The organism is Roseibium porphyridii, from assembly GCF_026191725.2.
Lineage (GTDB): Bacteria > Pseudomonadota > Alphaproteobacteria > Rhizobiales > Stappiaceae > Roseibium > Roseibium porphyridii.
The window spans coordinates 3,438,960-3,496,630 of sequence record NZ_CP120863.1 but is presented as its reverse complement, the minus strand read 5'-3'; the positions used below and the strand labels follow the sequence as shown (position 1 = coordinate 3,496,630).

Here is a 57,671-nt window from a genome sequence, read left to right as displayed (position 1 = left end):
GAGCGGGGTGTCGGGATTGTTTACAATCGCGATTGTCTCAGTGCCTGCTTTTGCGGCGGCCTGAAACGTGCCGAGCGTATAAGGCGTTGTGCCACTTGCTGAAACTCCGATCAAAATGTCGCCGTCGCCCAGACCGCTTTGATCAAAGTCTTGAATTCCCAACGCGATGTCGTCTTCGTGCGCGCCGGCAAGGTGAAGAAGATTCTCAACGCCGCCAGCGTAAAGCATGCGCATCCGATCGGCAGGGAAGCCGAAAGTACCTGGCAGTTCCAGGCAATCTGAAAGCGCGGTCAGACCGGCGCTTCCAGCGCCTGAATAGCCAATCTTGTTTCCGTTCTGGGCTGTCTTTTGAAGGGCTGCTGCCGCATTGACAATTTGCGGTAGCGCAGGACCCACGGCTTTCAACGCTTCCATCTGCCGCTCAAGCAGCAAGGATAGAACTTCTTCGTCAGATCTGTTTGAAAGACCGATGGCAAGCGGGTCTCGGTCTTCTGTGGTCGGCAGCGTCATGTTCCGGGCTCAGGTCACTTAAGCGGTCGGTTGGCGATCAATTCAAGGCTATCAGCGTGATCTTGCTCGCATATCTCCGTTAAAAGGGCAGTCCCAAAGGTTAATGGAACACCTTTTAGCACTTGATTTTCGGTTTCGATAGAGTTTAAATTGGTATCTGAAAGGTATTATTCTTCTCGCCCAAGGCATCTTGTTTCATGACAAACTTCATCTCCATGCTGGAAAACGATGACTGGTTGGCCAGTTCGAGCGGGCCACGCTATCTCCAGCTTCGTCGACGCATTCAGCAGGCGATTGACGATGGTGTGCTGAAGGAAAACGAGCCGCTGCCTTCGGAGCGTGAAATCGCTTCAATTACCGATCTGTCTCGCGTGACTGTGCGCAAGGCTGTTGCTGGTCTTGTGGAGGACCAGATCGTTGTTCAAAAACGCGGCAGCGGTTCCTTTGTTGCACCCAAGGTTCACAAGGTGGAACAACGTCTTTCGAGCTTGACTTCGTTCAGCGAAGACATGGCGCGCCGTGGTCTTACAGCAAGCAGCGAGTGGTTGCGTCGCGGGCTCTTTCCCGCTTCGCCCGAAGAAATTTTTACACTTGGCCTGACATCGGGCCAGCGCGTTGCGCGGGTTGACAGATTGCGCAAGGCAGATGGAACACCAATGGCAATCGAACGGGCCTCGCTGTCGGAAAAGGTCCTGCCCAATCCTGAACGCGTTTCGACGTCTCTTTACGCGGTGCTGCGATCGACAGGGCTGCAGCCCGTACGCGCCATACAACGTATCTCTGCCCGCAATCTTGAATCGATGGACGCTGAAATTCTCAATGTTCCCGTTGGTTCAGCCGGACTTAAGATCGAACGCGTCTCCTACCTTGCTTCCGGACATGTCGTCGAGTTTACCCGCTCGGTCTATCGCGGCGACGCATATGATTTCATTGCTGAACTGCAAATGTCGGATGACTGAGTTAATGAGTGAACTGCTAAACCCTTCCGCCCAAACGCACATGCGGCAGGAGATCGAAGAAATCCCTGACGTTGCGAACAGATTGCTGACTGAGGGCCGCGCTCACATTCGCGACATAGCGAAGCGCGCTGGCGCACCCGTGTTTCTGGCGAGCGTGGCGCGGGGGTCTTCGGACCATGCCGCGACGTTCCTGAAATACGCATCTGAGATCTATCTTGGTCTCGCCATGGCTTCGCTTGGACCGTCAGTGTCATCGATTTATGGCGGCAAAGTTCGGCTTGATCAGGCGTTGGTGATTGCGATCTCTCAGTCCGGTGCAAGCCCGGACATTCTATCGGTGGTGCAAAGTGCGAAGGAGCAGGGGGCATTCACAGTTGGTTTGACCAACACAGCTGACAGCAAACTGGCGGAACTCTCCAGTGCAGCGCTGGACATTGGTGCAGGTCCGGAGCGCAGTGTTGCTGCGACGAAAACCTTCGTGAATTCCGTGGTAGCCGGATTGATATTGCTTGCAGAAATTGGGGGAGATGAAAGACTTCTGAGTGCGCTTGCAAAGTTACCTGTCGCGTTTGAGGACGCAATTGGTATCGATTGGCGGCAACTGGCAGAACCGATTGAAAAACGTGGTTCGCTCTATGTAATCGGGCGCGGCCCAGGGCTTGCGATCGCCAACGAAGCGGCCTTGAAATTCAAGGAAACATGCCAGGTGCATGCAGAAGCCTATTCGTCGGCGGAAGTGATGCACGGACCTGTTTCGATTGTCGAGGGTGGGTATCCGATTTTGGCGCTCGGGGTGAGGGATGCTGCTGAGGCCGGACTGGCAGAGGCGGCGGATGTCATGTCGGCTCAAGGGGGCAGTGTCTACGCAACCACGAACCTTGTTAAGCGCGCGCACAGACTTCCGTTTGTCTCCACCGACCACGCGATCACCGACGCACTTGCTCAGATTGTCTCCTTTTATGCATTTATCGAGTGGTTTTCGCGGCAACGCGGGTTCAACCCGGATGTGCCAAAGCATCTGAAAAAGGTGACGCAGACAGTATGACTGGACTAACTGCCTACACCAGCAGCAGAATATTTGATGGTGACATCTTTCACGAAGATGCTGCACTTCTGGTGGAGGGCGGGTGCGTCAAGGCAATTGTGCCTCTTGTTACTCTTCAGGCAGACCAGCTGAAGATTGACCTTGGTGATGGCACGCTGGTACCCGGTTTTGTGGATCTTCAGGTCAATGGCGGCGGTGGACTGATGCTGGGCGACGTGGACTGTGTGGAAGATATTGCGCGCATCTGTCACGCTCATCTGAAGCTTGGCACTACTTCGCTGACACCAACCTTGATTACCGATAGTCCTGAGGCCACACGCAGAGTGCTCAAGCTCGGAATTGAGGCGTGGGCCAAAGGTGTCCGCGGTTTCCACGGACTGCATTTGGAAGGCCCTCATCTTTATGCAGGCAGAAAGGGAGCGCATGACGCTTCCTTGATCAGGCCGATAGACGATGAAGATATGGATCTCTATCTCTATGCAGCCAGTCAATTGCCATCTTTGATGATCACGGTTGCGCCAGAAACCGTAACTCCAGGGCAGATCAGCCAATTGGCGGGTGCCGGTATTCACGTCAGTCTTGGACATAGCGGCGCCTCTTATGAAGAGTGTTCAACAGCTGCCAATGCTGGTGCGGCCTGCGTGACGCATCTTTTTAATGCCATGAGCCCACTTCAACATCGTGAGCCTGGGCTTGTTGGGGCCGCGCTTGATCTTGGAAGCTTGAGCGCGGGCTTGATAGCCGACGGTGTCCATGTTGATCCCGTTGCAATCAGAATTGCGCTTGAAGCCAAATCCGGACCGGGCCGGATATTCCTTGTAACAGATGCCATGTCTCAAACCGGCACTGATGTGACTTCGTTTCATCTCGGTGGGCGTGAAATCTTCAGGCAGGACGGCAGGTTGACACTTTCCGACGGGACGTTGGCAGGGGCAGATATCGATCTCCCTTCGTCTGTCGCGTATCTTGTTGAGAGTGTTGGCGTAGATGTTGAGACGGCGCTCGCCATGGCGACCAGCTACCCGGCTGATATCATTGGCCGCCCCCTTGGACGGCTGAAGGCGGGGTATCCAGCAGATTTTGTATGCCTTGACGATGACTTCAGGATTGCCGGCGTCTGGCTTTCCGGTCACATCTTGAACGACTGACGGTCGTCAAGATTATGTCACGTAGTCTCCATTGACGACTGACTTTTCGTGTGTCTGCCGACCTTCCAAATCAACTCAAACCAGCATTCATTTCTGGGTTGCAGACGACAGCCTTTGAAACGATTGAGACATGTCAATGTTGACGGTCGCCTGCGTTTGTACTCTCCCAAGCGTTGCCTGACGACCAGCTGTCGCCAGCATGTTCCAATTGGGGGAGAGGTCTTGTTCCAGGTACGATTTCATGGCCGGGGCGGCCAGGGCGTAGTTACCGCCGCCGAACTCCTGTCCATCGCAGCATTCAAAGAGGGTAAGCACGCGCAGGCTTTTCCGAGCTTCGGGTCGGAACGCATGGGAGCACCCGTTGTTTCCTACTGTCGAATAGCAAACACGGAAATTCGGTCGCGCGAACCGGTATCACAACCCGACGCTCTTGTTATTCAGGATCCGACACTCATTCACTCTGTTGATTTGTTCGCAGGGCTCAACGGTCAGGGCTATGTCTTGATCAACTCCCAGCAAACTTTCGAAGAGCTGGGAATTGACGACTTTGCAGCTGAATTTCCGGACAATCACTTCCGAGATGTCGGCGCCAGCGAGATTGCTCGAAAACATATCGGCCGGCCGCTTCCCAACGCAGCATTGCTTGGCAGCCTCGCAGCTATGAGCGGCGAGGTGTCGATTGCAGCAGTCGAACAGGCAATTTCCCAAAAATTTCCCGGGCAGGTCGGTGCAGCCAATATCGCTGCCGCACGCGAGGCCTACGACGTCGCAGTAGGATAGGAGAGGGTGAAATGCTCAAACAGATTGAAGGATCTGCTGCTGTGGCACAGGCCGTCGCGCTTTGTCGTCCGGAAGTGGTTTGCGCCTATCCGATCACGCCACAGACCCACATTGTTGAAGGTGTTGGAGAGCTTGTAAAATCCGGGGAACTGGAAAACTGCGAATACATCAATGTTGAATCGGAATTTGCTGCGCTTTCCGTTGCTATTGGAGCTTCCGCAGCCGGCGCGCGCGCCTATACGGCGACCGCGAGCCAGGGTCTGCTGTTCATGGCGGAAGCCGTCTACAATGCTTCGGGTCTTGGTTTGCCGATCGTCATGACGCTCGGCAACCGTGCGATAGGTGCACCAATCAACATCTGGAATGACCATACAGACGCAATGTCCATGAAGGACGCGGGTTGGATCCAGCTATTTGCAGAAACCAATCAGGAAGCTGCTGATCTGCATATTCAGGCATTCAGACTTGCGGAAGAACTCAGCTGTCCGGTGATGGTCTGCATGGACGGATTTATTCTGACCCACGCCTATGAACGCGTTGATATTCCAACCCAAGAAGAAGTCGACGCGTTTCTGCCGGGCTATGAACCCGTGCAAGTTCTGGATCCTGCCGATCCCTATTCGATTGGTGCCATGGTTGGACCTGAGGCATTTACGGAAGTTCGCTACCTGGCACATCGCAAACAAATGCAGGCGCTCGATCTCATTCCGCAGATAGGAACCATTTTCAAAGACGTCTTTGGCCGGGAGTCCGGTGGTCTTTTGCATTCCTATCGCACAGAGGGCGCAGACACCATTTTTGTGGCAATGGGGTCCGTCAATGGAACCATCAAAGAGGTCGTCGATGCTGAAAGGGAAGCTGGTAAGAGTGTCGGGTCGGTTTCAATCTGTTCGTTCCGTCCGTTTCCACTTGAAGAATTAAAGAGCGCTTTGAAAGGTGCAAAGCGGGTCGTTGTAGTCGAAAAGAGCCTGGCTCCCGGCCTTGGAGGTGTTCTCGCATCAAACGTGCGCATGGCGCTCAGAGAGGTTCCGCTTCCCGTACAGACTGTCATCGCCGGCCTTGGAGGCAGGGCGATCACCATGAAGGGTATATCCGAAGTGCTGCACGCAGCTGAGAACGGGTCATTGTCAGATGTAACTTTCCTCGGTCTGGAGCAAGCCGTCATTGACAGGGAAATTGCGCGATCAGCGGAGATGAGACACGCCGGGCCGACGGCTGAAGGAATTCTCAAAGCCATTCAAAACCGTCCGGCTGCAGAGCGGAGTAAAGCGTCATGAGCGAAGATACGGCCTTGCAACGGGTGAAATTCTATCAGACCGGGACGCATACTGTCGGCAATCGTTTGATGGATGAGGACAAGCGAAGCGTACAATCCTCCATTGATCGCTCGAATGCGATTACGTCCGGACACCGGGCCTGCCAGGGATGCGGCGAAGCACTGGGCGCGCGTTTTGCACTGGATGCCGCCATGCGCTCATGCGATGGCAATATGGTCGCGGTAAATGCCACCGGGTGCCTGGAAGTGTTCACGACACCTTATCCTGAAACCTCTTGGCAGATCCCTTGGGTTCATTCCCTGTTTGGAAATGCGCCTGCAGTCGCAACAGGTGTCGCGGCAGCCATGCGGCGGAAAGGCCGCGCCCAGACGAAGGTCATTGCGCAGGGCGGAGATGGTGGAACAACGGATATCGGCTTCGGCTGCCTGTCAGGAATGTTCGAGCGAAATGACGATGTGCTCTACATTTGTTACGACAATCAGGCCTATATGAACACCGGAGTACAGCGCTCGTCAGCGACACCGCCAACTGCACGAACAGCGACGACGCCTGCTGTGGGGGAAGCGCCGGGCAATGTATTCGGCACAGGCAAAAACCTGCCTTTGATCGCCATGGCGCACAACATCCCTTATGTGGCAACCGCCACCGTTGCGGACCTGCATGACCTTGAAACCAAGGTGACACGCGCCATGAACATGTCCGGCTCCCGATACATCCATGTGCTGGTGACATGCCCGCTTGGTTGGGGGTCTGCAACGAACCATACAATTCTGCTGGCGAGACTTGCAGTTGAAAGTGGATTGTTCCCGCTTTTCGAGGCAGAGGACGGGGCTGTCGTTAGAACGCAAAAAATACGCAAGAAGGTGCCGGTTGAAGACTATTTGAAACTCCAGAAACGGTTCGCACATCTGTTTAAGAAAGATCGTGAAGACGTTGATCGAATAGCAGCAATACAGAAAATGGCCGATGCGAACATCGACCGTTTCAATCTTTTGGGGGAAAGGTCAGCGCCATGACACACGAGTTGCCATTTGCCATCACGTTGGATCCCAGTACCAGTCTTGCAAACAAGACAGGTTCCTGGCGAACCGAGCGCCCCGTCTACCTGGATCGGCTTCCGCCTTGCAACCACACATGCCCGGCGGGCGAGAACATTCAAAAATGGTTGTTTCATGCTGAGGAAGGCGACTATGAGCAAGCCTTCCAGGTAATCATGGAAGACAACCCGATGCCTGGCGTCATGGGACGAGTCTGCTATCACACCTGTGAAACAGCGTGCAATCGCGGGCAGCTGGACGAACCAGTCGCAATTCATGCCATTGAAAGGTTTCTCGGCCGCATGGCCTTCGAGAAGGGCTGGACACCCAGGTTCACGGCACCTGATACAGGAAAAAAGGTCCTTGTTGTTGGTGCGGGGCCGAGCGGGTTGAGTGCTGCTTATCATTTGCGTCGTCTCGGCCATGATGTGACGATCCGGGAAGCCGGTCCAATGGCGGGTGGAATGATGCGGTTCGGGATCCCCAAGTACCGCTTGCCGCGGGATGTTCTGGATTATGAGATCCAGCGAATACTGGATACCGGCGTCCAACTGGAACTCAACAAAAAGGTGGAAGACATCGAAGCGGCTTTCGAGAACGAAGGCTTTGATGCGGTTTTTGTGGCTGTCGGTGCTCATTTGGCAAAGCGTATTGATATTCCCGCACATGCGGCCGGAAAGATCCTGGATGCGGTGAGCGTATTGAAGGAGATGGAAACGGGTGGCGAGCCCCCGAAACTGGGACGACGCGTGATCGTCTATGGGGGGGGGAACACCGCGATGGATGTCGCTCGAACTGCCAAGCGTCTAGGCGTCGACGAAAGCATGATCGTATACAGGCGTTCTCGCAAGGAAATGCCTGCGCATGACTTTGAAGCAACAGAGGCCGAGGACGAGGGCGTTCTGATGCATTGGCTACGAACAATCAAAGAGGTCGATGGCACCAACGTCACAGTCGAAAAAATGCAGATCGACGAAAACGGACGACCTCAACCGACAGGCGAATTTGAAACCATCGAAGCCGACACTCTTATTTTGGCGCTCGGCCAGGATGTCGATACCAGCTTTCTGGAGAAAGTTGAGGGTGTCGAGATCGCAAGAGATGGTGTTGTGACAGTCAATGCCCAGATGATGACAGGTCGGGCAGGTCTGTTTGCGGGCGGTGATATGGTGCCGGCAGAACGGACTGTGACGGTTGGCGTCGGCCACGGCAAAAAGGCTGCACGCAATATCGACGCTTGGCTTCGTGGGAAGGCATACGAACCACCTTTGAAAGCCGAGCTGGCAGCATTTGAAAACATCAATCCCTGGTACTATGACGATGCTCCGCAAAGCAAACAGGAACAGCTTGATCCCGTTCGCAGGCAAACCGGATTTGAGGAAGTTCTCAAAGGTCTGACCGAAGACAACGCGCTTTACGAGGCGCGGCGCTGTCTGTCTTGCGGCAATTGTTTTGAGTGTGACAATTGTTACGGCATTTGCCCGGACAACGCGGTCGTAAAACTCGGGCCTGGCAATCGGTTTGAATTCAACTACGACTATTGCAAGGGCTGCGGCATGTGTGCCTTGGAGTGCCCATGCGGGGCCATCAAGATGGTGCAGGAAGGCAGTTAGATCTTCGACAATTGCAACGAAGCGTGCACGTGGACTGGAAGGCAATCAACGCTATCAGTTTGCCTGTGTCGCTGCGGATTGGGTTTTGCGCACAAGGTGCTAAGGTTGCTCCCTCTTAGCCGTGCGGGACATTTCCGCCGTGTATCACCCCCGGAGCATGCCGATGCCACGTTGTTTTTCTCATGCGGTTTTCTATTTGGTTCTGAGCTTTTTCGGGCTCATGACCGGCCAGGCAAAAGCGTCGCCTGAAGGAGCTCTCGCGCATGTGGTGTCGGTGCTGCCAGTGTGGCCTGGACACGAACAGGGCGGACAGGGCGCTCATCCCGGCCAGGCCCCCGAAGGCAGCGGGGTGGTGCTTCGTGAGGGAGTGATTGCTACAGCCTGGCATGTTGTGGAACCGGCCCGCCGCATAGATGTCCGATTGCACGACGGTCGCATAATTCCTGCGCGTCTTTTGGCACACGATGCCGCCAGTGACATTGCGCTTCTGAAGGTCGAAGAAACACTGCAACCAATCGCAATCGCGCCACCACCCAACTTGGTCCAACCCGTTTGCGCTATTGGCAACGCGTTCGGTCTGGGGCTGTCACTCACCTGCGGTGTTGTCTCGGCCAAGAGTGTCAGCAATGCCGGTTTCAATGAAATCGAGGATTTCGTGCAAACCGACGCGGCTGCGAATCCCGGCTCTTCCGGAGGTGCGCTCGTGGACGCAGAAGGAAGGTTGGTCGGAATGATGTCAGCGATTTTCGCTTCGGGTTCCGACACAAATATCGGCGTCAATTTTGCCGTTTCAACAGAGCTGTTGATACGTGTTGCCGATGCGTTGCTGGATCAAGGAGAAGTTGAGTATCTGGATGCGGGCTGGCAGCTCACGAGAGCAGACCGCTCCACCGTTGCGCTGGTTGCCGCGCCAGTCGTTCGCGCTGTTCAGTCGGATGGAATGGCCGGATCAGCCGGGATAAGAGTTGGCGATTTGATCCTTGAAGTGGGCGGTCGCAGGGTCCGAACACCGCGCGATGCGAAGACGGCCCTTGCCCTGATTTCCAAGGCGCAAAAAGAAGTCCAGGTGCTGTATCGCCGCGGCGATGATAATCTGCTTGCGACACTTTCGTTCGCGGTCTCTGAACCGTCAAAGTCTGCCAACGTTAAAGCAGTGACTTCGCTGGAAACAGACTGTCCGCATCCCGCCGAAATTTGTCAGTTGAGACAGGCGGTGTTTCCGATCTCAAGTTTTGACCCGGTCGGCAGTGCGACGCGTATCGCTGAAGATCTTTTGGTGACCAATCGGCATGTGGTCGGGGATCAAATTGAGGCAACGGTTCACACTCCGAATGGTCCGTTGAAAGCCCGGCTGGTCCCTTCTTCTTACCAAGGTGATCTTGTCCTGCTGGAAGTACAGAACCTTCCGGATACGGGCGTCATTCCCGAACTCGACGTTGCAACAGGCACCTCAGACCGATACCGCGTGATCGGTGCCGACATCGCCCGAAGAGAAGTGCGGGTCTTCGATCCTGGAGATCTCATCGCCTTACCGGAGAAAAGCGCACAATTGGGCCGCCTTCACGTTGGCGCTCATATGCAGCCTGGTGTGAGCGGGGGCGCTCTTGTAACCGAAAACGGTGCTTTGGCCGGAATTGCCGTGGGTGGTGGAGATGGACGCTTTGAAGCCATTCCAGTGGCAGATGTTCGTGAACTTCTGGTGCTTCGGGACGATAAGGATGCAATTCGTTTGACCGAAAGCCTGGGCGTTGACTTTGTGGCATGTGAAGAGGCGATGGAGAGTGCAGCCACTCAATCTGCCAAAGACACTGTTCTGGCTGATGTGACAGACATCTGCTCAAGATCTTCCAACCATGGACAATTGCTGAAAGCGGGGCGGATTCTGGCGCAGACCGGCGCTTTTGATCAAGCGATACGCATTCATGGCGAAGCGGTCGATCAGGTGCCGAACTCGATCAACTCAAGAATGTCACTCCTCGTGTCGCTGCAATTGGCCGGACGCTTTGAAGACATGACAGAACATGCACGGCGTTTGATGGAATTGGCACCCGATGATCCTCAAGCTCTTAGATTTTCCATTCAGTCAGGCGTCTGGGGCAATGAACCGGAACTGGCTGAGGAGGGCTATCAGGCGTTGTTGAAGGCGGACCCAAGACAGGCACAGGCAGCACGGCGGTTTATTGACAACGCGCCACCGACGCCGCCCCGCCGCTGATCTCAGTCAAGTGTCGGATCAGGTATCCACCCGGCAGACACAACGTCCCGGGCTTCAAACGGTGAAGGTGTGGCAAATGACAGTATCTGTGCCTTGAGGTCTTTGGCCGACAATCCGGGATCTTTATGGAGCAGTCTTGCGGCCAGAGCGGCAAGTCTCGGGACAGCATAGCTCGACCCGGATGTAACGCCAGACGCACCGCGAAAGTCTGTCACTGTCAGGTTCTCGGCTGGCAGCATGATTTCGACGGTGTTGCGACCCCAGTTTGAACCGGACGCCAAACGCCCAAAGTTGTCCGCCGACGTGACGGTAATGATGTTTTCAAGCGGGAGTGCGGCTGGATAAACTGGCTTCTGGTCGATGTTTCTCCCGTTGTTTCCGGCCGACACGATGGCAAGTATGTTCTTGTCTTTCATAGAGTCGGAAAAGGCTGTCCAGTCGTCCAGATTGTTGCTCCCGAGGGGCATAGCCAAAATTCTGACCCCGTCTTCCGCGGCTTTCTGCACGATATCAGCCATACGGCTCATGTCCGGCCTTGGATACCGAAATGGCACCAGCGTTGCGTCAGGTGCTTCGCGGGCCAGGATCGAGGCAACGGCAGTGCCGTGGCGGATCGGCAAGAAGGCTCCCCTTGAAGTGTCTCCGTCATATGGCCAGGGATCGAGGTCCCAAAAATCGTACCCGAGCGGAACACCGTTTAAATCGCGAGCAAGCCGCTCACGGAACAAGGGCAGGTCATAGGCCAGTCCTGAATCGACAAGTGCAACCCGCACACCACCGGTATCAGACCCTGAAGGCCAGGGTGCCTGAAGCGTTTCACTCCATCTCAGTGTTTCAAGATCACCATCCAGCTGATCGAGAAAGATCCATGGGCTCGTACCATGACGAATTACGCGCCCTGATTGGATGACGCAATTGCCGTCAGCAATTGCAAGCAAGTGAGCCTGCAGCTTAGGGCCCGCTGCTTCAAAGTAGCTTGCACGAAACTGTCGGGTTTGCCCATTCACCAAACGAGCCTCCAGTTGAAGCTCATCGCCTTCCGGTAAAGCCAAACGGATCATTATTTGTACTGGGGATTGGCTGTTTGGCTGTCGTTTTTCTTCCAACAGCCAGCTTTGCGGCACAAGTTCCTGAATGTCCAAGCCGCTCAATTGCGGATTGCCGCAGACGTCCGCGACGGCTTGTTGAACCCAATCAACAGGCTTGAGATCGGACTCTCTAACTGTTTGTGCAGTGACCGTTGAGCAAAAGAACAAAAGCAAGATTATCGGGAACCCAACGACCCTTAAGCAAACTCCATTCATGTCTTGCCCGAGTTTCACGCTGGGTCCTTGGGTATTGAACATCTCACGTCACAAAATAGGTCAGCAGGCTACGCTATCAAACTAGCGTTGCTCGGTGCTCGTCTAAAGGCCGGGCAACCATAGTGCGAGTTCAGGAAAAACGACGAGAAGAACCACGAGCAACAGCGAGCAACCGATAAACGGAAAGGCGGATGTGTAAATCGTGCGCATGGTCGTTCCAGGTGGCGCAACACCCTTCATAACAAACAGCAACAGCCCGAACGGGGGTGTTGTAAAACTGATCTCAAGCGCCAACAGCATGATCAGGCCAAACCATATCGGTTCAAAGCCAAGGTTCATTGCCAGAGGAAAGAATATCGGCACGGTCAAGAGCATGATGGAAATCTGTTCCATGAACATGCCGAGAAGCAACAGCACCGCAAACATGACCATAAGCATGGCGATTGGTGCCAACTCAAAGGAAATAGCCCAATTGACCAATCCGCGCGAAGCACCGGAAAAGGCGAGAAGCTGGCTGAATGTCGCAGATCCGAAGACAATCAGATAGGCCATCAGCGTTACTTTCAAAGCACCTGTCACGGACTTGCGCATCGCCTCCCAAGTCAGGCACCTGAAAACGGCTGCAAGGATAATCACGCCGAGCGCGCCGAAGGCGGCCGCTTCGGAAGGTGTCACGAAACCGTTGATCATCAAGATGATGATGACGACCATAACGCCAACCATTGGCACGACTTCGCGCAGAAGCAGTGTGACCTTACTCATGAAAGACAGTGGTTCAACGTCGTAAGCAGGGGCCGCGTTCGGATCCAATCGCGTTTGAAGCCAGATCGTACCGATATAGAAAAACGCCAGGATCAACCCGGGTATCACACCGGCGATCAGCAACGCTCCAACGTCAATTTGCGCCAGTGTGGCCAGTAGAACTGCAAGTGCAGAAGGCGGGATGATGATTGCAAGGCCACCCGTTCCCAGGATTGGGCCGATGCTCATGTGAGGCTTGTATCCACGCCTGTTCATCTCCGGCACCATAAGTGAGCCGAGCAGAGCAGTTGAGCCCATCGACGATCCGGACAATGTCGAGAAAGCCGTCCCTCCCAGGACGGTAACATAGCTCAGCCGGCCGGAAAGGCGACCCAGCAGTCGGTCGATCGCATTGAACATGCGCCCGCCAAGGCCCGTATGGAAAAAGATTTCTCCCATAAGCAGAAACAAAGGGATCGGAACAAGGGCGAATTTCGTCAGTGAGCCAAGGCCATTGTTGAGCAACTGTCCGATGCCGCGTTCACCACCCATGAACACCCAGGCGCCGATGATGTTCGCGGCGAGAAACGCCAGCGCAACCGGCATGCCCATGGCCATGAGGAATACGATTACCCCGATCAGCAGGGCCAGCGCTTCGTACCATTCCATTATTCGTGGATCCCCGCTTCGCCGGTGTGCATGAGATCGGAGCCCGTTACAAAGCGGAAGAATTCAATTGCCATCAAGCCGAAGCTTACGGGGAACGCGACTGTCAGCAGCCATCGTGGATAGTAATAGGCGCGGGTGTCATAGTCACCGCGTTCAATATTTTTCAAAAACAGTTCCAGCCCCTTCCAGGCTAGAATGATGCACACAACCACACACGCAAATGCGACCAACCGACTGACAACACGGCGGAACGTTTCAGGCAAGATTGAGGTGACCAGCTCAATGTGAACATGCCCCTTTTCGCGTACCAACCAGGGTGCACCAAGCATGGTCATGTAGAGCAGTCCATATTCAGAAGAGGTGAAAAGCCAGGCGAAGGGTTGAAGGCCAAGATTGCGCATCAGAACCGAAACCACGACCGATACCATCAGCCAAACAAGCGTGGCTCCGGCGACAAAGGCCATGGCATTGATCAATAACCTGTAAGACCTAATAAGACCGCTCATAAAAAATACCTGGATGCCAGATGATCAGGCCCGCTGCTAAGCGGGCCTGCTATTCACTTATTTGGCCGAATTCAGATCGTAGAACAGTTCGATCAACCGGTCATAGTTTCCGGTGCCACCTGGCTGTTCTGCCATCAGGCCCTTCATCCGCTCCCAGGTCTTTTCACGCGCGGCGGCGAGGTAATTGGCCTTGGCCTCTCCTTCCAGGGAGATAGCTGTCATGCCCGCAGCATCGAGAGCAGCAAAGTCTTCATCGCGTTTGGCGCGAAGGGCTTCAACGCTATCCTTTTCGTGCTGGATGGCGACGTCCTGAAGGATCTTTTTGGATTCATCGGAAAGAGAGTTCCACTTCTCAAGATTGACGATGACGCCAAGGTCTGTGGAGAAAAAGCAGGGCTCGATGCGATAGTTCAGGAACTCGTTCCATTTCAGGTCGATGAGACCGATCTGGGTCCAGCCAGTTGCATCAACAACGCCGCGCTGAAGGGCGGAATAGACTTCACCAGTTGGGAGATCGATAACCTGTGCGCCGAGATAGTTGGTAAAGAACGCATTGTAGACGTTGTTGCCGCGCAGTTTCAGGCCTTCAACTTCAAGGTTGCCGTCCTTGTCAAAGGTTGGCTCGTCTCTGGTCCAAAGATTGTAGCAGACCCCACTGTCGAACCAGCCAAGGTACTTCAATCCCATCTTTTCCTGATGGATCTGATCGATAAGCTCAATGCCGCCGTTTTCACGGGTCTCGACTGCTGTCAGGTTGGACGCGACCATGGCATCTTTTTCGGGAAGTGCTCCGCCATAAAACGAACCAGGCGTATAGACCATGTCCACAATACCATCGCGAACCGCGTCAGGCTGTTGGAACATGCCGATGGCCTCAGGACCCCCACGGACTTCAATTTGCACCACACCCTTTCCGGCTTCGTTCACTTTGTCTACGAAGGACAGGAAGCTTTTGGTGTAGATCAGCGTTTCTGGAAATGCGTGAACTGCTGTGATTTTGTCTTCCGCCAGTGCTGAGGCAGAGAACAGAGCCGAGCCGGCGACAAGACCGGCAAGTATTAGTCTTTTCATAGTCTCACTCCACTTTAGGGTTGGCTTTATGCCTTATCCCTCTGGTTCTCAGGCAATGCCCTGATGCTTAGGTTGCTGGTTGCTTCAACATCGTTGTCGATTTGCTGCGGGAAGGACCCACGGCGTCGATTGCTCAAGATTTTTCTTATGTTTTTTAATGTCTTGACTGCGCTGCAAGGTCAGATCAATGTCGTCCCAGCCATTGATCAGTTTTGTCCGCCAGGTCTGGTCGAGTTCAAAACCTATTCTGCATTCACCAATGCTGATGTGACTTTCCTCCAGGCAAATCTGCGCGCGCATTGAAGTCTCATTCAATAAGCCAAGTAAGGTGATGTGGTCCGCTGGAGATATTTGCGCGGGCAGCATCCCGTTGTTGATTGCGTTGCTGGAGAATATGTCACCAAAACTCGGTGCGAATACCGCTCGGATTCCGGCATCAACCAAAGCGTAAACAGCAGCCTCGCGGGACGACCCACTGCCAAAGTTGCGCCCGGCAACAAGTATGCTGGCGTTTCGGAAACGGTTCAGCGGGAAATGTGGGTGTTCGTTGCCATCGGCATCCCGGCGAAGATCATGCAGCAGGAACTTACCATAGCCTTCATCGCGCGGTGTCGACATGAACCTGGATGGAATCAACTGGTCCGTATCGATATTGTGAGCCGGCAAAACAATCGCGTGGCCTTCGTGTTGCGTCCACCCTGAGGTCATATCAACCGCCCCTTCAAGAGTGGTCGAACGTCGGTGATTTCTCCTGTTACAGCTGCAGCGGCCACCATTGCAGGCGACATCAGATGCGTCAGTGAACCAGGTCCCTGGCGTCCGCGAAAGTTGCGATTGGTGGACGAAGCACACCTTTTGCCAGGCTGGACAAGATCTCCATTCATGCCGACACACATCGAACATCCAGGTGAAGCCCATTCAAGTCCGGCGTCGATGAAAACCTTGTCCAGGCCTTCCTGTTCCGCTTGTGTCTTGACCTGTGCAGACCCTGGAGAGATGAGCCCTGGCACCTTGGCTGTTCGACCTGCAAGGACGGCAGCTGCAATGCGCAAATCCTCAATGCGCCCATTTGTGCAGGAGCCAACAAAAACCTGATCGATCGGCGTGCCCTCGATCGGGCGACCCGCAGACAGTTGCATGTAATCAAGCGCGTCTTCGACAGACTGTGCCTTGCCGTTCACAAGCGATTTTGGATCAGGTATCGCCGCTGTCACGGGAATAGCTTGGTCCGGACTGGTACCCCAGGTGACTGTCGGTGCTATGGCATCGCCGCTCAGATGGACTTCTTTGTCAAAATGAGCGTCGTCATCGGAGCGAAGCCTGCTCCAGGCTTCAACAGCCGCTTCCCATTCTGCGCCGGTAGGCGCGAAAGGCCTTCCCTTAACGTAGTCGAATGTTGTCTGGTCTGGTGCGATCAGACCGAGCCTTGCGCCTCCCTCAATGGAGAGGTTGCATAGGGTCATGCGCCCTTCCATTGTCAGGTCGCGGATGGCGCTGCCACCATATTCGATCGCGTGGCCACGCGCACCGTCCGCACCAAGAGCAGCGATCCAGTTCAGGGCGATGTCTTTTGCGCTCACGCCAGGGCCAAGCTGGCCATCAATCCAAATGCGCATTACCGCAGGCTTCTTTTGCCAAATCGTTTGCGTGGCAAGTACGTGAGCGACTTCAGTTGCTCCGATGCCGAATGCGAGCGCACCGAATGCCCCGTGCGTGGACGTATGGCTATCGCCACAATTGATCAGAAGGCCGGGCAGGGTCAGTCCCTGTTCAGGTCCAACGACGTGCACAATGCCTTGACGTGGATCGTCGATGTCAAACAATTTCAAACAGTGTCGGCCTGCGTTTTTTCGCAGTGTCTCGATCATGTACTGAATCTGAGGGCTCGATATCCGTTGGCGGTCACGTGTTGGCGCGTAGTGATCTACAACTGCGAATGTCAGGTCCGGTTCGGCAACAGCAATCTCACGAACCCCAAGCTTATTGAAGGCATGATGGGAACCCTCGTGGACAAGGTGCCTATCAACCCACAGGAGCGAAGCGCCGTCCTCTCGCAAGACGATTTCATGCGCGGCCCAAAGCCTGTCTAAAAGCGTGCGCGGCAACGTCATGCTTGTTCACCGGATGGTTTGCCGATTGCCGGTTCCCAATGGCGCGCACTTTCCTCTCCAACGCGGGTGAGAGGCATTTCAAGTCGAAACATATCCGGGCGGTAAAGACCTGAGAGAAACTCAACTCCATTGTCATTTACGTCGCGCACGACCCGGCGGAGCGATAGCAAAGCCGATCCAACCGCAATGCCCAGTGCCTCGGCAACCTCGGGTCCGGCCAATGTTGCCGACACAGATTGGTGGGCGTCCTTGATGTGGACACCGCTCAACTCGAGAAGTTTGAATAAAGGCGTTGTGGCAAGATCGTTTTCTGAATAGTTGCTTGCAATCGTGGCCGGCACATATGTCGTCAGGTGAGAGAAGGGGATCTCGTCCGCGCTACGTACGCGAGTTGCTATTTGAACCTGTTCCTTTGGGTCCAATCTAAGAGCGTTCGCGACGAATTCCGGTGCGGCACCATATGAAAAAGACAACAGGCGCGCCGTAGTGGATTGCCCCATTTCGACAAGCTGCGGCATCAGCGTTGCCAGGTTCATGGCCATCGGCTTTCCCGATTTGCCGGACGTGCTGACCGTTGTTCCGCTGCCGGCCCGCCGGACAATCAGGCCTGCTGCTGCTAACGCATCGAGTGCTCTTCGAACAGTTACCCGAGATACGGCATATATCTCAGCAAGCTTTTGTTCGGGCGGCAGGTTTTCACCGTCTTCAAGACGGCCGTCGGCGATTTGGTCGCGCAGGGAGAGGTAAACCTGACGTGCCTTGGCTCCATCTGGAAGCAATGATTTTTCAGGTTTATTCACGCCGTAAAGTCCTCTTTGCAACGCGTTCAATGTGACAGCAGGTTTTAAAAAGATCAAGCTTCTGTATGTTGGGATACAAAATTTCTGTATTAACAAGAGAGAATAATCTGTATTATAGATAGTACAAATTTGTCACGGAGGCGGTATGCCGATTGTCGAGCTGCATGTCCTGGAAGGTTATGGGACGGATGAAAAGCGTCGGTTGCACACGGCATTGACCGATGCAGTTCGGCTTATCGTTCCCGCCAGCCCCGACGCGATCACAGTAATGATCCACGAAATGAAAGCTGCCAACTATTCGCGCGATGGCAAACAGCGCAAAGGAGCGCCGGCCCTTGGTGATGCAGGGGAGATAGTCAGGGCTTTTCTTAAGACTATGGAAGCTCGTGAAATCGAGGCCGCGGAAGCGTTTCTAGCAGAAGACTTTGCCATGTTTTTTCCCGGTGCTCAGCCAATGCATGAGCTCGAAGCGTTGATCAAGTGGGCGACGCAGCGCTACCGCTTTGTCAAGAAAGCTTACTTGGGTTTCGATGTCATGCAGAGTTCCGGGCCTGAAGTTCTGGTTTATTGCCGGGGCACGCTGTCGGGCGAATGGCTCGACGGAACGCCATTTGAAAACATCCGTTTTATTGATCGATTCGAACTGGTGGAGGGCAAAATCAGCCGCCAGGACGTTTGGAATGACATTGCTGAAGTAAAGGCAGGTTTATGAGCGATATTGACCCCATCACCTTGTCGGTTTTGGCGGGGCGCATGGAACAGATTGCGGATGAAATGGACGCAACGCTGTTCCGGGCGGCTTTCAACCCGATAATTGCCGAGGCACATGATGCCAGCCATGGTCTCTACCATGCCGATACTGGAGACACACTGGTGCAAGGCAAGTCGGGTCTACCGATTTTCGTTGGCGTGATGGCCTTCGCAGTCAAGGCGGTCATCGAAAAGGCAGCCTCCGAGGGAGACTTGCAGGACGGGGATATTTTCATCTTCAATGACGCGCATATTGGCGGAACGCACCTGTCTGATATGCGTCTCGTCCGGCCGTATTTCCGGGACGGTGAATTGTTTTGTTATCTTGCTTCGGTCGGGCATTGGCATGATGTCGGAGGGGCCGTGCCTGGCAACTACAACCCTGCTGCCACTGAGGTATTTCAAGAAGCTTTTGTGCTTCCACCGGTGCGGCTTGCCCGCGCTGGTGTCGTCAACCAGGACATCATAGACATCCTTCTTCGCAACACCCGGCTACCTCAATCCGCAATGGGAGATTTGAACGGGCAGCTGAGTGCGCTGGATCTCGGCACAAAGCGAATGGATGAGTTGATGGAGGAGTATGGTGCTGAAACTGTTGGGTCGGCGCTAGATGCCTTGGGTCATCGCGCTGAAGCTCTGATGCGGTCTGAATTGAAGGAACTGCCAAACGGACGCTGGGAAGCGGAAGACTATCTCGACAATGATGGCATAACGGATGAGCCACTGGCCATTCGCGTAGCGCTTCAGATCAGCGACGACAAAATGACGCTCGACTTTTCCGGTTCGGCGGATCAATGCGCAGGGCCGGTGAATATCGCGCTGCCAACCACTGTTGCGACTGCCTATGTCGCGATTAAACACATCTTTCCGACCCTGCCGGCAAACGCTGGCGTCATGCGGCCCATCGATGTGATCGTGCCTGAAGGGTCGTTGCTCTCAGCCAAGTTTCCGGCTCCGACAGGTGGCTATACCGAAACAATCCTTAGAATGATTGACGTCATTTTTTCAGCCTTTGCAAAGGCAGCTCCAGACCGTGTTGTCGCAAACGCCTATGGCACCATCAATGCTTTGTCTATCGCCGGAAAGAGAACCAATGGTCAGCCTTGGGTGATGTTCAGCTTCTATGGAGGTGGACATGGCGGGTCGCCGGAAAGCGATGGTCTCAATCACGGCAATGCACCGATTTCAACCGCGACCATTCCACCGATGGAAATCCTTGAGGCCGCCTATCCGGTGATGTTTCGAAAGTGGGCGCTAAGACCTGACAGCTCAGGAGCTGGCAAGCACAGAGGAGGGATGGGTGCAGTCTACGAGATAGAAGTGCTGGAGGAAAACGGGGCGGAAGCATTCCTGTTTGGCGAGCGGGGGCGTTTCGCGCCCAAGGGGATTGCGGATGGACAAGACGGCGCGATGAACAGGTTTTCCTTCGAACAGGATCACGGTTGGGAAACACCGCCACTGGCATCCAAAATGCGAGGTATCAAATTGCGCCAGGGTCAGGGCGTGCGTCTGGAAACACCTGGTGGCGGTGGTTACGGAAAAGCCGATGAGCGCGTTGCTGAAGATGTTGCCCGTGATGTTGCCCGAGGCCTTGTGAACCCAGCTACAGCAGACCGCCTATATGGAGTTGCCTGGCGGGAGGTCTCCCAATGAGTGTGCGCATGATTGGCGTCGATGTCGGCGGCACTTTCACGGACGTCTTTGTTTTGAACGAAACGGATGGCAGTGCGTCCGTTGCCAAGGTGCCGACAACCCGTCCAGATCAGTCGGGCGGATTTCTGGATGGTATCGCCCGACAGGTTTCTGACCTTGCCGGGATATCTGTCGTGGTTCACGGAACAACAGCAGGAACCAACGCCTTGCTCGAGCGCAAGGGTGCAACCACAGGCGTCATTTGTACCGAAGGTCTGCGAGATGTTCTGGAAATGCGTCGCCGAGACCGGCCCCGTACCTGGGGCTTACGCGGAGATTTCGAACCGGTCGTGGATCGGCGCAATCGTCTGGAAGTTCCTGAAAGGACGCTTGCCGACGGTTCAATCCGCACTCCGGTCGATCTTGAGGCCGTTAGGGCCGCTGCCAAACAATTGAAAGAGCAAGGCTGCGAAGCGGTTGCGATCTTGTTTGCCAACGCATATGCAAATCCACAAAACGAAACGGCTGCAGTCAATGTCGTTCGCGAGATCTGGCCGAACCCTCATGTCTCGGCGTCTTCGGAGATCCTGCCGGAAATCCGCGAATTCGAGCGATTTTCCACAACAGCCCTGAATGCCTACCTGCAGCCCGAAGTTTCCGGGTATCTGGATCGTCTGGAGGGTGCGCTCAAGTCGGGCGGTTTCGACGGCGAATTCATGATAGTGCAATCCAATGGCGGGGTCATGGCAGTGGATACTGCGTGCCGTTTGCCGGTACGCACTGCTTTGTCAGGTCCAGCTGCCGGAGTGATCGCAGCCGGTTACATTGCGTCTTCAGCTGGCTTCGACAATGTCATTACGGGAGATATGGGCGGAACCAGTTTTGATGTGTCCCTGATCTCTCAAGGTCACTCAATGCTGTCACCGCAAACTTCCATTGATTTCGGGATGGTGGTTCGAACACCGATGATCGAAATTACGACGATCGGGGCTGGTGGCGGGTCGATTGCCTGGGTTGATAAGGGAGGGCTCCTCAATATCGGACCGGAAAGCGCAGGTTCTGATCCAGGGCCGGTGGCCTATGGTTTGGGCAACACGCGGCCCACGGTAACCGATGCGAATGTCGTTCTTGGTCGGATCGACCCTGAAAATCCAATTGGCGGCAAGCTTGCCAGGCTTGATGTAGATGCTGCAGCAAAGGCCATCGACAAACATGTCGGCGAGCCTCTTGGGCTTGAAACACTAGCGGCTGCCGAAGCAATTCTACGCGTTGCCAATTCGCGCATGGCTGGCGCCATCCGGTTGGTGTCCATCGAGCGAGGTTTCGATCCGAAACACTTCGCATTTATGCCATTTGGTGGTGGCGGGGCGTTGCATGCAGGCGCAATGCTTGCCGATGTCGGGATCGCCAAAGCTATGGTGCCCCGATATCCAGGTGTGACATCGGCCATGGGGTGCGTCATTGCGGATATGCGCCAGGACTTTGTTCAAACGATCAACTCACTGGTTTCAGCGCTGGACGAGGAAGCTCTTGGTCAGTTCATGCAGGCGCATTCCGATCGTGGACAGGCAATGTTAGATGCGGCACGCACCAACTTCGAAGCACGCGAGTACAGCTTTGAGCTGGATATGGCTTATGTTGGGCAGACACACACTGTCTCCGTGCCATTGGACATTCAGGTTAAAGACGGAGTGGTTTTTCCACCAACTCGATCTGAAATCGAGGTCGCCTTCGATCGGGCCTATGAAGGCACGTTTGGAAGGCTGTTGAAGAACGGTATTCGCCGGATTCTTAATTTGCGGAGCGCAGTCACCGGCAAACGCCCCAAATTTGACTTGAAAACGCTCGCGCCAGCCGTTGAAGGTGCTGTCTCTCCGAAAAACAGCCGGCAGGTTCATTTCGATGACACTTGGCATGACACGTTGATTTACGACCGACTAACGCTTCCAGTTGGTGCCGTGATCCAAGGGCCGGCCATATTGGAACAGCCCGACACAACAGTTCTGGTTGAGCCAAATCTTCAGGCACGCGTCGATGCTTTTGGAAACACCATTATCGAACCCACGGAGGTCCCATCGTGAATGAGCCGACAAACTGGGATCTGGCCAGGACGGCACTCCTGACGATTGATCTGCAGAACGACTTTCTTCATCCAGAAGGAGCCTACGGTCGGGCAGGACAGCGCGCAGATTCAATAGCTGCACTTCCGAAACGCATTGCACCTTTGGTCAAAACTTTGCGGGATCGTGGAGGTCACTATATCTCGGCGCAGTTTACTCTAGTACCCGATGCGCACGGGGAACCGCTCATTGCGCCTCACTTGAAGAAACTGCGCCCCTTTCTCGGCAAGGGAGACTTTGCACCGGGGAGTTTCGGCAACACGCTGGTAGACGAACTTTTCCCGGCGGATTTCGTTGTGGAGAAGGTGGCTTATTCGGCATTCTATCAAACCAGGCTTGAGTACATCATGAGAGCTGTCGGTATCGATAACCTTATTGTCGGTGGCATCGTGACCAACGGCGGCGTTGCGTCCACTTTGCGAGACGCACACTTGCGCAACATCGACACGATGCTCCTGACCGATGGCAGTGCGGCATTCAAGGATGATGTGCACCAGGCAACACTCCTGTCGCTTGCAACGGTCACTCACCAGATGAGCTGCAAAGATGCGTCAGCCTGGTTGGAGGCAGCCGCATGAGCCTTAAATCTCGTCTTCAGCAAAGCAACATTCTGGTTGCCCCTGGTGTTTATGACGGCCTCACGGCGTCCCTGGCTGCAGCCGCCGGGTTTGAAACGCTTTATTTGAGTGGCGCAGCTGTTTCCTATACTCGTCTTGGCCGACCGGATATCGGTCTGACAGCAGTCACTGAAATGGCTGACACGATGGCGTTGATCGCTGACCGAACTGAATTGCCGGTGATTATCGATGCAGATACCGGGTTCGGAAATGCGCTGAACGCACAGCGCACCATGCGCCTATATGAGCGAGCAGGGGCGTCCGCACTGCAGGTGGAAGACCAAACCTACCCGAAGCGATGTGGACATCTGGCAGACAAGTCCCTGATACCAGCTGATGAGATGGCGGGTAAGGTCAGAGCAATGGCAGATGCCCGCAGCTCTGAAGACACGCTGATCATTGCGCGCACTGATGCAATTGCGGTTGAAGGCTTTCAGGCTGCGATAGATCGCGCTGACGCATACCTTGAAGCCGGTGCTGATGTGCTTTTCATCGAGGCTCCGCAATCGCGGGAACAGCTCACAGAGATCGCACAGATATTTGCACCTCGCGTTCCCTTGCTTGCCAATATGGTGGAAGGTGGAGCAACGCCGATCACCGGAGCTGACGATCTGGAAGAACAAGGATATTCGATCGTCATATTCCCAGGCGGGATCGTACGCGCGATTGGACGGACGGCGGTTGAGTACTATGAAAGCCTTCGTCAGAACGGCAGCAACCGGCCCTTTGCGGACAAAATGTTCGATTTCAACGGGTTGAATGACGTGATCGGCACAGCTGACATGCTTGCCAAAGGCGTTGCCTATGACCGAAATGACAGTTGATGTCGCCGCACCGCCTGACGCATTCGATCTAGATTGCGAGACCTTGATTATCGGTGCAGGTGCTGCCGGGTTGGTTGCCGCTCTCGCGGCACATGAAACCGGGCAATCGGTATTGGTTGTTGAAGCAGACGCTGTACCCAGTGGGTCAACTGCGCTTTCTGCAGGACTCATTCCCGCTGCTGGCACCAAGCTTCAGACGGCAGAAGGTATTGAGGATGATGCGACGCTCTTTGCTGCGGACATTCAGGCAAAGGCAAAGCATGAGAACGAGCAGTTGTTGGTTGAGCGCCTGGCGAAAAACGCCGGACCAACAATAGACTGGCTCAGCGACAGGTATCAGCTTCCGCTCTCGGTCATAACGAACTTTGAATATCCAGGCCATAGTCGTCACCGAATGCACGGGTTGCCGACGCGATCCGGAGCCGAATTGATCAATGCTTTGAGGTCAACCTGCGAACGCTGCGATATCGATATTATTTGTGAGCGTCGTGCGGCGCGTCTTTTTTGCAAAGACGGGAATGTTCTGGGTATTGCGGTCAGACGTCCCGATGGCGGTGCCGAGACTATCGGGTGCAAAAAACTGATCCTTGCGTGCAATGGTTTTGGCGGTAATCGGGACCTGGTTCGCCAGCTCCTGCCTGACATAGAAGGCGGACTTTGGTTTGGCCACGACGGCAATCGGGGGGAAGCGCTCCTTTGGGGGCAAGAGATTGGTGCTGAACTAAACAATCTGGGAGCCTATCAGGGACATGGCAATGTTGCTCACCCGCATGGAATCTTGATCACTTGGGCCGTGATTGCTCAAGGAGGTGTCCAGGTCAACAGCGATGGTTTGCGGTTCTGGAACGAAGCGCAGGGCTACTCTGAAGCTGCACGTGCGGTGCTGGCACAGCCAGAGGGGATTGCTTTCACCATATTTGACAGTCGAATTGCCGCAATTGCCAGGCAGTTTGAGGACTTCAAGCAAGCTGAGGGCGTTGGTGCGGTCAAGGTCAGCGAAACGCTGGAAGGACTGGCACAAGAACTGGGCTTGCCCGTCGAACCGTTTTTGAAAACGATGGCGACGCTTCCCACAAGGGGGAAAGACGAATTCGGTCGTGAATTCGTATCGGAGCAACTCGCCGCTCCATTTTGTGGGGTCCGGGTAACCGGCGCATTGTTTCACACACAGGGCGGTCTGCGAACGGATGAAAACGCACGCGTTCTCCGAACAGACGGAACCGTATTTCCCAATCTGCATGCCTGTGGCGGTGCCGCCTGTGGTGTGTCGGGCCGGTCTGACAGCGGCTATCTTTCTGGAAACGGATTGTTGAGCGCCGTTGTCCTTGGTCGGCTTGCAGGGCAATCAGTCGGACATAGCAGATGACCCGACCAGCAAAGCTTCGGCTTCAATTTCAACCCTGTGATCTCCAATAAGTCCTGCAACAACGACAAGCGTATTTGCAGGTTTGATATCGGAAAACACACGTCCATGTGCTTTCGAAATGTCGAGGACATCGTCTTCTTCAACGATGTAGATGCGCGTGCGGACAACATCTTGCGCCGACGCCCCCAACGCTGAAAGTGCGGCAAGTATCTTGTCGAGGATATAGGTCGTTTGAGCCGCCGCATCGCCAGGTGCAACTGCGCGAGACAAGCCTGCAACAGCTGTGGTGCCAGAAACCAGGATCCGGTCACCGATCCTGTGGGCACGACAGTAACCGGCGATTTCTTCCCAGTCCGATCCGGTTAAAACGCGGGTTGCGCCGGGTCTATGATCCACAGGCACGGCACTATGTGCCAAGGGCATTTCCGCCAGGTGATGGCTCAAGTCTCCCGACGCCGTTAAAAAGGGTGGCCGTCGGTATTCATCACCACAATCGCCGGGAACATCGTGGGTGGTCTTGAACGCCTGGTCGAGACGTTCCCGGTCTTCTGTTTCCAGCGCGAAGGAAAACAGTTTGGCATTGTCGCTAATGTGTTCGCTCTCACCAAGGCGAGCACCAACAATGACGCCTGCAACCGCTGCCTGTTCCAGAACCCACCGTGTCGCGACATTTGCCAATGAAACTTGGTGTTTTGTTGCAACTTCTGCAGCTGCCTCAAGAATGTTCTGGAATCCGGCCCACCCCCCGGCGGCGTCGATGAACCGTTTGTATTTCATCTTCGACCAGTCCGTCAGATCCAATGGTTCTGGCTGACCAAGCCAGCGATCGGACAGGAAGCCGCCACACAAGGTGCCATAGGCCAGAAGGCTTACATTGAAAGAGGCACAAAGGTCTGAAAGTTGGCCCAGCGCACGGCGATCGACCATCGAGAAGGAAACCTGATTTGTCGCAAGAGGGATGCCGTCAGCAAGAGCAAGTCGCAAATGCGCAGCGTCGAAATTCGTGACGCCAAGGGCTTTAATCAAGCCTTCTTCTCTTAGCCTGGTCATTTCATGAAGCGCGTCGAGCCATGCTGGGTGTTCAAAGCTCCACCAGTGAAACTGCAACAGATCGATACAATCGGTTCCAAGCCGATCCAGCCTTTCCTGAACGCCAGCACGAACGACGTCTGGGGTCATTGGGCCGGGTTCCGGGCACCATTTTGTACAAATCTGCGGTTTGTGCGCGTCTTGATGGCGAGTGAGCAGGCGGCCCGCAATGAGTTCTGCACTGCCGTAATGATCGGCCATGTCAAACGTCGAAAAACCGGCGTTGAAATAGGTCTCAAGGTGGTCAGCTGCCTTGTCCGGGTCCAGCAGGTCACCGGTTTTTTCGATATCGGCAACTTGCCACAAACCTGTCACAAGTCGGCTGATTTCCAGTTCACTTGAAATGGCATGGCGCAGGGGCGCAGCGGTCATTGAAATTCTTTCAGGTTTCCGGAAGCAGCAATTTGAAGCTTCGTTCGATATCCAGGGCGAGGGCCTTTTGAGCTGCCTTGCGGTCATTTTTTCGCAAGGCGGTAATGATCTCTTCGTGATGAATGTGTTCAGGTATCTCGTTGGCGGCCTTTTCCTTTACTACCAGATTCAGGAAGGCTCCGTATTGCAGCCACAGGGCTTCGACCAACGGCAGGATAACTCTTGAACCGGATTGTCTATATAGACTGAAATGAAAGTCATAGTTTTGCTTCAGATCCGGCATGTCGTCTGCTGATCTGGGAGCAACAATAATGCGTTCAAGTGTGTCGATGGCAACGTCGTCGATACGGTCCATTGCTTCTTCCAGCAAAAGCGCTTCCAGTGCCAGGCGTGCTGATTTGAGTTCACGCATTCTGTCCGCGTCAAAAGGGGGGACCTCAAGCGTTCGGCTTGGCGTATCAACGAGCGCGCCCTCGGCAACCAGTCGGCGGACAGCTTCACGAACTGGTGTCATGGATGTGCCGAGCTGATCTGCGAGCGTTCTAAGGCTCACCGTTTCTCCGGGTGCAAAAGCACCCCGGGTGAAGGCCTCATGTAAGGCTTCATAGGCGCTTTCTCTCAGCTTCGATTGATCGATCCGCGCGATTTTGGGTTGGCTCATCCCTGTTCCTTCGACCCTTGATGGGTTTCTTGCCTTGACAATTTCAATTTGAGATATGGTATAAAATATCACAGATCACACGCAAGGTGCCAAAACAAAAAAGTGAGGGGCGCGGTGACGGACGAACGCGCTGACAAAGACGAATTGAAGACAGTTCGTGAGGCTGGGTTTTGGCTTTATGACCTGAAAGTCGAAACAGTTCTCGATGGCCGCACGCCTGTCTGTCGCCACATTGAGGGCGAAAGTTTCAGAGTTGAGGGAGAGGCGCTTGTGTTCGCAGAAGGCCAGCGTGTGTCCATGTACGCACTTGCTGCTGTCCTCCCTCTGCTTCCAGCCAAGCAACGTGAGACTGGTGACAACGATTGGATGAGCACTGACGCAGAGGTGGCTTGTCCTGACCCGCATTGTGGCGGCCGATTTCGGATCACTCGGACGGAAAAAAGGTGGTTCAGTCATTCCGGCACCACGGGATTGCCGGACAGCCGCGGCACGCCGTATTGGCAGAAGGACCTGGGAAAATGACGGTCGAAACTGCCGAACTTCGCCCAGGCTATTCCATCTCGAGGGTTATCAAAGGCGGGTGGCAACTTGCTGGAGATCACGGACCCGTTGTCACGGCTTCGGCGGTCGCAGACATGGAAGCTTTTCTCGACAATGGCATAACCAGCTTCGACTGCGCGGATATCTATACCGGCGTTGAAGAAATGATTGGGAGTTTCATTGCCGATGTGCGTCGGCGGCGTGGGTCTGCTGTTGCCGATCTTGTCCAGGTGCATACGAAGTTGGTTCCCGATCTTGAAAGACTGGCAGGTCTTGCCTCCCACGAGATCGAAGCAATCGTGGACCGGTCACTCCAACGACTGCAAATAGAACGGCTGCATTTGGTGCAATTCTATTGGTGGGACAGGAGCCTCGGGTCGCCTGTACAGGCGATGGAGATTTTGAAACGCTGCCAGGAGAAGGGCAAGATCGCTCATCTCGGCGTCACCAACTGGGATGTTGAGGAAACGGTTCCCTACCTCGACGCTGGTATCGATCTTGTGTCGACACAGGTCCAGTATTCTCTGCTTGACCGTCGCCCTTCTGTCGACCTGGTGCCCTGGTGCGCCGCACACGATATTAAACTCTTGTGTTACGGAACATTGGCCGGCGGATTTCTGACCGATAGGTGGCTTGGTGTGCCAGACCCCGGTTTCTCATTTGAAAACAGATCCTTGGTCAAATATCGCCTGATAATTGACGAGTTCGGATCCTGGGCGACTTTTCAGGAGCTTCTTGCCTTGCTCAAGGAGATCGGTGAGCGCCATGACACGACTCTCAGTTCCGTTGCCACGCGGTGGGTTCTCCAACAGCCCCAGGTCGCGGCCGCAATTGTTGGCGCCAGATATGCACGGCATTTGCCGCAAACCCTTGATGTGTTCCGATTTGAACTGGATGACGGTGATTTAAAGAGAATCTCGGATTTTCTTGCGCGAGCACCAGGACCACAGGGTCCGGTATTTGCCCTCGAGCGCGACCGAAATGGACGGCACGGTCGTATCATGAAGTACAATCTCAATCATCGTCCGGACGACGCTGTGATGGGTGCAGCAAATGGCTGAAGCTATTCTAAGCCTTTCCAGTATCAGTCGCTCCTTCGGTGAATTCAAGGCAGTTGACAACGTTACGATTGAAATTGAGACCGGGTCCATCACGGGATTGATCGGTCCCAACGGTGCCGGGAAGTCGACACTGTTCAATGTGGTCGCCGGAGAATTGTCCCCGACAACGGGTTCTATCAAGTTGTTCGGGAATGATGTTACCGGCTTGCACCCCGATCAACGGTTTGAATTAGGCCTTGGGCGCACATTTCAGATTCCCAGACCCTTCAAGCGTATGAGCGTTTTGGAAAATGTCATGCTTGCACCAACAGGCCAGACAGGTGAGACGCTTTGGGGAGCGGTTTTCGCCCGTGGCCGTATCGGGGACCAGGAGCAGCGCATTCGAAGAAAAGCGCTGGAAGTATTGGAGTTTCTGACACTTCGTCACCTGGCGGATCAACCGGCAGGGAAGATCTCTGGTGGTCAGATGAAACTTCTTGAACTCGCGCGGGTGTTGATGGGCGACCCCAAGGTGATCCTGCTGGATGAGCCCGCAGCTGGCGTCAATCCGGTGCTGACAGAGACGCTGATTGAGAAGATCGAAGAGCTGAACCGCGGCGGCAAGACCTTTCTCATCATTGAGCACGACATGGATTTCGTTATGCGGCACTGCGATCCCGTTGTGGCCATGGCCGAAGGCCGCGTCGTTTTCCAGGGGACATCTTCCGAGGCACAGTCCAATCCTTTGCTGCTCGATGCCTATCTGGGAGCACCGGTCGATGCCTGAGGCCCTCCTGGAAATAACCGCTGTGACCGCGGGTTACGTCCCGGATTTGCCGATACTTCGGGAGGTATCTCTTATCGCCAACCACGGCAAGTTGACCGTAATTATCGGACCCAATGGTGCAGGAAAGTCGACCCTGATCAAAGCGGTTGCCGGTCTGCTGAACGTGGACACAGGAAAAATCTGCTTTGAGGGCAGGGATGTTACTGGTTTGTCGCCGGATCTGCTCACCCGAAACGGCATCGCCTATGTGCCGCAGACGGACAACGTCTTTCGAACCATGACCATCCAGCAGAACCTTGAGGTCGCTCTTTCAGTGCAAAAGGATCCATTGGACAGAGTTGAAGTGTTGTTCGATCGCTTCCCTGTACTCAAGGAAAAGAGGCGCGAAAAGGCGGGTTCACTTTCCGGTGGCCAGCGACAGTTTCTGGCGGTTGCAATGGCGCTTGCCGTTGAACCTCGTTTGATCCTCATGGATGAGCCATCCGCTGGCTTGTCTCCCAAGGCTTCCGAAGAGGTGTTGGACCACGTTAAAGGACTGACCCAACAAGGTGTTTCTGTCTTGTTGGTCGAACAGAATGTGAAACAGGCACTAAAACGTGGAGATCATTGCTACGTTTTGGCGGAAGGTCGAAACCAGATAGACGGGCCTGCAGAAGACCTCCTTGAAGATCCGGCTCTCGGACGGATCTATCTTGGCGGTGAAAGGAGAGGGGCGGCATGATCCAGCATCTTGTCGACGGTATCCTGGTGGGCTCATTTCTTTCCCTGGGCGCAATCGGCCTGACCATGGTCATGCATATCTTGCGCTTTGCGAATTTTTCTCACGCAGAGTTGCTGTCGATCGGCGCTTACTGCGCACTTGTTTTCGACAAACTTTTCGAAAGTCTTTCGCCTGTGTTGTCCGTCAAAATCGGTCCTCTTTCGATGACGGCGGCGCTGGCTCTATCGATCCTTATCTCGATGGCGCTGACTGGGTTGAGTGCTGTTGCCATAGACCGTCTAGTATTCAGACGCGTTCGAGAGAAGGGGGGTGAACTCTCGATGGTGTTCGCGTCCTTTGGCATGTCGCTCGTAATTCGAAACGTCATCGGATTGATTTTCGGACTGTCCAGCGAGCTCTATTCACGTGACATAGCGTTCGCAATGGTGATTTCACGCGATCCGTTGTTGTTGGTGAAACCCGATCAGGTCTTCGTCCTGATCGCGGCGCTGCTCATCATGTTTGCGCTTTATCTGGTTCTGTCGAGAACAAGGTTCGGATTCGCCTTGCGCGCCATAGCCGAGAATCCAAGCCTTGCTCAAGTGCACGGCGTGAACTTGAAACGTATGATCGTTGCGGTTTGGCTGATTGGCGGTTCGCTTGGAGCGATCGCAGGGGTTTTCTACGGTCTCAGTTATCAAATCACACCAGTGATGGGGCGCGATCTGGTGCTGCCGATTTTTGCTGCAACAATCGTTGGCGGCATCGGCAGTGTTTATGGCGCGGTACTTGGCGGGTTTATCGTCGGTGTCGCATCAAACGTTGCTCTCGTCATACTTCCTTCGGGGTACAGTCCATCAGTTCCGTTCCTGATGATATTGCTGGTCCTACTGATCCGTCCAAATGGTCTCTTTGGGGAGGCCCGCGCGTGATCGGTGTCGTTTCCTATCTTGTGTTTTTCACAACAGTGGCTGCCATATTGGGCATCGCGGTCATGGGCCTGAACCTGCAATGGGGCAACACGGGACTGTTCAACGGCGGTGTGGTGGCTTCTTTCGGTGCAGGTGCATATGCGACGCTCATGCTTGGTGGTCCGCCGCAAGATGGTCATTTCGGCGGTTTCGGCCTCATTTATCCGCTCGCCTTGGCTGGAGGCATGCTTGCCGCTGGGGCTCTTGCCTGGGTCGTCGGCAAACTGACATTACGACTGCGCCACGACTATCTGGCGATTGCGACCTTCGGGGTGGCGGTCGCATTTGAAAACGTGATGAGAAATGCGACCACGATCACAGGCGGGGCGCAGGGCATACGTGGTTTCGAGCGCCCCTTGAGAGCACTGCTTGGTGATGGTTTCACCTACAATGTAGTGTTTCTGGCTGGCGTGCTTGTCACACTCTTGCTGGTCTATGTGTTCTTGGAACGGTTGACCGTATCACCCTTCGGCCGGTTGTTGCGCGCAATCCGGGAAGATGAAACCGCCGCCAGATCACTCGGCAAGGCACCGGATCGTATCCGTTTGATTTCGTTTGTGACCGGGTCGGTGATCATAGGTCTATCCGGTGGGCTCTATGCCACCTTTTACGCCTTCGTCAGTCCGCAAGATGTTCTTCCCATTCTGACTTTCCAGATTTGGGCAATGCTTATCGTGGGCGGTGCAGGAAACACCAAAGGGGCATTGGCAGGAGCGTTTCTAATCTGGGGCGCTTGGACGTTTTCAGGATGGGCGTTGTCGCGCTTCGCACCTGTTGAGGCACAGCTTTACACCGGATCAATCCAGTTTGTGCTGATCGGTCTGGTTATCGTCGGCATGCTGCTCTGGAGGCCTCAAGGTCTCTTCCCGGAGCGGCTGGTCGTTTCTCAACCCGGTCAGAACCGGGAAAAGACACAAGCAGAGGGGTTCACATGAAAAAGCTACTAACATTAGCGGCCTTCGCGGCCGGCATGTCGGGTCTGAGTGTCAGCGCTCAAGCACAGGACTGTACGACAAAGGTCGGAGCAGTGCTGCCAACTTCGGTGGATTGGGGTCGTCCCATAGCCGAGGTGGCACAATTTGCGGTCGACCAGGTCAACGAAGCCGGCGGTGCGGCCGGCTGCAAAATCGAAATGGTGTTGCGTGACACCCAGGTCGACCCGAAAGTCGGCGTGGACGCTGCCAAGGCGCTTGTCGATCTTGAGGGTGTGAATGTATTGCTTGGCGCGGTCTCGTCTGGTGTCTCCATGCCTATTCTGACGTCCGTAACGGGCCCTGGTGGCGTCATGCAAATGTCCTGTTGTTCTTCCTCCACTGCCTTCACCAAACTGTCGGAAGAAGGCAAGACCAACGGCCTTTGGTTTCGGACATTTGCGACGACCGCGGTTCAGTCCGCCATGGGTGCGAAAGTTGCTGCCGATAAAGGCTATAAGTCAGTCGCCATTCTTTATAAGAACGACGACTGGGGACAGGATATGGCGCGTTTGATCGCCGCCGATTTCGCTGCAGCCGGTATCGATGTCACCGGGTCTGTGGCGATCAATGACGCCCAACCCTCCTATCGTGCTGAAGTTACGGAAGCTCTGGGTGGTTCGCCTGATGCCATCTACCTGGCGCTTTATCCGAACGAAGGAACTTCGGCGGTTCGTGAGTGGATTTCACTTGGCGGAACTCAAAACATGATCCTGGCGAACTCTTTGAAATCGGATGAATTCAGGGACAATGTCGGGCTTCAGTATCTTGAAAACGCACTGGGCACAGACACCGCATCACCGCGTGTCGCCAGCGCAGATGCTTTTAAGGCTGCTTATGTCGAAAAGTTTGGTTCCGAACCGAACGGGCCAGGGCTTGCAAACAGTTTTGATGCCGCAATGATCGCGCTTCTTGCAATGGAAGCAGCTGGTGCCAATGCATCGGGTGCTGATATTGCTGCAGCCGTTGCCAAGGTCACTGACCCGGATGGCGCGCCGGTAACGGCAGATGTTGCAGGCTTTACGACGGCGAAGGAAACGCTGGCAGGCGGCGGAACGGTGAAATATCAGGGGGCAACCGGCGACGTGCGGTTCGACGCAAATGGCGACGTTTCCGCTCCGGCCGTTATCTGGAAGTTCACCGACAGTGGTACTGACGAGGTGGAATACCTCTCACTTGGTGAAGTCGACACTTTCATTGCGTCGCTGAAGAAGTAGAAACTTTGATTGAATGCCCGGCGCACAAGCGTCGGGTATTCATTGCTCCGGTTTCTCGGCCTGCTTTGCTGACGCTTGACAAAAAAGAACCCGGCCGAGAGGCCGGGTTTCAGTTGGCTGCAAAAATGAGCAGCTTCCGGTTGGGGAGGAAGATGCCAAAAGAGCTAGTGGGTCAGCACTTGCTCCAGAAACAGTTTCGTTCTCGGATTTGTGGGATTCTCGAAGAATGAAATCGGATCGGCTTCTTCGACGATTTGCCCTGCATCCATGAAGATCACTCGGTCTGCGACACGTTTTGCAAAGCCCATTTCGTGGGTTACGCAGATCATCGTCATGCCTTCTTTTGCAAGAGTTTCCATGACATCCAGAACTTCGCCGATCATTTCAGGATCGAGAGCCGAGGTCGGTTCGTCGAACAAGAGAATGTCTGGCTTCATGCAAAGTGCTCTTGCAATAGCAACACGTTGTTGCTGCCCTCCGGACAGCTGACCAGGATACTTTTGGGCCTGATCCGCAATCCGAACCTTTTCAAGATACTGCATGGCATGCGTTTCTGCCTCGGCTTGACTTTCTTTGCGCGCCAGCACCGGAGCCAGCGTACAGTTTTCGAGAATGGTCATGTGCGGAAACAGATTGAAATGCTGAAAAACCATGCCGACGTCACGGCGAAGCAATTCGATGTTGTGTGCGTCGGCGTATATCTCGTCGCCATGGATCAGGATTTCTCCCGATTGGTGCTCTTCAAGCTGATTGATTGTTCTGATCATGGTCGATTTGCCTGAGCCGGACGGACCGCAAACAACAATCTTTTCGCCTTTGGTGACCGACAGCTCGATGTCTTTCAAGGCGTGGAAACTTCCGTAATACTTATTCACATGTCGGAGTTCGACGGCAGGTATTTCCATTTTACGTTTCCTCCTTGATGGCGGCGGTCACGATGATCTCGACTTTCAATACATCCCTGGCAAGACGCGCTTCTCCGCACGCGCGTGCAGGCGCGTGGCCTTCCGGCACCCATTGGTCCCAGACCGCATTCATTTCTGGGAAATCGGCCATATCAGCGAGCCAGACGATGGCCTGCAGGATGTGCTCGCGATCCGACCCTGCTTCGACAAGCAGGGCGTCAACTCTGGACAGGCAGTCACGTGTTTGGTCCGCAACTGTATCGCCAGCACCGACCTGTCCACACAGATAAGCAACGCCATTGTGCTTGACGATCTTGCTCATGCGCGTGCCTGTATGAAGCCGCTCAATCATTTAGAAGCCTTTCTGTATCCGCGATTGGCAAGGACACTTGAAATTTCGTCCAGGATGGCTGGGTCATCGATCGCAGCCGGCATTTTGAACGCCTCGTTGTCGGCAAGTTTCTGCATGGTTCCTCGCAAAACCTTGCCTGATCGTGTTTTCGGCAGACGCTCGACTTCCATCGCGGTCTTAAAGGCCGCGACCGCGCCGATTTTTTCTCTGACAAGAGAAACGAGTTCTCGCTCCAACTCGACGGGGTCTCGGCTTGCACCATCGTTTTGGACAAAGAAACCGATAGGCAATTGCCCCTTGAGCGCGTCTGCCGCTCCCACGACAGCGCACTCGGCAATGTCTTGATGTGCTGCGATGACTTCTTCCATAGCGCCGGTTGAAAGGCGGTGACCGGCGACATTGATGATGTCGTCCGTGCGAGCCATGATGAAAACATATCCGTCTTCATCGACAATTCCGGCATCAGATGTCGCGTAGTAACCTGGAAAGTCTTCCAGATAGGCTTTGTGGAAGCGCTCTTCCGCATTCCATAGTGTAGGTGTTCCCGATGGGGGCAGGGGCAGCTTGCAGACAATGTTGCCAAGCGTTCCAGCAGGTAACTGACGACCTTCATCATCCAGCACTTCAATCCTGTAGCCGGGCATTGGGACGCCGGGTGAACCAGGTTTGACGGGAAGGACACCTAGGCCGACTGGATTGCCAGACATTGGCCAGCCCGTTTCGGTCTGCCACCAATGGTCGACTACCGGGCGTTTCAGTTTCTGCTGCGCCCATTCGATCGTTGCCGGGTCGGAGCGCTCACCGGCCAGAAACAGGGTGCGGAAATGGTTGAGGTCGTGCTGGTCGATGAGTGCACCTGAAGGGTCTTCCTTGCGGATCGCGCGAAACGCTGTCGGTGCAGTAAATAGAGCAACGACCTTGTGATCCTGAATAACCCTCCAGAAGGCACCTGCGTCAGGTGTCCCGACCGGCTTTCCTTCATACACAACCGTCGCACACCCATGGAGGAGGGGGGCGTAACAAATATAGGAATGGCCAACGACCCAGCCGACATCCGAGGCAGCCCAGAACACTTCGCCCGGTTTGACGTCATAGTGGTGTTCCATGGACCATTTCATCGCGACCATGTGGCCGCCCGTATCTCGCACGACACCTTTGGGCTGTCCGGTGGTCCCGGATGTATAAAGAATATAGGCAGGGTCTGTCGCCAGGACCGGAACACATTCCGGCAGCGTTCCCTTTGTCGCGCCCACTTCCGTTGAATAGTCGAGATCCTGCCCATCGATCATATCGGCAGTCAGCGCGTCGCGCTGCAAGATGATGCATTTTTCGGGCTTGTCCTCGGACATCGCGATAGCGGCATCAAGAAGCGGTTTGTAGGCAACGATCCGGTTTGGTTCAATGCCGCAAGATGCAGAGATGATTACCTTTGGTTTGGCGTCTTCGATTCGTGTCGCCAGTTCGGCGGCTGCAAATCCGCCGAAAACGACAGAGTGAATTGCACCCAGTCGCGCACAGGCCAGCATCGAGAAGATGGCTTCCGGAACCATCGGCATATAGATGATGACCCTGTCACCCTTGTCGACACCGTTTAGCCGAAGAACTTCAGCCAGCGCTCCAATCTCTGTCTGGAGATCATGAAAGGAATACCGCTTGACGGTTTGGGTGACGGGACTGTCATAAACCAGGGCAAGTCGATCGCCGTTTCCAGCGGCAACATGCCTGTCGACTGCGTTCCAGCAGGTGTTGCAGACACCATCGGGAAACCATCGGCCATAGGCGCCCATATCCGGGTCGAACGCCGTTTCAGGTGCTTTTATCCAGTCGATACTGCTCGCCGCATTCATCCAGAAACGTTCAGGATCGGTGGACCATTCGGCGTAGGTTTGCTTGTAACGGCTCATGGGGTCAGACCGTATAGTTCAAGCCAAGGCGACCACCGTCGACATAGATTGTCTCCCCGGTGATATAGCTTGCTTTGTCCGATGCGAGGAAAGCGACTGTGTCGCCGATTTCACGGGCCGTTCCGACACGGCCAATTGGGGTTCGTGACATGACCTTGGCAAGCGCTTCCGGGTTGGCGTTTACCCCGGCCATCATTTCGGTATCGATTGATCCCGGGCCAACCGCGTTTACTCTGATGCCATGCGGTGCCAGCGAAAGCGCGGCAGCCTTGGTCAATTGCATGACACCGCCCTTTGAAGCGCAATAGGCCGGAATTGCCGGTATGGCGACCTGTGCGTTGATAGAGGACATATTCACAATTGCGCCACGAAGGCCTTTGTCGACCATCGTTTTTGCAGCACGTTGTGTTGCGTAGAATACTCCGACCAGATTTACGTCGATGACCTTGTTGAAGTCCTCAAGAGTGTATTTGAGGAAATCGCCAGGCAGCGCTATCCCTGCGTTGTTGACGAGAACTGAAATCGAGCCCACCTCGGCTTCTATTTTGTCGAACATTGCAGCAATCTGGGACATGTCGCCCATGTCGCAGAGGTAGCCGTGACCACCCAGCTTGGCAGCGGCTTCATGCACGCTTTCCTGGATGTCAGCCAGCACCACCTTGCAACCGTCTTCGGCCAGCGCTTCAGCGCAGGCAAACCCGATACCCTGTGCCGCACCGGTGATAAGGGCGATTTTCTCGCTCATGAATTTTCTCCAGAATATCCGTAGTCTTGCTTGGCCTGTGTTGTAGAGATCATCTCTGCTTCAACGTCGGCCGCAATGTTTGCTTTGTCTCGTTTCGAGGGATCGCCAAAGCCACCACCACCCGGCAAACTGAGGCGCAAACGTTGTCCGTTTCGCACTTGCTGCCGGCCTTTCGACTGCAACTGGGTTCCGTCCGTCAGTTCTACGCGCCCGGAAGCTCCCGGCTGACCGCCGTCGCGTCCTCGCGCTGGATTTTTGACGCGGTCGAACATCGCGTTGAACCAGAAGTCATAGCCTTCGCGTGGTTCGATCTCGATAACCTGACCGAGGCCACCCCGGGTTGCACCAGCGCCCCCTGAGTCTTTTCGAAGATCCTTGCGCCAGACCGTGATTGGACCGACATGCTCTGTTGCTTCGACACTCATTGTCGAAACACCAGACGGAAATGCCGTTGCCGACAAGCCATCCACGGTCGGACGGGCGCCGGTGCCGCCGGAATTGAACATCAGGATTTCGGCATTCTCCAAGCCACTTTCAGGATCGCTTGCACGCGCGGAAATCTGAATGTTCCAGAGAGCAGAGGCTCCTTCGGACGGCACAACGCCGGGCATTGCCTGATGCAGCGCTCCCAAAACGACGTCGGGTACGAGATGCCCCAGCACATGCCTTACCGAAACCGGAGCAGGCCGTTTTGCTGCCAAAATGCAACCTTCAGGAGCGGAAATCTCAAATGGCTCCAGTGAGCCGGAATTGTTCGGTACGGCTGGAGCGATCGCACATTTGAGACCATAGCAGGCATAGGCTCTGGTATAGACTTCAGGGACATTGACGCCGAAGGCACTCATGCCGCTGGTGCCGGAGAAATCTGCGGTGAGGCGGTCTCCTTCAACCTTGAGCGTAACCACCATTTCAACCGGATTGTCATACCCGTCGACGGTCATTGTGTGTTGGTAAGTGCCGTCAGGAACTTTCTCGATTGCTTCTTTGGTTGCTTTCCGGCTCGCCTCCATCAGGAAGTCGGACAATCCTTCGAGATGATCTATCCCGAACTCGTCCAGCATCGCCTGTAAGCGTCTGTCACCAGCCTCGTTGCACGCTGCCAGTGAATACATGTCACCAACGGTTTGGTCCGGTGTGCGCACATTTGCTCTTATCAGGGAAATAAGAAGCGGGTTGACCGTGCCCCGCTCGGCAAACTTCGTGATCGGAATGAGAAGACCTTCTTCAAAGACTTCGCCTGCATCGGGACCGAAGCCGCGCCCGCCAATGTCGACCACATGCGCCGTGCAGGCAAAAAAACCGATATGAACACCCTTTCGAAACACCGGTGTAACAACCGTGATGTCGTGAAGATGGCCTGTTCCAAGCCAGGGGTCATTCGTTATGAAAACATCGCCTTCAAAGATGTTTTGCATGCCGATTTCGCGGACGAAATGCGTAACACTTTCCGCCATGGCGTTTACGTGTCCGGGCGTGCCGGTGACGGCCTGCGCCATCATACGACCGTGCCGGTCGAAAAGCCCGGCTGACAGGTCACCAGCTTCACGCACAGAGGTCGAAAACGCTGTTCTGATAAGCGTGGTTGCCTGTTCTTCGACAACAGCGATCAGGCGGTTCCACATGATCTGATAGTCAATTGCGCTCGGCATTATCTGACATCCTTCCGGATCAACAAAAGACAGCCATCGGATTGACCAACAGCCCTATAGGCCGCGGTAACTATTGTTGAAGTCTCAGCTTCAATGATGACTGCAGGACCTTCCACGACGTGTCCCGTGGTCATCGAACTCCTTTTGACTTCTTTGGCCTCAACATCCTTGCGCAGCGCAGCGTCAAAGATGATCCGCGTCCTGGTGATGTCGGCTTCAACTGAGCTGTCCTGTCGATGAACCGCATCGGGCTCAGGCAGGATGGATTTCACGATCAAGGACCAGTTCGTAATTTCCGGGGCAAGACCGTCGATCGTGCGACCGAAAAGCGTTCGGTAGGCATCTTCGAAAGCGGCGAGGATGGAGGGTTCATCGCCTGTTGCGAACTGTTTGTGCGGCAAGGGGACCGGAATTTCCCACCCTTGTCCCGAATAGCGCATAAAGGCCGTCAGTTTGGTCGTTGTCCGGCCTCCCTGTATTCCGGCCTCAACAAAGTCCCTGGCTTCGGTCTCCATGGCGCTCAGCGCTGCGTTCACAGCGTCCGCATCGAACTCAGACAGCGTTTGAAAAAGGCCGCGCGTTGCCTCATAGCTGAACGGTGCACGCAAGAACCCGATGGCGGAACCGACGCCGGCCCCAGGTGGGATTAACAAGGCTCTGATACCAAGCTTTTCACAAAGCCGGCAGGCATGCAGGGGAGCGCCGCCCCCAAAGGCAATCATCGTGAAATGTTCGATGTCACGTCCATTTTCAACCGTATGAACGCGTGCCGCATTGGCCATGTTCTCATCGACCATCTCCGTTACGCCAAAGGCTGCTTCGGCAACAGCGATGCCTTGGATGCAGGCAACCCGGTCAGCAAGCGCGTTTTGGGCATTTTCCAATGAAAGTGGAATTGCGCCACCTGCGAAATTGTCGGGATCCAGCCTGCCGAGAACGAGATTAGAATCCGTCACCGTCGGTTCCACGCCACCGCGCTGATAACAGGCGGGGCCTGGTTCGGAAGCAGCCGAACGGGGGCCAACTTGAATACGCCCCATTGTGTCGATGGAAGCGATTGAGCCACCGCCCGCACCGATTTCGACCATTTCCACGACAGGGGTGGATACGGTCATGCCCGAGCCCTTCTTGAAACGATAGGTGCGCGCAACTTCGAAAGTATTCGCCGTTTTCGGGGAGCCGTCTTCGATGAGGCAGATTTTCGCTGTTGTTCCCCCCATGTCGAACGACATGACTTTGTCGATCCCATGGGCACGCGCGAACTCAGCGGCAAAGATGGCACCGCCTGCAGGGCCTGATTCCAAAAGCCTCACCGGTTGCTCTGAGGCAGTCTCGACGGAAATCAGACCTCCGCCCGAATGTAGCATGAAGACAGGCGCATCGATGTTGCTGGCGCGCAATTTTGCAACAAGCCGGTTCAGGTATGCGGATACCTGAGGCTGAACGTAAGCATTCGCAATGACAGTGTTGAAACGAGGCAATTCACGCATCTGTGGTGAAATGACAGATGACAGAGAGATAGAAAGGTCTGGTGCAAGTTCCCTGAGGGCTTCAGCCATCATGGCTTCATGGGAATTGTTGGCATAAGAATGCATGAGACCCACGGCAACAGCCTCATAACCACCGGCAACAATCCTTTCGGCCACGGCCTTGGCCTCCGCGGGATCAAGTGCCAGAAGCACTTCTCCTTGTGGTCCCATACGCTCGTTCAACGTGAACCGATTTTTTCGGGGCACGAGAGGTTTGGGCAGCTCAAGATTCAGGTCGTATTGCTCGAAACGGTTTTCAGACCGCATCTCGACGACATCGCGGAAGCCTTCTGTTGTTATGAAGGCAGTCTTCGCACCGCGACGTTCGATCAACGCATTGGTGACCAGAGTTGTTCCATGAATGACCTGACTGATGTCAGAAAGCGCAATGTTTGCCTTCTGCGCGGCAGTTTCAATGCCTTTCAAAATTGCGCGTTCGGGTTCGGCATAGTCTGTCAACACCTTACAGGTGGCCATACCTCCGGCATGGTCGAGAGCAACATCGGTGAACGTACCACCAATGTCCACGCCAACGCGAATGTCGGACATGTTCATACTATTCAGAACCCTTTGATGAATTGATTGGCCGTAAAGGCAATATTGTAAAAGCGCGACATCAGCGGCGCGCTTGTAACCGCAGCAACATTAGTCATTGGAAGGGGCAGGTCTGCCGGGTTCATTCCGGTCAACAACCCTGCAATGCCTTGTCCAAAGATAGTGCCTGTTGTGATCCCGCGGCCGTTGTACCCGATTGGGGTGTAAAGCCCTTCGTCCAACACGTGAATTCTCGGCAGATGATCAGGCGTCATCGCAATCTGGCCATGCCAGGCTTCTTCGAATTTGATGTCGCCAAGATCGGGAAAGAGCCGAGACAACTGCTTTCTTGCCCATCGTTGGGATAGACCGCTGGACTTGTCGCCGATGACTTTGCCCATCGACCCGATGATCAATCGGTCGTCATTGTCTCTTCTGAGCGAGAACATCACGGGAGCTGTGTCCCAAAGTCCTTGTCTTTCAGGCAAAATGTGCGCCGCGCGCTCTCCCAGCGGCTCAGTTGCCAGCTGGAAGTAGTGGATCATCGTGAAGGTTTGCTTCAAACCGGGCCACAGATCATCTGTATAGGCGTTGGTGCCAAGAACCACGGCCTTGGCGTCCAGTTTTCCTTTGTCGGTTTGTACGCTCCAAGTGCCGTTGGACTTTGCAAGCGAAGTGACCTTCACGCCTGTCGAGATTGTTGCGCCTGCTGCAGTCGCGGCCCGCGCCAGGCCACGGCAGTAGCCCATCGGGTTGACCGTACCTGCACGGTGGTCGACAAGACCGCCGTGAAAGACGCGGGTTCCGATTTTTTCAGAGATCTCTTCGCGGCCGAGCAGATCGACCGGCTCACCCAGCGAATTCCATTCCTTCCATCTGGCTTCCAGGTCGCGAAAACCGGATGGTGCATGAGCCGCGTGAATGGTCCCGTTGCGTGTTGCCTCACACCTAATTTGATATTTTTCGATCAGATCGAAAACCATTGCAGGGCCATCGCCAAACCGCTGCAGAAAGCGTGGGCCATAAGTTGCGCCTAGCTTTTCTCGCACTTGCGTTGGCGGTAGCCAGATCCCGGCATTGACCAGGCCGACATTGCGTCCAGATCCGCCGAAGCCGACATGATTGGCTTCGATAACACAGGCGGAAAGTCCAGCTTCAGCACAATGAAGTGCTGTTGAAAGCCCCGTGAACCCACCACCGACTATGACAACATCGAATGTTTCACCGTCCGGCAGGCGACCTTCCAGGTCACGCTCCTCGGCAGAAACATCCCAAAGGGAAATCGGCATTGTCCGTGTCACAGCAATAGCCTCCTGTTTACGGCGACACAAAAATTTGCGCCTATAGGATTACTTGCAAACAACAATGCCGCGTGTCAATATAAGAAATAAATGTTTTATATACCGGAACAGTGAGTGAGATGAAAAAGCTTTCCAAGAATTCCGCCAGCATGGTCGCTGAGGCTCGGTCCCGCATTGAAGAAGTCGAAATTCAAGACCTGATCAACATGCTGGATGACCCCAATGTCGTGGTGGTCGATATACGAGACGTGCGTGAGCGCCAAAGGTCTGGTTTTATTCCTGGAAGTGTACATGCCCCCAGAGGAATGGTCGAATTCTGGGTCGATCCGGAAAGCCCGTATTTCAAAGAGATTTTCGGCGAGGACAAGAAATTTGTCTTCCATTGTGCGTCCGGCTGGCGGTCAGCACTGACAGTTGCAACGCTTCAGGATATGGGATTTGAAGCATCCCATCTGCGGGAAGGTTTCTCACAATGGGTAAAGCAAGAAGGCCCCGTCGAGATGCCTGAGCCCAAATCCTGATCTGAAATTCGGTTCAGGCTTTTTTCGCGCGTGGATATGACTTTGACCGGCACAGTGCCGGTCTCATGTTCATTGGATGGGCCTTGCTAGAAACCGAGATTTCAGACGCGCGTTAGTTTGCGGGAAACGGCCTCGGCAGCGTGCGCAGAAAGAGCGCCAAACCGTTCCTCTCCGTTTTCTGGAAGATTGACGTTTGGAACCGAAATGCCGATTGCAGCAACCGCTTCGCCATCAGGCAGCTTGATTGCCGCCCCGAAACTTAAAATCCGGTCGCGAAATTCTCCGGTATCATAGGCATAGCCGCGCATTCTCGTTGCTTCGATGTCTTCGTCCAGCTGGCTCAAGGTTGTCATCGTTCTGCCGGTGTACCCGGGCAGCGGCTCGGAAAGCTTTTCGCGCAGTCTTTCATAATTGGCAGCCAGGATAGCTTTGCCGGTCCCAACGCAATGGATGGGCGCAGATCCGCCAATCGGGTTCCAGGAACGAATTGGCTTCTTGCTTTCGATCTTGTCGATATAGACGACGTTGAATTGTTCTGGCACAGCGAGATAGATAGTTTCACCGGTTTCATCGGCGAGGTAGGCCATCTCCGGCGCTGCGAGTTCTCTAAGATTGAGACTGTCGACGGTCGAGCGTCCGACTTGCCACATCTTGAGTGTGACAGCATACGCTCCGTCCTCTCTTTGCGTAACGTAGCCGAGCCGTGAAAGCGTCTGCAGCAGTCGAAAAGTGTTCGACTTGGTCAAATCCAGCGAACGAGAGATTTCAGTAACGCCGAGTGCGCTTCGGGTTTCTGCCAGCTTTTCAAGTATCGCTAGGCCTTTGGAAAGTGTGGAATCTACTTTTGCTTCAGTCGCTTTTTTTTCTGACATTTTCACGTTTCGCTGGTCATTTTCGGCACTGTAGCCGACGCGTCTGCAAAGGTAAATCGCGGGGGAGTATGGGCTTCAACTTCAGGTGCCTCACCTTCGATCGGCAATATTTCAACATAGGCGGAGTGAGCTGCGGGGCTTTGGGTGAGCGAGGATGTTCTGAGGTCATGGGTAAGGACGTTGGGGTTGCCGTGGCGATCCCGATGGTGCGGATCTTCAAACTCCGGGTCATACCAGGCACCGGTCCATAGGAAGGCGCAACCAGGACGAATGTCGTCCGTTATTCTGGCCCCGGCAAGGCATCGGCCTCGGTCGTTTCGCAGTTCGACAATGTCTCCGTCCTTGATTTTTCGATTTGCAGCGTCTTCCGGATGAAGCAGGACCGGTTCGCGTCCTTTTATTTTTGCCGCAAGGCTGGTCGCGCCATTGTCGAGCTGACTGTGCAGCCGCGTTCCAGGCTGACCTGAAAGCAGCGAAAGCGGATAGCGTTCCGCCAATCCAGTTTCCTTGTCTCTTGGTTCAAACCAACTGGCGTGGCCGGGACAGTCCTGCAAATTCATGTCAGCAATCGTCTGTGAATACAATTCGATCAGACCTGATGGCGTCGGCAGTGCATTGCCGTGCGGGTCTTCGCGAAATTCTGCCAGAAAAACCTGATTGGGCGACGGGTCTGGCAACGTCACAATGTCTCCGCTCAAGAAGGTGCTCCAGTCGGGTAGATCAATGCCTTGGTTTGCTGCTGACTGCCTTGTTTCGTCCCAGAGGTGCAACAGCCAACCAGTTTCATCCAGACCTTTGGAAAAGTTCTGGTGGTTACCCAGCCGCTTTGAGAGAGTGCAATAGATCTCGAATTCGGTAAGAGCCTCTCCTGGAGGTGAAACAGCTGCAGGCATCGGAATCAGGGCATTGTCCGATTTGCCTGCACCAAAATCGTTTCTTTCCTGTGGTGCCGCAACAGGCAAAACAATGTCCGCATGCCGAGCAGTCGCGGTCCAGTTCATCTCATTGACGACAATTGTTTCCGGTTTTGAAAAGGCCCTGCGGAGCCTGTTGAGATCCTGGTGATGGTGGAATGGGTTACCACCGGCCCACCAAACCATTTTGATGTCTGGAAATGTCCGCGTCGCCCCAAGGTACTCATATTTCCCGAGTGGGTTGAGCAACATCTCCGATATCATGGCGACAGGGATGCAATCAGACACTGCGGATCTTCCCTGCGGGAGGGCACCGGGCCGAAACGGTCGTTCCATATTGCCGATATTGCCGTTGACGCCATACCCGATTGTAAAGCCTCCACCCGGAAGTCCAATTTGCCCAAGCATCGCTGCAAGCGAAATCGTCATCCACAACGGTTGTTCGCCGAAATCAGCGCGCTGCAAACTTGCAGCACAGGAAATCATGGTCCGTTTCGACGCCATCTCGCGCGCAAGACTGCGCAAACTTTCAGACGGAATGCCTGAGATGCCTTCGGCCCAGGCAGCGGTTTTCGCTACTCCATCCGTTTCTCCAACCAGATAGGCTGCGAACCTGTCGAAACCGGTGGTGTATTTGTCGAGGAAAGCCCTGTCGTGAAGGTCTTCAATCAGAAGCGTGTGGGCAATTCCCATCATGACCGCGACATCTGTTCCTGGAAGCGGAGCGAGCCACTCGGCCGGAATGTCTGACGAAAGGTCACTGCGGATCGGGCTGAAATTCACAAATCGGACGCCTGCGTCTGCACAGGACTTAAGATTTGTTTCGATCCTATGCCGGGAGATGCCGCCATCGCTGACTTGCGTATTGCGTGTGGCCAGCCCGCCGAACAGGACAACGAGGTCGCAATGCTCCGCTACAACGGTCCAACGCGTTGCTTGTGCGACATGTCTGCGATAGTCGCCCAGGATGAAGGGCATCAAACCCAATGCTGCATTGTAGCTGTAATTGCCTTCAGAACGGACAAAACCGCCTAGAGTGTTCAGGAAACGTTTCAGCTGGCTTTGTGCATGATGGAAACGGCCTGCACTTGACCAGCCATATGAGCCGGCAAAAATGGCATTGTTGCCATAAGTGCTCTTAACTCGGTTGATCTCGTCTGCCAGCAGGTCAGTCATTTCAGACCAGGACAGTTCGACAAAGGCATCTTCACCGCGTCTTGCGGAGCCCGGACCGTTCTCCAGCCAGCCCTTTCGAACAGCGGGTTTCAGAACACGCGCCCGACCGTTCAGGCTTTGTGCAATGTTGCCGGAAATTTGAGAAGGATTCGGATCGTCGGGATGAGGAAGAACCGAGACAATGCGGCCGTCGGCGACATTAACGTAGCCTGGACCCCAATGATTTGACGTCAATTTCATCTTGTTTCGCTAATCAGAACGAATTTTCCATATATTGACACACTTAATGCCGAGTGTCATCATTTCAACACGTCGCAATTTCTGGAGCCACCCAAAATGACAAAAACTAACCTGGCGGATGCCCTTGTGCATGGCGCCCGGCCGGGCGGACCTGTCGGAAAACAGGTGAATTGGCCGGTCGAACTCGGTTCAACGGTGGTTTTCAGCACGCTCGAGGAATTCGAGACCGCAAAAGAAGCCCGCTTTGAGAACGGCACTCCTTACTACGGCCGATATGGAAATGATGCCACGTTTTCACTTGAGCGCCTGCTGGCCGAGTTGGACGGGGCCCACGGTGCAACATTGACGTCATCTGGTGTCTCGGCGATCACGTCAACACTGCTCGCTCTGGCAAGGCCCGGTGATCATCTGCTGGTAGCGGATAATCTCTATGGCAATACGCGGGCGTTCTGTGACGGCCTTTTGGTGTCAATGAATGTCGACATCGAACCGTTTGACCCAATGGAGTCCATTGGTGAGAAGATCCGGCCCAGCACTTGCGCTGTCATGGCTGAGGCTCCAGGCTCCGGAACATTCGAAGTTTGTGACCTGCCTGAAATCGTGCGTCAGGCCAATGAAATCGGGGTACCGGTTGTTTTCGACAACACCTGGGGATCGCCGGTTTTCTGTAATCCGCTAAACCTCGGCGCAGATGTCGTTGTCTATTCAGGATCAAAACACCTTTGTGGACATTCCGACGCGATGCTTGGTGTTATTGCTGCCACTGAAAAATACCACAGTCGAATACGCCGAACAGTCATGTCGCTCGGAGACAAGCCAGGTGCGCAAGAGGTTTTTCTGGCGCTCAGGGGTCTGAGAACGCTCAAGATGCGCATGGAACATCAAAACAAAGCCGGCATTGATATGGCTTCATGGCTTTCGGACTTGCCGGAAGTAGATCGAGTGCTGCACCCGGCGTTTGACAGCTGCCCCGGTCACGAAAACTGGAAAAGAGATTTTTCTGGCGCTGCCGGATTGTTTTCGATCATTTTCAAACCATGTCCGGAAGCCAATTTCCGCGCCTTTGTCGACGCATTGACATGTTTCGGAATTGGCGTGAGCTGGGGGGGATATGAGAGCCTCGTACTCCCAATGACAAGCGAACGCAGCCGCAATCTGGGGCAGGGTCCCCTGCTGCGCTTCAACATTGGATTCGATGATCTGGAGACCCTGAAGGCAGATGTCACTCAGGCTCTAGAATTTCTTCAGGGGTAGTTTCAAAGATGCAAAACAAAATCGACCATATCGCCATTGGGTGCAAAGACCTCGACAGTGGCGCAGAAGCGATGGAGACAATCCTCGGCGTTGCAGTACCACGCGGGGGAAAGCATGCGGCCATGAGTACGCACAACTGCGTCATGCAAGCGGGCAATGAAAGCTTTTTCGAATTGATTTCAATTGACCCTGAAGCACCGGAACCCGGACGCGTTCGCTGGTTCACATTGGACGACCCAGACACGCAGCGCAGGCTGGACGAACGCCCGCGTGCGCTGACGTGGGTCGTAAACACCAGCGATCTAGATGCTGTCGTCGCAACCAGTCCGGTTGATCTTGGAGAAATTGTCGACTTCACCCGGGGCGACAGAACCTGGCGCTTAACGGTTCCAAAGGATGGAAGCCTGCCGGGAGAAGGTCTGTTGCCAGCGTTTATCGAATGGTCTCCTGGTCCACATCCATCGACGGGTCAACAAGAGCTCGGCGTTCAGCTTCAAACAATCAGACTGTCACATCCCGAGCCTGAACAATTTGTGTCGCTGCTCAAGGCGTTGAATGTTGATCACCTTGCGGAGGTGGTCAAAGGAGAGCCGGGGCTTTCATTCGCTCTGAAAACGCCTAATGGCGCGGTCGTGGTGGACTAGGTTAGTCGCCGGTCCATGGCAGTTGAACTAAAAAGGGCGGGATTTCTCGCCCTTTTTAAAGCCCATTCACGGGAACCTTCAAGAAGGTTCGACCGGTCTCGTCCGAAGGCGGCAATTGTCCGGCACGCATGTTGACCTGCAGGGACGGGATGATCAGCTTCGGCATCGCCAACTGTGCGTCCCGTTCTGTCCGGAACTTGACGAACTCGTCTTTGCTTTTGCCGCCACCGACATGAATGTTGTGCTCTTTTTCCTCACCGACAGTTGTCTCCCACTGGATCTCACGGCCATTCTGCCCATAGTCGTGGCACATGAAGAGACGCATATCGTCCGGAAGGGCAAGAACCTTCTGAATTGAATCGTAAAGCGTTGCCGCATCACCTCCGGGAAAGTCTGCACGAGCGGAGCCACTGTCAGGCATGAACAGCGTATCTCCTGTAAAGGTGGCGTTCCCCATGACGTGAACCATGCAAGCTGGAGTGTGGCCGGGTGTGCACATGACCATGGCGGTCATCTCCCCGATCTTATAGGTGTCTCCATCTTTGAAAAGCATGTCAAACTGACTGCCGTCGCGTTGAAATTCCGTGCCTTCGTTGAAGATCTTGCCGAAGGTCTCCTGGATAACGGTGATCTTTTCCCCAATGCCGAGTTTGCCACCGAGCTGTCTTTGAATGTAGGGCGCACCCGAAAGGTGATCGGCATGCACATGGGTCTCAATCAACCACTCCAGCTCAAGTTGGTTGTCGCGGATGTGGGCTATGATCTCATCGGCATGATCATAGGTGATGCGTCCGGCTGCATAATCGATGTCCATGACACTGTCGACCACGGCACAGGCAGAAGACGCTGGGTCCTTGACGACATAACTGATTGTGTTTGTCGCCGGATCAAAAAAGGCTTTCACTTCAGGTTTGACGCTCAAGTCGACCGGGTAATTTGAACCGCTCATTCGTGTCTCCTCATATGCCATTGCGCCGAGTGTGCGGACCGGGACCAACAACTGTCAAATACTTGCCACGCGGAAAAATCAAATTCTGTAAGGACCCGGTTTGCTGTCCACGCTTTCTGCTGTGGGGCGACTAGATCCTAAAATTGGCTGGTCCCAACCAGTTTCAACCACCTGCACATGCCTAGTAATCATGCGCTCATTTCAAATTTTGCTCATTTCCCCGCCAGTTTCGCAGAATTTCGATCAGTTTTTCCGCGAATTGGAGAATTCACTTGACTCATTTTTGAGTGTTCGTAACCTACTAAATGGAACACGTGTTCCGATATATAAAACAGGGAACAGCTAAAATGGCAACCAGTATTGCAAAAATCGCCTGCGCGGTTGCGTTCGCAGCAGGTGTTGCAGCCCCGGTTACCGCGTTTTCAAAAAGCGCGACAGTGACGGAGATCGAAGAGCGGGGCACGCTCCTTTGTAGTGGTCACAACGGCAGCTACTTCGGGTTTGTGGAGGTGAACGACAAAAACGAATGGAAAGGGCTGGACATTGATATGTGCCGTGCCCTCACGACAGCGATCCTGGGGGATCCGGACAAGGCCCAAATCGTTCCCTTGAGCTGGGCCCAAAGGTTCCCCGCTCTGCAATCCGGCGATGTTGACGTCATCATCAAGGCAACCGGTTGGACCATGGGCCGCGATACAGAGGTCGGTCTGCAGTTCAGCCTGCCGTATTTTTTCGGTGGCACGCAATTCATGGCGCACGGCGACCTTGGCATAACCGAGGCGAAGGAACTTGACGGTGGAACAATCTGCGTTGAGGCTGGCACCACGATTGAAAGGCTCGCAGGCAACTATCTGAAAACCATCGGTGTTGACCACACTATGGTGTCGTACGAAAAGGCATCGGAACTGCGCGCAGCTTACCTTGCAAACCGTTGCGACGCCTTTGCCGCCTGGGGCCCATTCCTGGCTGTCCTGCGGGCAACTGAGCTCGAAAAGCCGGATGCCCACATCATCTTGTCAGACCAGCTGTCCAACGAACCGATCGCTGCCGCGATGCGTCAGGGCGACGAGGAATTCGTCGACATGGTCAACTGGATGATTGCTGCACTGCTGATTGCCGAAGAAGAAGGGGTGACTTCCTCAAATGTAGAAGAAATGGCAGCCAATCCACCTAACCCGAAGATCGCACGGCTTTTGGGTGTCGATCCGGGCATGGGCGAACGTCTGGGCATCCGGGATACCTGGGCACGTGAAATGATTGCAGCCACTGGAAACTTTGGGGAAATCTACGACCGCAATCTGGGTGAGGGGTCTCCATACAAACTTGACCGTGGCCTGAACAACCTATGGAGCCATGGCGGCGTTCTTTACGCCCCGATCCTTGACTGATCCGTGTTCGCGAGGCGGCAAGGCATTTTTGTCTTGCCGCTTTTCTATTGTGTTGCGGCAAGGAGGATCCGGGAATGGATGCTGCGGCTCTCAAGACCAGGCGGAAACGCCGTGAACTGATATTGCAGACGTTGCTGGTTGTTGTGGTAGCCCTGATCGTCTGGGCTGCAATTTCAACCGCGCAAACGAAGCTGGACGAGCTCAACATGACGAGCGGCTTCGGATTTCTGGAACGGGCAACAGGTTGGGCGTATTCGTTTTCACTGATCGACCGATCAATTGACGACAGCTATTCCAGAACGCTGTTGATCGGTTTCATGAACACATTGTTCCTCGGGCTGATTTGCATTGTGCTTTCCACCGTACTCGGGTTTGCGATCGGCACTGCCAGGGATGCACGCCAACTTGGCCTCAACGCGGTCGCAACGGTCTATATCCAGCTCTTTCGAAACTTGCCGCTGATACTGCAGCTCGTGTTTTGGTACGCGGTTTTGATCCACATGCCCGGGCCTCGGCAGGCATATTCACTGGGGGATGCACTGTTTCTCTCAAACAGGGGTCTGATGCTGCCAGCGCTGAATGTTTCGCCGTCAGCAGTACTCGGAATTTTCGCCTGCCTGGTCCTGCTTGGGTTCGTTATCTTTCGACTGAAGAGCCTTCAATTCCTTCACAAGCTTGGTCTTTGGTTGGTTGCCGGTATTGGTCTGACGCTGATCTTGGCTTCCATGTTCACACCGGCGGATTCCTCAATTTTCTCAATTCCGGCGCAGAAGGGATTGAGGTTTCAGGGCGGCCTGACGGTTTCCATCGAACTTGTCGCCATGATCCTTGCGATCACACTTTACGGTTCTGCCTATATTGCCGAAGTGGTGCGTGGAGGACTTCACGAAGTGCCGAGCGGCCTGACCGAAGCCGGCAAGGCTCTCGGTCTGTCATCTCGTTCCATCTGGTTTCACGTTAAAATGCCGATGGCATTGCGAACAATCATGCCGCCTCTGGGCAACCAGTGGATCTTTATCATGAAGGCGACCACGCTCGGTGTCGCGATTGGTTTCAGCGATCTCTTTTATATCGTGTCAACGTCAATTACCCAGTCCGGACAAACGCTTGAGCTCATGGGATTGTTGATGCTGTCCTTCTTGCTGATCAACTATTCGCTGGCTCAAATCGTCAACTTCATCAATGCGCGCCTTGCGCTGAAAGGGCACTGATATGGCGATCGCGAGCGAAGTCACCGGCACGTCTGACAGATGGGACCAATTGGTCAGAACCTTAAAGAAACGTGCTTTCCGAAGTCCAAGCGACTCGCTAACCAGCGTCTTCATTTTTGGTCTGATGCTTTACATGGCCTGGATGCTGCTGGACTGGGCACTCTTCAGCGCTGTCTGGCGGGCTGAAGACGTTGAACACTGCGCTGAAGCAGGCGGGGCGTGCTGGTCGGTCATTGCCGCGCGACACCGTTTGATACTCTTCGGACTTTATCCTTACGACCTTCATTGGCGTTCGACGCTGGCATGCATAGCAATCGTGGCAACGGTCGTACTGTCTTGCCTGCCTCACTTCTGGAGCACCAGCAAACTGGTTACGCTCTGGATTGTTGGTTTTGGAACTTACGTCCTTCTGATGGATGGCAGCCTTCTTGGGCAGGCTCAGGTAACCACCGATCAATGGGGTGGCTTGGCACTCACCCTGTTCATGTTCTCAGCGGTCGTTTTGCTTGGCATGCCGATGGGGCTTTTGTTGGCGCTTGCGAGACGATCACGATTGCCGGCTGTCAAAGGCGCGGCATCGTTGTTGATTGATTTCATTCGCTCGCTGCCTTTGCTGACAACTCTGTTTGCTGCTGCCGTCGTGATACCGCTGCTTCTGCCAGACTGGTTGAATGGCGACAAGATCTGGCGGGTGATCGTCGGTTTTGCGCTGTTTTTCGCGTGTTATCAGGCAGAGGTTTTTCGTGGTGGCTTCCAGGCGATCCCGAAAGGACAGTTTGAGGCAGGCAAAGCGCTTGGACTGACATCGTTTCAGATCCTGTCCCGCATCGTCATGCCGCAGGTTTTCCGCCATGCGTTGCCCTCAACGATCAACATGGTCGTGGTAACGTTCAAGGAGACCGCGATTGTGATCATCATCGGTTTCTTTGATGTCCTGGCATCTGCCAATGCGGCCTTCGGCACCGTCGAATGGGCGCCTTACTATATCGAGGTCTACGCGTTTGTCGGTGCGATCTATTGGATCTTCATCTTCTCGCTCAGCCAATATGGAGAGTATTTGAAGGCACGGATGTCCGTCGCCAAACGCTAGGTCGGCAAAGGACATTCTTCCATTGTCGAATGAAATCTGCAGGGGTCGTACATTCGATCTCCGCTTTTTTCGTTGTGAAGCGGCCCGAGAAGTGCATTTACGACGGGCGATACCCCGATCTGCATGTGTCTAATTGACGTTTGCCGCTTCGGTCCGCGCATACTCGTGTTTACGCGCGCCGCTTTGTTTGAATTTGACGCGTGCATTGGAGCAGACACGCTGGTTGGCGCGGCAATCATAGTGAGCATCCAGACGCCCCTCGATTCCACATGTTTGAAAGAGACCCATGCACTCGTCGCGCATGTTGCGAAGATCTGTCTGGATAGGCGTCATAGGGAGCCCTGCTGTTTCAAGAAGAGTGACACCAAGAAACTGTAGGTCCAGACGCTCGAAAGACGGTACTGGTGCGGCAAGGTCTGTCTTTAGGGGTCGAACCTGGAAAGAAGTCATGTAGGCACCCGACTCTTTGTTGGCGAGCGGGGCTGGACCTTCTCGTCGGCGCCAGTAATCCAAAGTCAGACCAGGCTGGTGATCGCCGAATTCAAGAACGACGGTTGGTTGGCTAAGGGCTTCAACCTGTTCGATGAATTGTCCCAGGTCTTCGCGGCTTATGGCAAGACGTCTGAAGTACTCATTGATCTCGCTGTCCGGACTAAATGGCTCTCCAGCGACAGTCCGGTCTGGTTCCATTCTGTAGTTCCAAGGTGAATGGGCAGACATGGTCAGAACAAACATAAAGATCGGTCGGTCGTCGTTTTCCCGATGATCCTTAAGAACGGTGAGCGCTTTGTCATAGTAAAAGGAATCGGATTCTTGCGTCGACGGCGCCTTCATGTCGTGCTGATCGATAAAAGTTTCAAATCCAATCGACTCCATAAAACGACCTTCATTGACGAAGGAGTAGTGGAGTGGTGACAGGAAAACCGTGTGGTATCCACAATCGGAAAGATACTGGACAAGAGACTGCCGGATTCGCCCTTCCAGAATGAAATTTGAGTAGCTGGTCAACCAACCAAGGTCGGTTATCGGCAAGCCGGAAACGAAACCTGCTGTTGTAATCCAGGTCCCACCTGAAAAGGTCTCGACTTTTAGGGGCCGAAGTGTTTCGTCCGGACCGTTGAAGGCTCCTTCCAACTCTTCTGGAATTTTTTCGTCGTAAAATATTTCGGGTGGAACGATCGACTCTGCCTGAACAACCAGAATGTCGGGCTTCGACACAAATTGTCTGCAAACACCGTGCGTTTCAGCGCTGCTGTCCAAAGTGGCTGTTTCTCGGTTTAGAAGTTCCAGAAGCGGAATTGGGTCTCCCAGGTTTGCCAGATGCTTCATGGATGTGAACACGGAAGTGATGTAGCGAAAGCGCATCAGGTCTTCGACGCCGCTGAAGGTGCGCGGTTGAAATGCGATTGCAAGCGCGACGCACAGGGGAAGCGCAATCAGCGCTCTCCATCTGCTTTTCGAAGAAGGTGTCTCGAACCAACCAAAAACGATAAGTGCTGCCAACGCCCCCAAAAACAACACGATCACGCCGATCACAAGTGGCAGGAAACCATCGAATAGGAATGCCAGTGTGCCGGGATTGAATGCGAAGTAATAGAGATCCACGACATTTGGAGCCACGGACATCCATTTGATTTTGGCGTAGGAGATAAATGCGATCAGTGCCACGACGGCCAAGCCGAAATATATTGATGTCTTGATCCGCCCGGTCAGCAATACCGAAAAGGCGATGATCGCAAAAGTGATGAAATATGCCATAGGCAGGGTCACGACCATGCGTTCTGCCAACGCAACACCTGCCATCCCGAGGAGCAACGTAAGTCCAATAATTCTTCGGTCAAAAAAGAAATCTACTAGCCGTCGCATCTAACCCTCTGCAGGTGATTTTCGTTCTTTTGTTAGCCTGCTAATCGCAACTTCGGAGTTAACTTGAATTGTCAGGTTTTCAATGCCCATTTCAGGCAATTGTTCTCTTAGGGTTAACCGTATTGTTCGGATCAGGTCGCCTATCACGCGATCCATCTATCAATTGAACTGCTCGTTCGTCTATAAATTAATGTATTAAATTTTCTTAATTAAGAAAACTTCGCGTGTAGGAAAACAAAATAATAGTAAAAAATTCGAATGGTAAAAATGTATAACTTGGAGCGTCGTAATTATTTTGTTTGTGAACTGCACTTATAGATCGCAAATGCAAAGTTATCGCAACTTGAATGCCACATGGTGGCTCATTTCTTGATTGTCCGGTTTCTCTCGTTAAACATCAAACTCGAGAGGCTAGCTGAGAAGACCTGGTTTCGCGCAGCAAAGTCCACTCGTCGGCAGGTGTTTCTGCCTCCAAATGGAGCAGTGCTTGCAGCTGAGCGAATGATTCTGAAATCGCCTGCATCCATAGCGAGACAAGCCAAGCACCACCTGACCCATGCACAAGTTCGGAAGCTAAAATTGATCTATTTTCAGGAAGAAGGTGGATGGCTCCCCAGGCCGGACTCGAACCAGCGACCCAGCGATTAACAGTCGCTTGCTCTACCAACTGAGCTACTGGGGATCACCACGCTCGGGGCCAGCAACGCTGCCCCGTCGGTGGAGATGCGTATATCAAAGGCTTGCTCCGTTTGCCAAGCCCCAAAGGCCTATTTTTTCATCGAGCCGACATTTTTTTGTTGCTCGTGTGGAAAACCTTATATTTTTCAGACAAGTAATCGCTGTAGCCAGCTTTTCATTCTCCAATCTAGGATGGCCTTGTATTGTTCTTTTGGTCCCGTGAAGTCAGCGATGTTCACGAAGGTGGGGACATAAGGTGCCGTGCTGACTGGAATTGATCATTTTGCTGAAGCGATAACACCAGTGCTTGTGCCGTGAACCGGATAAGGTTAGGAAGGATCTGACGGTTCCGGAGAAGGTCAGGCCTGATCCGGATGAAACGGGAATCCGGTGCTGGCTAATTGCCATAAACCGGAGCTGCCCCCGCAACTGTAAGCGGTGAGCGTTTGCGCGAAAACCCACTGGTCGAAGAGACCGGGAAGGGGCGCAAAACGCGCTGAGCCGCAAGCCAGGAGACCGGCCGTCGATCATGCAACCCTTTTGTGCTGTCGGGCGGACGGCTGGGAGACTGGATTGACGCACAAAGATACTTCCCGGGCCACCCTTGTCCTTGGCGGAGCACGCTCTGGAAAAAGCCGATTTGCCGAGCATATTGTGGCAGGCGCGGGCCTGGACAAGATTTATATCGCGACAGGCGCGGCGTTCGACGCCGAGATGGAAAGCCGGATCGATGCTCATCGTAATCAGCGCGGACCATCTTGGAAAACGATCGAAGAACAGACTGACCTGTCCTCCGTGCTTCAAAGAGAATGCCTCCCGAACACAGTCGTCCTTGTGGATTGCCTGACGCTTTGGCTTTCCAATCTTTATTTTGCTGAAAGAGACGTCGTCGCCGAAACCGCACATTTGTGCGAGGTCGTTGCGTCGCTGCAAGGACCGTGCGTCTTTGTCTCAAATGAAGTCGGCATGGGAATCGTGCCGGAGAACCGACTTTCCAGGTCGTTTCGAGATGCACAAGGCCGTCTCAATCAGGATATGGCGAAAGTCTGTGAAACAGTCGTTTTCGTAGCGGCTGGTTTGCCAATGATATTGAAACCTAACTCTCAACCGGACATCAAACTATGACCGCCTCCTTTGGAACTCCGGGCACAAAAATCCCGGCTACAATCGTCACCGGGTTTCTGGGTGCCGGGAAAACCACGCTTATTCGCAATCTGTTGCAAAATGCTGGCGGCAAGCGAATCGCTCTGATTGTCAATGAGTTTGGCGACATGGGCTTTGATGGGTCGCTGGTGAATGGCTGCGCGGACCCCGATTGTGCGGCTGAAGAAGTGGTCGAGCTGACCAATGGATGTATTTGCTGCACAGTTGCGGACGATTTCCTCCCAACGATGGAAATGTTGCTTGCGCGCGAGACGCCGCCCGAACATATCGTCATCGAGACTTCTGGTCTGGCGTTGCCTCAACCGCTCGTACGGGCGTTTTCCTGGCCAAGTGTGAAGCCAAAGGTGACTGTCGACGGTGTTGTCACCGTGCTTGATGCCGCGGCCTTGGCAGAAGGACGGATTGCGCTGGATGAAGACGCTCTGGAAGCGCAGCGCGCGGCTGATGAGGCCCTCGATCATGAAAGCCCGGTCGAAGAACTCTTTCATGATCAGCTACGTTGCGCGGATCTGGTCGTGCTCAACAAAGCCGACCTCGTTTCTGAAACTGCCTTGGACAGCGTGCATGGCCGAATTGCCAAAGATGTGCGTTCGGCGGTTCACATTGTATCGTCGGAAAAAGGTACTCTTCCGATTGAAGTGCTGCTCGGGCGTGGATCTGCAGCAGAAGATGACATGTCCGGACGACACGAGCATCACCACCATCACCACGACCATGACCACGAAGATGAGGACCACCATCATCATGATCATCACCACCATGATGATTTCGAAAGCCATGTCCTCCCGGTTTCCGCATTCGCCAGTTTGAAGCAAGCCGAGGACAAAGTCCTGGAAGCAATGTCGTTGAAGGGTGTCCTCAGGATCAAGGGTGCCGTCGAAATTGATCGAAAAGCTGCACCTGCCATGGTGCAAGCCGTTGGGCCAAGGGTTGAGACCTGGTTTGCTGCGGGTGCAGAAAGTTCAGGCCGTCTGGTTGTGATTGGTCTGAAGGGACTGGATCTTGATGCTGTCAGATCTGTTCTCGGTGGTTTGAAGGCCGCCGCCTAAAGGCCAGGAAAGCACAGGCACAGCCAAAAGACATGCATATCTTAGCCAGCCAGACACGCCGGATTGACGATGGTGGAGACGCAGTCGACCTTGGTCAGTCTCCAGCCGATATACTCTTTCTCTCCGCAGCAGATACAGAATTGGGCAGCTTTGCAGCTGCCCACGCAATGCTAGGGACGGACAGGGCAACCTTGCGGCTGGCGAATCTGATGGCGCTGTCGCATCCGTACTCGGTTGATCTTTATGCCGAGCAAACAGTCCGCGGCGCGCGCCTGGTTGTCTTGAGAGTCCTG

51 protein-coding genes, 1 tRNA gene and 1 riboswitch (2 of these 53 cut by a window edge) are annotated in these 57,671 nt (G+C 54.3%); of the genes, 30 read left to right on the top strand and 22 right to left on the bottom strand.

Annotation, left to right across the window (positions count from 1 at the left end; translation table 11 throughout):
* On the bottom strand, positions 1–510 hold the 5' portion of the coding sequence (locus tag K1718_RS16250) for an N-acetylmuramic acid 6-phosphate etherase (RefSeq protein WP_265681544.1). 372 nt of this gene lie to the left of the window's left edge; only the first 510 of its 882 coding nucleotides appear in the window; the start codon lies at positions 508–510; its stop codon lies off the left edge, out of view.
* A 197-nt stretch (positions 511–707) separates the two neighbouring features.
* On the opposite strand from K1718_RS16250, the gene K1718_RS16245 reads away from it, so the two are divergent.
* The 8 genes from K1718_RS16245 to K1718_RS16210 all read left to right on the top strand — a co-directional run bounded on the left by K1718_RS16245 (position 708) and on the right by K1718_RS16210 (position 10,584).
* Positions 708–1,469: a GntR family transcriptional regulator gene (locus tag K1718_RS16245; protein ID WP_152501946.1), complete on the top strand. Its 762-nt coding sequence runs from the start codon at positions 708–710 to the stop codon at positions 1,467–1,469.
* A 4-nt stretch (positions 1,470–1,473) separates the two neighbouring features.
* Positions 1,474–2,514, top strand: a complete 1,041-nt coding sequence (locus K1718_RS16240; protein WP_265681545.1) for an SIS domain-containing protein — start codon at positions 1,474–1,476, stop codon at positions 2,512–2,514.
* The gene (gene nagA / locus K1718_RS16235) at positions 2,511–3,662 is read left to right on the top strand and encodes an N-acetylglucosamine-6-phosphate deacetylase (RefSeq protein WP_265681546.1); all 1,152 of its coding nucleotides are present in this window, start codon (positions 2,511–2,513) and stop codon (positions 3,660–3,662) included. The genes K1718_RS16240 and nagA overlap by 4 nt, the downstream gene beginning before the upstream one ends.
* Positions 3,663–3,884: 222 nt before the next feature.
* A complete protein-coding gene (locus tag K1718_RS16230) occupies positions 3,885–4,442 on the top strand; it encodes a 2-oxoacid:acceptor oxidoreductase family protein (RefSeq protein WP_152501943.1) in 558 nt (185 codons plus the stop codon).
* Between the two features lie 11 nt (positions 4,443–4,453).
* Entirely contained in the window at positions 4,454–5,719 is a 1,266-nt protein-coding gene (gene porA, locus K1718_RS16225) for a pyruvate ferredoxin oxidoreductase (protein ID WP_152501942.1), read from the top strand.
* On the top strand, positions 5,716–6,735 hold the full coding sequence (locus K1718_RS16220) for a thiamine pyrophosphate-dependent enzyme (RefSeq protein WP_152501941.1): 1,020 nt from the start codon (positions 5,716–5,718) through the stop codon (positions 6,733–6,735). Before porA ends, K1718_RS16220 begins: the two co-directional genes overlap by 4 nt.
* The gene (locus K1718_RS16215; RefSeq protein WP_265681547.1) at positions 6,732–8,369 is read left to right on the top strand and encodes an NAD(P)-binding protein; all 1,638 of its coding nucleotides are present in this window, start codon (positions 6,732–6,734) and stop codon (positions 8,367–8,369) included. The genes K1718_RS16220 and K1718_RS16215 overlap by 4 nt, the downstream gene beginning before the upstream one ends.
* Before the next feature lie 163 nt (positions 8,370–8,532).
* Complete coding sequence (locus K1718_RS16210) at positions 8,533–10,584, top strand: trypsin-like peptidase domain-containing protein (protein ID WP_265681548.1); 2,052 nt, start codon at positions 8,533–8,535, stop codon at positions 10,582–10,584.
* Between the two features lie 2 nt (positions 10,585–10,586).
* On the opposite strand, the gene K1718_RS16205 is transcribed toward K1718_RS16210, so the two are convergent.
* The 7 genes from K1718_RS16205 to K1718_RS16175 all read right to left on the bottom strand — a co-directional run bounded on the left by K1718_RS16205 (position 10,587) and on the right by K1718_RS16175 (position 17,786).
* Positions 10,587–11,645 carry a S8 family peptidase gene (locus K1718_RS16205; protein WP_265681549.1) on the bottom strand — a complete coding sequence of 353 codons (1,059 nt, stop codon included), beginning with the start codon at positions 11,643–11,645 and terminating at the stop codon, positions 10,587–10,589.
* A gap of 345 nt (positions 11,646–11,990) precedes the next feature.
* A complete protein-coding gene (locus K1718_RS16200; protein ID WP_265681550.1) occupies positions 11,991–13,298 on the bottom strand; it encodes a TRAP transporter large permease in 1,308 nt (435 codons plus the stop codon).
* The gene (locus tag K1718_RS16195) at positions 13,298–13,804 is read right to left on the bottom strand and encodes a TRAP transporter small permease (protein ID WP_265681551.1); all 507 of its coding nucleotides are present in this window, start codon (positions 13,802–13,804) and stop codon (positions 13,298–13,300) included. The genes K1718_RS16200 and K1718_RS16195 overlap by 1 nt, the downstream gene beginning before the upstream one ends.
* Before the next feature lie 57 nt (positions 13,805–13,861).
* Positions 13,862–14,875, bottom strand: coding sequence for a TRAP transporter substrate-binding protein DctP (gene dctP, locus K1718_RS16190; RefSeq protein WP_152501935.1), 1,014 nt, complete (start codon positions 14,873–14,875; stop codon positions 13,862–13,864).
* Between the two features lie 84 nt (positions 14,876–14,959).
* Complete coding sequence (gene leuD, locus K1718_RS16185; protein ID WP_265681552.1) at positions 14,960–15,583, bottom strand: 3-isopropylmalate dehydratase small subunit; 624 nt, start codon at positions 15,581–15,583, stop codon at positions 14,960–14,962.
* Entirely contained in the window at positions 15,580–16,986 is a 1,407-nt protein-coding gene (gene leuC / locus K1718_RS16180) for a 3-isopropylmalate dehydratase large subunit (protein ID WP_265681553.1), read from the bottom strand. The genes leuD and leuC overlap by 4 nt, the downstream gene beginning before the upstream one ends.
* On the bottom strand, positions 16,983–17,786 hold the full coding sequence (locus K1718_RS16175) for a GntR family transcriptional regulator (RefSeq protein WP_152501932.1): 804 nt from the start codon (positions 17,784–17,786) through the stop codon (positions 16,983–16,985). The genes leuC and K1718_RS16175 overlap by 4 nt, the downstream gene beginning before the upstream one ends.
* Before the next feature lie 145 nt (positions 17,787–17,931).
* Here K1718_RS16175 and K1718_RS16170 point away from each other — a divergent pair, with 145 nt between their 5' ends.
* From K1718_RS16170 to K1718_RS16145, 6 genes are read left to right on the top strand one after another with little or no spacing between them, the layout of a single operon-like run.
* Positions 17,932–18,498 carry a nuclear transport factor 2 family protein gene (locus tag K1718_RS16170; RefSeq protein ID WP_265681554.1) on the top strand — a complete coding sequence of 189 codons (567 nt, stop codon included), beginning with the start codon at positions 17,932–17,934 and terminating at the stop codon, positions 18,496–18,498.
* Entirely contained in the window at positions 18,495–20,189 is a 1,695-nt protein-coding gene (locus K1718_RS16165) for a hydantoinase B/oxoprolinase family protein (protein WP_265681555.1), read from the top strand. The genes K1718_RS16170 and K1718_RS16165 overlap by 4 nt, the downstream gene beginning before the upstream one ends.
* Positions 20,186–22,249, top strand: a complete 2,064-nt coding sequence (locus tag K1718_RS16160) for a hydantoinase/oxoprolinase family protein (protein ID WP_265681556.1) — start codon at positions 20,186–20,188, stop codon at positions 22,247–22,249. Before K1718_RS16165 ends, K1718_RS16160 begins: the two co-directional genes overlap by 4 nt.
* The gene (locus K1718_RS16155; protein WP_265681557.1) at positions 22,246–22,866 is read left to right on the top strand and encodes a cysteine hydrolase family protein; all 621 of its coding nucleotides are present in this window, start codon (positions 22,246–22,248) and stop codon (positions 22,864–22,866) included. Before K1718_RS16160 ends, K1718_RS16155 begins: the two co-directional genes overlap by 4 nt.
* Positions 22,863–23,729, top strand: coding sequence for an isocitrate lyase/PEP mutase family protein (locus tag K1718_RS16150; protein ID WP_265681558.1), 867 nt, complete (start codon positions 22,863–22,865; stop codon positions 23,727–23,729). Before K1718_RS16155 ends, K1718_RS16150 begins: the two co-directional genes overlap by 4 nt.
* Complete coding sequence (locus K1718_RS16145) at positions 23,710–25,095, top strand: FAD-dependent oxidoreductase (protein ID WP_265681559.1); 1,386 nt, start codon at positions 23,710–23,712, stop codon at positions 25,093–25,095. Before K1718_RS16150 ends, K1718_RS16145 begins: the two co-directional genes overlap by 20 nt.
* Here K1718_RS16145 and K1718_RS16140 read toward each other — a convergent pair.
* The gene (locus tag K1718_RS16140; RefSeq protein ID WP_265681560.1) at positions 25,075–26,556 is read right to left on the bottom strand and encodes an aldo/keto reductase; all 1,482 of its coding nucleotides are present in this window, start codon (positions 26,554–26,556) and stop codon (positions 25,075–25,077) included. The two genes, K1718_RS16145 and K1718_RS16140, sit on opposite strands and share 21 nt — an antisense overlap.
* Positions 26,557–26,566: 10 nt before the next feature.
* Positions 26,567–27,217, bottom strand: a complete 651-nt coding sequence (locus K1718_RS16135) for a GntR family transcriptional regulator (protein WP_265681561.1) — start codon at positions 27,215–27,217, stop codon at positions 26,567–26,569.
* A gap of 114 nt (positions 27,218–27,331) precedes the next feature.
* On the opposite strand from K1718_RS16135, the gene K1718_RS16130 reads away from it, so the two are divergent.
* Genes K1718_RS16130 through K1718_RS16100 form a run of 7 tightly spaced genes read left to right on the top strand, consistent with a single transcriptional unit; the run spans position 27,332 to position 33,443 of the window.
* A complete protein-coding gene (locus tag K1718_RS16130; protein ID WP_265681562.1) occupies positions 27,332–27,739 on the top strand; it encodes a TIGR04076 family protein in 408 nt (135 codons plus the stop codon).
* Positions 27,736–28,818, top strand: coding sequence for an aldo/keto reductase (locus K1718_RS16125; RefSeq protein WP_265681563.1), 1,083 nt, complete (start codon positions 27,736–27,738; stop codon positions 28,816–28,818). The genes K1718_RS16130 and K1718_RS16125 overlap by 4 nt, the downstream gene beginning before the upstream one ends.
* Positions 28,811–29,584 (top strand): ABC transporter ATP-binding protein, encoded by a 774-nt coding sequence (locus K1718_RS16120; RefSeq protein ID WP_265681564.1) that lies wholly within the window; start codon positions 28,811–28,813, stop codon positions 29,582–29,584. The genes K1718_RS16125 and K1718_RS16120 overlap by 8 nt, the downstream gene beginning before the upstream one ends.
* Positions 29,577–30,305: an ABC transporter ATP-binding protein gene (locus K1718_RS16115; protein WP_265681565.1), complete on the top strand. Its 729-nt coding sequence runs from the start codon at positions 29,577–29,579 to the stop codon at positions 30,303–30,305. The genes K1718_RS16120 and K1718_RS16115 overlap by 8 nt, the downstream gene beginning before the upstream one ends.
* A complete protein-coding gene (locus K1718_RS16110) occupies positions 30,302–31,216 on the top strand; it encodes a branched-chain amino acid ABC transporter permease (protein WP_265681566.1) in 915 nt (304 codons plus the stop codon). The genes K1718_RS16115 and K1718_RS16110 overlap by 4 nt, the downstream gene beginning before the upstream one ends.
* The gene (locus K1718_RS16105; protein ID WP_265681567.1) at positions 31,213–32,190 is read left to right on the top strand and encodes a branched-chain amino acid ABC transporter permease; all 978 of its coding nucleotides are present in this window, start codon (positions 31,213–31,215) and stop codon (positions 32,188–32,190) included. The genes K1718_RS16110 and K1718_RS16105 overlap by 4 nt, the downstream gene beginning before the upstream one ends.
* A complete protein-coding gene (locus K1718_RS16100) occupies positions 32,187–33,443 on the top strand; it encodes an ABC transporter substrate-binding protein (RefSeq protein ID WP_265681568.1) in 1,257 nt (418 codons plus the stop codon). Before K1718_RS16105 ends, K1718_RS16100 begins: the two co-directional genes overlap by 4 nt.
* A 164-nt stretch (positions 33,444–33,607) precedes the next feature.
* Here the strand turns inward: K1718_RS16100 and K1718_RS16095 are convergent, their stop codons facing one another.
* The 7 genes from K1718_RS16095 to K1718_RS16065 are packed head-to-tail and all read right to left on the bottom strand — an operon-like array spanning position 33,608 to position 42,362.
* Positions 33,608–34,348 (bottom strand): amino acid ABC transporter ATP-binding protein, encoded by a 741-nt coding sequence (locus K1718_RS16095; RefSeq protein ID WP_265681569.1) that lies wholly within the window; start codon positions 34,346–34,348, stop codon positions 33,608–33,610.
* Position 34,349: 1 nt separating this feature from the next.
* Entirely contained in the window at positions 34,350–34,700 is a 351-nt protein-coding gene (locus tag K1718_RS16090) for a RidA family protein (RefSeq protein WP_152501916.1), read from the bottom strand.
* Complete coding sequence (locus K1718_RS16085) at positions 34,697–36,604, bottom strand: propionyl-CoA synthetase (RefSeq protein WP_265681570.1); 1,908 nt, start codon at positions 36,602–36,604, stop codon at positions 34,697–34,699. Before K1718_RS16085 ends, K1718_RS16090 begins: the two co-directional genes overlap by 4 nt.
* Positions 36,605–36,608: 4 nt before the next feature.
* Positions 36,609–37,349, bottom strand: a complete 741-nt coding sequence (locus K1718_RS16080; protein ID WP_265681571.1) for an SDR family NAD(P)-dependent oxidoreductase — start codon at positions 37,347–37,349, stop codon at positions 36,609–36,611.
* Complete coding sequence (locus K1718_RS16075) at positions 37,346–38,998, bottom strand: hydantoinase B/oxoprolinase family protein (RefSeq protein ID WP_265681572.1); 1,653 nt, start codon at positions 38,996–38,998, stop codon at positions 37,346–37,348. Before K1718_RS16075 ends, K1718_RS16080 begins: the two co-directional genes overlap by 4 nt.
* On the bottom strand, positions 38,998–41,082 hold the full coding sequence (locus tag K1718_RS16070) for a hydantoinase/oxoprolinase family protein (RefSeq protein ID WP_265681573.1): 2,085 nt from the start codon (positions 41,080–41,082) through the stop codon (positions 38,998–39,000). The genes K1718_RS16075 and K1718_RS16070 overlap by 1 nt, the downstream gene beginning before the upstream one ends.
* 5 nt (positions 41,083–41,087) lie before the next feature.
* Positions 41,088–42,362 carry an NAD(P)/FAD-dependent oxidoreductase gene (locus K1718_RS16065; RefSeq protein ID WP_265681574.1) on the bottom strand — a complete coding sequence of 425 codons (1,275 nt, stop codon included), beginning with the start codon at positions 42,360–42,362 and terminating at the stop codon, positions 41,088–41,090.
* Between the two features lie 119 nt (positions 42,363–42,481).
* Between K1718_RS16065 and K1718_RS16060 the strand changes: the two genes are divergently transcribed.
* Positions 42,482–42,883: a rhodanese-like domain-containing protein gene (locus K1718_RS16060; protein ID WP_152501911.1), complete on the top strand. Its 402-nt coding sequence runs from the start codon at positions 42,482–42,484 to the stop codon at positions 42,881–42,883.
* 101 nt (positions 42,884–42,984) lie between these two features.
* On the opposite strand, the gene K1718_RS16055 is transcribed toward K1718_RS16060, so the two are convergent.
* Together K1718_RS16055 and K1718_RS16050 are read right to left on the bottom strand one after the other, a co-directional pair.
* Positions 42,985–43,755, bottom strand: a complete 771-nt coding sequence (locus K1718_RS16055; RefSeq protein ID WP_265681575.1) for an IclR family transcriptional regulator — start codon at positions 43,753–43,755, stop codon at positions 42,985–42,987.
* 2 nt (positions 43,756–43,757) lie between these two features.
* Positions 43,758–46,085 carry a molybdopterin-dependent oxidoreductase gene (locus K1718_RS16050; RefSeq protein WP_265681576.1) on the bottom strand — a complete coding sequence of 776 codons (2,328 nt, stop codon included), beginning with the start codon at positions 46,083–46,085 and terminating at the stop codon, positions 43,758–43,760.
* A gap of 96 nt (positions 46,086–46,181) precedes the next feature.
* On the opposite strand from K1718_RS16050, the gene K1718_RS16045 reads away from it, so the two are divergent.
* The gene (locus tag K1718_RS16045; RefSeq protein WP_265681577.1) at positions 46,182–47,339 is read left to right on the top strand and encodes a trans-sulfuration enzyme family protein; all 1,158 of its coding nucleotides are present in this window, start codon (positions 46,182–46,184) and stop codon (positions 47,337–47,339) included.
* Between the two features lie 8 nt (positions 47,340–47,347).
* A complete protein-coding gene (locus tag K1718_RS16040) occupies positions 47,348–47,983 on the top strand; it encodes a VOC family protein (protein ID WP_265681578.1) in 636 nt (211 codons plus the stop codon).
* Between the two features lie 55 nt (positions 47,984–48,038).
* Here K1718_RS16040 and K1718_RS16035 read toward each other — a convergent pair whose 3' ends face one another.
* A complete protein-coding gene (locus K1718_RS16035) occupies positions 48,039–48,932 on the bottom strand; it encodes an MBL fold metallo-hydrolase (protein ID WP_265681579.1) in 894 nt (297 codons plus the stop codon).
* 347 nt (positions 48,933–49,279) lie between these two features.
* Here K1718_RS16035 and K1718_RS16030 point away from each other — a divergent pair, with 347 nt between their 5' ends.
* The 3 genes from K1718_RS16030 to K1718_RS16020 all read left to right on the top strand — a co-directional run bounded on the left by K1718_RS16030 (position 49,280) and on the right by K1718_RS16020 (position 52,621).
* Positions 49,280–50,320 carry an amino acid ABC transporter substrate-binding protein gene (locus K1718_RS16030; protein ID WP_152501905.1) on the top strand — a complete coding sequence of 347 codons (1,041 nt, stop codon included), beginning with the start codon at positions 49,280–49,282 and terminating at the stop codon, positions 50,318–50,320.
* A gap of 74 nt (positions 50,321–50,394) precedes the next feature.
* Positions 50,395–51,531: an ABC transporter permease subunit gene (locus tag K1718_RS16025; protein WP_265681580.1), complete on the top strand. Its 1,137-nt coding sequence runs from the start codon at positions 50,395–50,397 to the stop codon at positions 51,529–51,531.
* A 1-nt stretch (position 51,532) separates the two neighbouring features.
* Positions 51,533–52,621 (top strand): amino acid ABC transporter permease, encoded by a 1,089-nt coding sequence (locus K1718_RS16020; RefSeq protein WP_152501903.1) that lies wholly within the window; start codon positions 51,533–51,535, stop codon positions 52,619–52,621.
* 129 nt (positions 52,622–52,750) lie between these two features.
* On the opposite strand, the gene K1718_RS16015 is transcribed toward K1718_RS16020, so the two are convergent.
* Positions 52,751–54,487 carry an LTA synthase family protein gene (locus K1718_RS16015; protein ID WP_265681581.1) on the bottom strand — a complete coding sequence of 579 codons (1,737 nt, stop codon included), beginning with the start codon at positions 54,485–54,487 and terminating at the stop codon, positions 52,751–52,753.
* Positions 54,488–55,093: 606 nt separating this feature from the next.
* Positions 55,094–55,169: transfer RNA gene (locus tag K1718_RS16010), tRNA-Asn, on the bottom strand.
* 323 nt (positions 55,170–55,492) lie between these two features.
* Positions 55,493–55,704, top strand: a riboswitch (cobalamin riboswitch).
* Positions 55,705–55,738: 34 nt separating this feature from the next.
* Between K1718_RS16010 and cobU the strand changes: the two genes are divergently transcribed.
* The 3 genes in view from cobU to cobN are tightly spaced (at most 32 nt apart) and all read left to right on the top strand, a layout consistent with a single transcriptional unit that may run on beyond the window.
* On the top strand, positions 55,739–56,290 hold the full coding sequence (gene cobU, locus K1718_RS16005) for a bifunctional adenosylcobinamide kinase/adenosylcobinamide-phosphate guanylyltransferase (RefSeq protein ID WP_265681583.1): 552 nt from the start codon (positions 55,739–55,741) through the stop codon (positions 56,288–56,290).
* Positions 56,287–57,378 (top strand): cobalamin biosynthesis protein CobW, encoded by a 1,092-nt coding sequence (cobW, locus tag K1718_RS16000; RefSeq protein WP_265681585.1) that lies wholly within the window; start codon positions 56,287–56,289, stop codon positions 57,376–57,378. Before cobU ends, cobW begins: the two co-directional genes overlap by 4 nt.
* A gap of 32 nt (positions 57,379–57,410) precedes the next feature.
* Positions 57,411–57,671, top strand: the 5' portion of a protein-coding gene (gene cobN / locus K1718_RS15995; protein WP_265681586.1) for a cobaltochelatase subunit CobN. It continues 3,498 nt past the right edge of the window; 261 of the gene's 3,759 nt are visible here — the first part of the coding sequence; it begins with the start codon at positions 57,411–57,413; its stop codon lies off the right edge, out of view.

Excerpts from the sequence above, each read along its gene's own strand:
- K1718_RS16090 (WP_152501916.1), bottom strand. The coding sequence starts at position 34,700 with ATGATTGAGCGGCTTCATACAGGCACGCGCATGAGCAAGATCGTCAAG.
- K1718_RS16110 (WP_265681566.1), top strand. The coding sequence starts at position 30,302 with ATGATCCAGCATCTTGTCGACGGTATCCTGGTGGGCTCATTTCTTTCC.
- K1718_RS16160 (WP_265681556.1), top strand. The coding sequence starts at position 20,186 with ATGAGTGTGCGCATGATTGGCGTCGATGTCGGCGGCACTTTCACGGAC.
- K1718_RS16030 (WP_152501905.1), top strand. The coding sequence starts at position 49,280 with ATGGCAACCAGTATTGCAAAAATCGCCTGCGCGGTTGCGTTCGCAGCA.
- K1718_RS16140 (WP_265681560.1), bottom strand. The coding sequence starts at position 26,556 with ATGACCGCTGCGCCCCTGCGCCATGCCATTTCAAGTGAACTGGAAATC.
- K1718_RS16095 (WP_265681569.1), bottom strand. The coding sequence starts at position 34,348 with ATGGAAATACCTGCCGTCGAACTCCGACATGTGAATAAGTATTACGGA.
- K1718_RS16025 (WP_265681580.1), top strand. The coding sequence starts at position 50,395 with ATGGATGCTGCGGCTCTCAAGACCAGGCGGAAACGCCGTGAACTGATA.
- K1718_RS16215 (WP_265681547.1), top strand. The coding sequence starts at position 6,732 with ATGACACACGAGTTGCCATTTGCCATCACGTTGGATCCCAGTACCAGT.
- K1718_RS16150 (WP_265681558.1), top strand. The coding sequence starts at position 22,863 with ATGAGCCTTAAATCTCGTCTTCAGCAAAGCAACATTCTGGTTGCCCCT.
- leuD (WP_265681552.1), bottom strand. The coding sequence starts at position 15,583 with ATGACCTCAGGGTGGACGCAACACGAAGGCCACGCGATTGTTTTGCCG.
- K1718_RS16100 (WP_265681568.1), top strand. The coding sequence starts at position 32,187 with ATGAAAAAGCTACTAACATTAGCGGCCTTCGCGGCCGGCATGTCGGGT.
- K1718_RS16220 (WP_152501941.1), top strand. The coding sequence starts at position 5,716 with ATGAGCGAAGATACGGCCTTGCAACGGGTGAAATTCTATCAGACCGGG.
- K1718_RS16135 (WP_265681561.1), bottom strand. The coding sequence starts at position 27,217 with ATGAGCCAACCCAAAATCGCGCGGATCGATCAATCGAAGCTGAGAGAA.
- K1718_RS16200 (WP_265681550.1), bottom strand. The coding sequence starts at position 13,298 with ATGGAATGGTACGAAGCGCTGGCCCTGCTGATCGGGGTAATCGTATTC.
- nagA (WP_265681546.1), top strand. The coding sequence starts at position 2,511 with ATGACTGGACTAACTGCCTACACCAGCAGCAGAATATTTGATGGTGAC.
- K1718_RS16120 (WP_265681564.1), top strand. The coding sequence starts at position 28,811 with ATGGCTGAAGCTATTCTAAGCCTTTCCAGTATCAGTCGCTCCTTCGGT.
- K1718_RS16240 (WP_265681545.1), top strand. The coding sequence starts at position 1,474 with ATGAGTGAACTGCTAAACCCTTCCGCCCAAACGCACATGCGGCAGGAG.
- K1718_RS16075 (WP_265681572.1), bottom strand. The coding sequence starts at position 38,998 with ATGCCGAGCGCAATTGACTATCAGATCATGTGGAACCGCCTGATCGCT.
- K1718_RS16085 (WP_265681570.1), bottom strand. The coding sequence starts at position 36,604 with ATGAGCCGTTACAAGCAAACCTACGCCGAATGGTCCACCGATCCTGAA.
- K1718_RS16170 (WP_265681554.1), top strand. The coding sequence starts at position 17,932 with ATGCCGATTGTCGAGCTGCATGTCCTGGAAGGTTATGGGACGGATGAA.
- K1718_RS16050 (WP_265681576.1), bottom strand. The coding sequence starts at position 46,085 with ATGAAATTGACGTCAAATCATTGGGGTCCAGGCTACGTTAATGTCGCC.
- leuC (WP_265681553.1), bottom strand. The coding sequence starts at position 16,986 with ATGACGTTGCCGCGCACGCTTTTAGACAGGCTTTGGGCCGCGCATGAA.
- K1718_RS16115 (WP_265681565.1), top strand. The coding sequence starts at position 29,577 with ATGCCTGAGGCCCTCCTGGAAATAACCGCTGTGACCGCGGGTTACGTC.
- K1718_RS16125 (WP_265681563.1), top strand. The coding sequence starts at position 27,736 with ATGACGGTCGAAACTGCCGAACTTCGCCCAGGCTATTCCATCTCGAGG.
- K1718_RS16060 (WP_152501911.1), top strand. The coding sequence starts at position 42,482 with ATGAAAAAGCTTTCCAAGAATTCCGCCAGCATGGTCGCTGAGGCTCGG.
- K1718_RS16045 (WP_265681577.1), top strand. The coding sequence starts at position 46,182 with ATGACAAAAACTAACCTGGCGGATGCCCTTGTGCATGGCGCCCGGCCG.
- K1718_RS16210 (WP_265681548.1), top strand. The coding sequence starts at position 8,533 with ATGCCACGTTGTTTTTCTCATGCGGTTTTCTATTTGGTTCTGAGCTTT.
- K1718_RS16195 (WP_265681551.1), bottom strand. The coding sequence starts at position 13,804 with ATGAGCGGTCTTATTAGGTCTTACAGGTTATTGATCAATGCCATGGCC.
- K1718_RS16035 (WP_265681579.1), bottom strand. The coding sequence starts at position 48,932 with ATGAGCGGTTCAAATTACCCGGTCGACTTGAGCGTCAAACCTGAAGTG.
- K1718_RS16245 (WP_152501946.1), top strand. The coding sequence starts at position 708 with ATGACAAACTTCATCTCCATGCTGGAAAACGATGACTGGTTGGCCAGT.
- K1718_RS16080 (WP_265681571.1), bottom strand. The coding sequence starts at position 37,349 with ATGAGCGAGAAAATCGCCCTTATCACCGGTGCGGCACAGGGTATCGGG.
- K1718_RS16145 (WP_265681559.1), top strand. The coding sequence starts at position 23,710 with ATGACCGAAATGACAGTTGATGTCGCCGCACCGCCTGACGCATTCGAT.
- K1718_RS16015 (WP_265681581.1), bottom strand. The coding sequence starts at position 54,487 with ATGCGACGGCTAGTAGATTTCTTTTTTGACCGAAGAATTATTGGACTT.
- K1718_RS16055 (WP_265681575.1), bottom strand. The coding sequence starts at position 43,755 with ATGTCAGAAAAAAAAGCGACTGAAGCAAAAGTAGATTCCACACTTTCC.
- cobW (WP_265681585.1), top strand. The coding sequence starts at position 56,287 with ATGACCGCCTCCTTTGGAACTCCGGGCACAAAAATCCCGGCTACAATC.
- dctP (WP_152501935.1), bottom strand. The coding sequence starts at position 14,875 with ATGAAAAGACTAATACTTGCCGGTCTTGTCGCCGGCTCGGCTCTGTTC.
- porA (WP_152501942.1), top strand. The coding sequence starts at position 4,454 with ATGCTCAAACAGATTGAAGGATCTGCTGCTGTGGCACAGGCCGTCGCG.
- K1718_RS16070 (WP_265681573.1), bottom strand. The coding sequence starts at position 41,082 with ATGAACATGTCCGACATTCGCGTTGGCGTGGACATTGGTGGTACGTTC.
- K1718_RS16020 (WP_152501903.1), top strand. The coding sequence starts at position 51,533 with ATGGCGATCGCGAGCGAAGTCACCGGCACGTCTGACAGATGGGACCAA.
- K1718_RS16040 (WP_265681578.1), top strand. The coding sequence starts at position 47,348 with ATGCAAAACAAAATCGACCATATCGCCATTGGGTGCAAAGACCTCGAC.
- K1718_RS16205 (WP_265681549.1), bottom strand. The coding sequence starts at position 11,645 with ATGATCCGTTTGGCTTTACCGGAAGGCGATGAGCTTCAACTGGAGGCT.
- K1718_RS16165 (WP_265681555.1), top strand. The coding sequence starts at position 18,495 with ATGAGCGATATTGACCCCATCACCTTGTCGGTTTTGGCGGGGCGCATG.